Source organism: Microbulbifer sediminum (assembly GCF_021729035.1).
GTDB classification, from domain to species: domain Bacteria; phylum Pseudomonadota; class Gammaproteobacteria; order Pseudomonadales; family Cellvibrionaceae; genus Microbulbifer; species Microbulbifer sediminum.
Genome location: NZ_JAJSAP010000006.1, coordinates 115343 through 172311 on the forward strand (window position 1 = coordinate 115343; position 56969 = coordinate 172311).

54 protein-coding genes (1 of these 54 cut by a window edge) are annotated in these 56969 nt (G+C 62.9%); 41 read left to right on the plus strand and 13 right to left on the minus strand.

Features of this window, described 5'->3' with window-relative positions; translation table 11 throughout:
• Nucleotides 1–623: the 5' portion of a DUF6515 family protein gene (locus LVD11_RS11820; RefSeq protein ID WP_237059270.1), read on the minus strand. The gene continues 109 nt to the left of window position 1, outside the view; the window shows 623 of its 732 coding nt (coding positions 1–623); the start codon lies at nucleotides 621–623; the stop codon falls past the left edge of the window.
• Nucleotides 624–946: 323 nt separating this feature from the next.
• Between LVD11_RS11820 and panC the strand changes: the two genes are divergently transcribed.
• The 4 genes from panC to LVD11_RS11840 all read left to right on the plus strand — a co-directional run bounded on the left by panC (nucleotide 947) and on the right by LVD11_RS11840 (nucleotide 5181).
• The gene (gene panC / locus LVD11_RS11825; RefSeq protein WP_237059272.1) at nucleotides 947–1795 is read left to right on the plus strand and encodes a pantoate--beta-alanine ligase; all 849 of its coding nucleotides are present in this window, start codon (nucleotides 947–949) and stop codon (nucleotides 1793–1795) included.
• A gap of 15 nt (nucleotides 1796–1810) precedes the next feature.
• Nucleotides 1811–2197 (plus strand): aspartate 1-decarboxylase, encoded by a 387-nt coding sequence (panD, locus tag LVD11_RS11830; protein WP_237059274.1) that lies wholly within the window; start codon nucleotides 1811–1813, stop codon nucleotides 2195–2197.
• 185 nt (nucleotides 2198–2382) lie between these two features.
• The gene (locus tag LVD11_RS11835) at nucleotides 2383–4206 is read left to right on the plus strand and encodes a GNAT family N-acetyltransferase (protein WP_237059276.1); all 1824 of its coding nucleotides are present in this window, start codon (nucleotides 2383–2385) and stop codon (nucleotides 4204–4206) included.
• 51 nt (nucleotides 4207–4257) lie between these two features.
• Entirely contained in the window at nucleotides 4258–5181 is a 924-nt protein-coding gene (locus tag LVD11_RS11840; RefSeq protein WP_237059278.1) for a histone deacetylase family protein, read from the plus strand.
• 22 nt (nucleotides 5182–5203) lie between these two features.
• On the opposite strand, the gene LVD11_RS11845 is transcribed toward LVD11_RS11840, so the two are convergent.
• The gene (locus tag LVD11_RS11845) at nucleotides 5204–5413 is read right to left on the minus strand and encodes a hypothetical protein (RefSeq protein ID WP_237059280.1); all 210 of its coding nucleotides are present in this window, start codon (nucleotides 5411–5413) and stop codon (nucleotides 5204–5206) included.
• Nucleotides 5414–5727: 314 nt separating this feature from the next.
• On the opposite strand from LVD11_RS11845, the gene acs reads away from it, so the two are divergent.
• The 12 genes from acs (at nucleotide 5728) to LVD11_RS11905 (ending at nucleotide 16434) form a co-directional block, all read left to right on the plus strand.
• Nucleotides 5728–7665, plus strand: coding sequence for an acetate--CoA ligase (acs, locus tag LVD11_RS11850; RefSeq protein ID WP_237059282.1), 1938 nt, complete (start codon nucleotides 5728–5730; stop codon nucleotides 7663–7665).
• A 236-nt stretch (nucleotides 7666–7901) separates the two neighbouring features.
• Nucleotides 7902–8270 carry a zinc ribbon domain-containing protein gene (locus LVD11_RS11855; RefSeq protein ID WP_237059284.1) on the plus strand — a complete coding sequence of 123 codons (369 nt, stop codon included), beginning with the start codon at nucleotides 7902–7904 and terminating at the stop codon, nucleotides 8268–8270.
• A 233-nt stretch (nucleotides 8271–8503) separates the two neighbouring features.
• Nucleotides 8504–8923, plus strand: a complete 420-nt coding sequence (locus tag LVD11_RS11860; protein ID WP_237059548.1) for a RipA family octameric membrane protein — start codon at nucleotides 8504–8506, stop codon at nucleotides 8921–8923.
• Between the two features lie 73 nt (nucleotides 8924–8996).
• Nucleotides 8997–9530: a GNAT family N-acetyltransferase gene (locus tag LVD11_RS11865; protein WP_237059286.1), complete on the plus strand. Its 534-nt coding sequence runs from the start codon at nucleotides 8997–8999 to the stop codon at nucleotides 9528–9530.
• A gap of 172 nt (nucleotides 9531–9702) precedes the next feature.
• Complete coding sequence (locus LVD11_RS11870; protein WP_237059289.1) at nucleotides 9703–10080, plus strand: VOC family protein; 378 nt, start codon at nucleotides 9703–9705, stop codon at nucleotides 10078–10080.
• 127 nt (nucleotides 10081–10207) lie between these two features.
• Nucleotides 10208–11335 (plus strand): 3-oxoacyl-[acyl-carrier-protein] synthase III C-terminal domain-containing protein, encoded by a 1128-nt coding sequence (locus LVD11_RS11875; RefSeq protein WP_237059291.1) that lies wholly within the window; start codon nucleotides 10208–10210, stop codon nucleotides 11333–11335.
• A gap of 4 nt (nucleotides 11336–11339) precedes the next feature.
• On the plus strand, nucleotides 11340–12020 hold the full coding sequence (locus LVD11_RS11880) for an iron-containing redox enzyme family protein (RefSeq protein ID WP_237059293.1): 681 nt from the start codon (nucleotides 11340–11342) through the stop codon (nucleotides 12018–12020).
• Nucleotides 12020–12955, plus strand: a complete 936-nt coding sequence (locus LVD11_RS11885; protein WP_237059295.1) for a DUF6999 family protein — start codon at nucleotides 12020–12022, stop codon at nucleotides 12953–12955. The genes LVD11_RS11880 and LVD11_RS11885 overlap by 1 nt, the downstream gene beginning before the upstream one ends.
• Nucleotides 12956–13126: 171 nt before the next feature.
• On the plus strand, nucleotides 13127–13519 hold the full coding sequence (locus LVD11_RS11890) for a DUF6632 domain-containing protein (protein WP_237059296.1): 393 nt from the start codon (nucleotides 13127–13129) through the stop codon (nucleotides 13517–13519).
• A gap of 80 nt (nucleotides 13520–13599) precedes the next feature.
• The gene (locus LVD11_RS11895) at nucleotides 13600–14586 is read left to right on the plus strand and encodes a serine/threonine protein kinase (protein WP_237059297.1); all 987 of its coding nucleotides are present in this window, start codon (nucleotides 13600–13602) and stop codon (nucleotides 14584–14586) included.
• Nucleotides 14587–14642: 56 nt separating this feature from the next.
• Nucleotides 14643–15473, plus strand: a complete 831-nt coding sequence (gene cysE, locus LVD11_RS11900) for a serine O-acetyltransferase (protein WP_237059298.1) — start codon at nucleotides 14643–14645, stop codon at nucleotides 15471–15473.
• Between the two features lie 160 nt (nucleotides 15474–15633).
• Nucleotides 15634–16434 (plus strand): GNAT family N-acetyltransferase, encoded by an 801-nt coding sequence (locus LVD11_RS11905; protein ID WP_237059299.1) that lies wholly within the window; start codon nucleotides 15634–15636, stop codon nucleotides 16432–16434.
• 16 nt (nucleotides 16435–16450) lie between these two features.
• Here LVD11_RS11905 and epmA read toward each other — a convergent pair whose 3' ends face one another.
• Together epmA and efp are read right to left on the minus strand one after the other, a co-directional pair.
• Nucleotides 16451–17404, minus strand: a complete 954-nt coding sequence (gene epmA / locus LVD11_RS11910) for an EF-P lysine aminoacylase EpmA (protein ID WP_237059300.1) — start codon at nucleotides 17402–17404, stop codon at nucleotides 16451–16453.
• A 108-nt stretch (nucleotides 17405–17512) separates the two neighbouring features.
• Nucleotides 17513–18085, minus strand: a complete 573-nt coding sequence (efp, locus tag LVD11_RS11915; protein WP_237059301.1) for an elongation factor P — start codon at nucleotides 18083–18085, stop codon at nucleotides 17513–17515.
• Nucleotides 18086–18199: 114 nt separating this feature from the next.
• On the opposite strand from efp, the gene epmB reads away from it, so the two are divergent.
• The 5 genes from epmB to LVD11_RS16925 all read left to right on the plus strand — a co-directional run bounded on the left by epmB (nucleotide 18200) and on the right by LVD11_RS16925 (nucleotide 25893).
• Complete coding sequence (gene epmB, locus LVD11_RS11920) at nucleotides 18200–19228, plus strand: EF-P beta-lysylation protein EpmB (RefSeq protein ID WP_237059308.1); 1029 nt, start codon at nucleotides 18200–18202, stop codon at nucleotides 19226–19228.
• A gap of 172 nt (nucleotides 19229–19400) precedes the next feature.
• Nucleotides 19401–21104 (plus strand): cyclic-di-GMP receptor FimW-related protein, encoded by a 1704-nt coding sequence (locus tag LVD11_RS11925; RefSeq protein ID WP_237059309.1) that lies wholly within the window; start codon nucleotides 19401–19403, stop codon nucleotides 21102–21104.
• Between the two features lie 159 nt (nucleotides 21105–21263).
• Nucleotides 21264–23351 (plus strand): EAL domain-containing response regulator, encoded by a 2088-nt coding sequence (locus LVD11_RS11930; protein WP_237059310.1) that lies wholly within the window; start codon nucleotides 21264–21266, stop codon nucleotides 23349–23351.
• 157 nt (nucleotides 23352–23508) lie between these two features.
• Entirely contained in the window at nucleotides 23509–25491 is a 1983-nt protein-coding gene (locus LVD11_RS11935; RefSeq protein WP_237059311.1) for a M1 family metallopeptidase, read from the plus strand.
• A gap of 273 nt (nucleotides 25492–25764) precedes the next feature.
• Nucleotides 25765–25893, plus strand: coding sequence for a hypothetical protein (locus LVD11_RS16925; protein WP_255775625.1), 129 nt, complete (start codon nucleotides 25765–25767; stop codon nucleotides 25891–25893).
• Here LVD11_RS16925 and serB read toward each other — a convergent pair whose 3' ends face one another.
• Nucleotides 25894–27006 (minus strand): phosphoserine phosphatase SerB, encoded by a 1113-nt coding sequence (gene serB / locus LVD11_RS11940; RefSeq protein ID WP_237059312.1) that lies wholly within the window; start codon nucleotides 27004–27006, stop codon nucleotides 25894–25896. It lies immediately after the preceding gene.
• Between the two features lie 101 nt (nucleotides 27007–27107).
• Between serB and LVD11_RS11945 the strand changes: the two genes are divergently transcribed.
• The 8 genes from LVD11_RS11945 (at nucleotide 27108) to LVD11_RS11980 (ending at nucleotide 36847) form a co-directional block, all read left to right on the plus strand.
• Nucleotides 27108–28175: a hypothetical protein gene (locus LVD11_RS11945; protein WP_237059313.1), complete on the plus strand. Its 1068-nt coding sequence runs from the start codon at nucleotides 27108–27110 to the stop codon at nucleotides 28173–28175.
• 130 nt (nucleotides 28176–28305) lie between these two features.
• A complete protein-coding gene (locus tag LVD11_RS11950; protein WP_237059314.1) occupies nucleotides 28306–28737 on the plus strand; it encodes a MerR family transcriptional regulator in 432 nt (143 codons plus the stop codon).
• A 25-nt stretch (nucleotides 28738–28762) separates the two neighbouring features.
• Nucleotides 28763–29932, plus strand: a complete 1170-nt coding sequence (locus tag LVD11_RS11955) for an isovaleryl-CoA dehydrogenase (RefSeq protein WP_237059316.1) — start codon at nucleotides 28763–28765, stop codon at nucleotides 29930–29932.
• A 134-nt stretch (nucleotides 29933–30066) separates the two neighbouring features.
• A complete protein-coding gene (locus tag LVD11_RS11960) occupies nucleotides 30067–31674 on the plus strand; it encodes a carboxyl transferase domain-containing protein (RefSeq protein ID WP_237059318.1) in 1608 nt (535 codons plus the stop codon).
• 60 nt (nucleotides 31675–31734) lie between these two features.
• Complete coding sequence (locus tag LVD11_RS11965) at nucleotides 31735–32532, plus strand: enoyl-CoA hydratase/isomerase family protein (protein ID WP_237059320.1); 798 nt, start codon at nucleotides 31735–31737, stop codon at nucleotides 32530–32532.
• A 74-nt stretch (nucleotides 32533–32606) separates the two neighbouring features.
• The gene (locus LVD11_RS11970) at nucleotides 32607–34604 is read left to right on the plus strand and encodes an acetyl/propionyl/methylcrotonyl-CoA carboxylase subunit alpha (protein WP_237059322.1); all 1998 of its coding nucleotides are present in this window, start codon (nucleotides 32607–32609) and stop codon (nucleotides 34602–34604) included.
• 2 nt (nucleotides 34605–34606) lie between these two features.
• Nucleotides 34607–35503 carry a hydroxymethylglutaryl-CoA lyase gene (locus LVD11_RS11975; RefSeq protein ID WP_237059324.1) on the plus strand — a complete coding sequence of 299 codons (897 nt, stop codon included), beginning with the start codon at nucleotides 34607–34609 and terminating at the stop codon, nucleotides 35501–35503.
• Nucleotides 35504–35590: 87 nt separating this feature from the next.
• Nucleotides 35591–36847 carry a DUF945 family protein gene (locus LVD11_RS11980; RefSeq protein ID WP_237059325.1) on the plus strand — a complete coding sequence of 419 codons (1257 nt, stop codon included), beginning with the start codon at nucleotides 35591–35593 and terminating at the stop codon, nucleotides 36845–36847.
• Nucleotides 36848–36912: 65 nt separating this feature from the next.
• Here LVD11_RS11980 and LVD11_RS11985 read toward each other — a convergent pair whose 3' ends face one another.
• From LVD11_RS11985 to LVD11_RS12010, 6 genes are all read right to left on the minus strand, one after another.
• On the minus strand, nucleotides 36913–37266 hold the full coding sequence (locus LVD11_RS11985; protein ID WP_237059326.1) for a DUF4870 family protein: 354 nt from the start codon (nucleotides 37264–37266) through the stop codon (nucleotides 36913–36915).
• A gap of 91 nt (nucleotides 37267–37357) precedes the next feature.
• On the minus strand, nucleotides 37358–38710 hold the full coding sequence (locus LVD11_RS11990; protein ID WP_237059327.1) for a response regulator: 1353 nt from the start codon (nucleotides 38708–38710) through the stop codon (nucleotides 37358–37360).
• Nucleotides 38711–38888: 178 nt separating this feature from the next.
• Complete coding sequence (locus tag LVD11_RS11995) at nucleotides 38889–39581, minus strand: aspartate/glutamate racemase family protein (RefSeq protein ID WP_237059328.1); 693 nt, start codon at nucleotides 39579–39581, stop codon at nucleotides 38889–38891.
• Between the two features lie 8 nt (nucleotides 39582–39589).
• Nucleotides 39590–40105, minus strand: coding sequence for an L-alanine exporter AlaE (gene alaE / locus LVD11_RS12000; protein ID WP_237059329.1), 516 nt, complete (start codon nucleotides 40103–40105; stop codon nucleotides 39590–39592).
• A gap of 285 nt (nucleotides 40106–40390) precedes the next feature.
• On the minus strand, nucleotides 40391–41536 hold the full coding sequence (locus LVD11_RS12005; protein WP_237059330.1) for a beta-ketoacyl-ACP synthase III: 1146 nt from the start codon (nucleotides 41534–41536) through the stop codon (nucleotides 40391–40393).
• A 161-nt stretch (nucleotides 41537–41697) separates the two neighbouring features.
• Complete coding sequence (locus LVD11_RS12010) at nucleotides 41698–42384, minus strand: ComFC family protein (protein WP_237059331.1); 687 nt, start codon at nucleotides 42382–42384, stop codon at nucleotides 41698–41700.
• Nucleotides 42385–42508: 124 nt separating this feature from the next.
• Between LVD11_RS12010 and bioB the strand changes: the two genes are divergently transcribed.
• Genes bioB through bioC form a run of 3 tightly spaced genes read left to right on the plus strand, consistent with a single transcriptional unit; the run spans nucleotide 42509 to nucleotide 46379 of the window.
• Nucleotides 42509–43558 carry a biotin synthase BioB gene (bioB, locus tag LVD11_RS12015; RefSeq protein ID WP_237059549.1) on the plus strand — a complete coding sequence of 350 codons (1050 nt, stop codon included), beginning with the start codon at nucleotides 42509–42511 and terminating at the stop codon, nucleotides 43556–43558.
• A complete protein-coding gene (gene bioF / locus LVD11_RS12020) occupies nucleotides 43555–44778 on the plus strand; it encodes an 8-amino-7-oxononanoate synthase (protein WP_237059332.1) in 1224 nt (407 codons plus the stop codon). Before bioB ends, bioF begins: the two co-directional genes overlap by 4 nt.
• Nucleotides 44775–46379: a malonyl-ACP O-methyltransferase BioC gene (gene bioC, locus LVD11_RS12025; RefSeq protein WP_237059334.1), complete on the plus strand. Its 1605-nt coding sequence runs from the start codon at nucleotides 44775–44777 to the stop codon at nucleotides 46377–46379. Before bioF ends, bioC begins: the two co-directional genes overlap by 4 nt.
• Before the next feature lie 31 nt (nucleotides 46380–46410).
• Here the strand turns inward: bioC and LVD11_RS12030 are convergent, their stop codons facing one another.
• The gene (locus LVD11_RS12030) at nucleotides 46411–46896 is read right to left on the minus strand and encodes a L,D-transpeptidase family protein (protein ID WP_237059336.1); all 486 of its coding nucleotides are present in this window, start codon (nucleotides 46894–46896) and stop codon (nucleotides 46411–46413) included.
• Nucleotides 46897–47213: 317 nt separating this feature from the next.
• Between LVD11_RS12030 and bioD the strand changes: the two genes are divergently transcribed.
• The 4 genes from bioD (at nucleotide 47214) to LVD11_RS12050 (ending at nucleotide 51146) form a co-directional block, all read left to right on the plus strand.
• Nucleotides 47214–47897: a dethiobiotin synthase gene (gene bioD / locus LVD11_RS12035; RefSeq protein WP_237059338.1), complete on the plus strand. Its 684-nt coding sequence runs from the start codon at nucleotides 47214–47216 to the stop codon at nucleotides 47895–47897.
• A gap of 449 nt (nucleotides 47898–48346) precedes the next feature.
• Nucleotides 48347–50128, plus strand: coding sequence for an acyl-CoA dehydrogenase C-terminal domain-containing protein (locus tag LVD11_RS12040; protein ID WP_237059340.1), 1782 nt, complete (start codon nucleotides 48347–48349; stop codon nucleotides 50126–50128).
• A gap of 167 nt (nucleotides 50129–50295) precedes the next feature.
• The gene (locus LVD11_RS12045) at nucleotides 50296–50481 is read left to right on the plus strand and encodes a DUF3094 family protein (RefSeq protein ID WP_091514741.1); all 186 of its coding nucleotides are present in this window, start codon (nucleotides 50296–50298) and stop codon (nucleotides 50479–50481) included.
• Nucleotides 50481–51146, plus strand: a complete 666-nt coding sequence (locus tag LVD11_RS12050; protein ID WP_237059342.1) for a nitroreductase family protein — start codon at nucleotides 50481–50483, stop codon at nucleotides 51144–51146. Before LVD11_RS12045 ends, LVD11_RS12050 begins: the two co-directional genes overlap by 1 nt.
• An 88-nt stretch (nucleotides 51147–51234) precedes the next feature.
• Here LVD11_RS12050 and LVD11_RS12055 read toward each other — a convergent pair whose 3' ends face one another.
• Nucleotides 51235–51696, minus strand: a complete 462-nt coding sequence (locus LVD11_RS12055) for an EVE domain-containing protein (protein ID WP_237059344.1) — start codon at nucleotides 51694–51696, stop codon at nucleotides 51235–51237.
• A 178-nt stretch (nucleotides 51697–51874) separates the two neighbouring features.
• Here LVD11_RS12055 and LVD11_RS12060 point away from each other — a divergent pair, with 178 nt between their 5' ends.
• The 5 genes from LVD11_RS12060 (at nucleotide 51875) to LVD11_RS12080 (ending at nucleotide 56711) form a co-directional block, all read left to right on the plus strand.
• Nucleotides 51875–53008 (plus strand): sensor histidine kinase, encoded by a 1134-nt coding sequence (locus LVD11_RS12060; RefSeq protein ID WP_237059345.1) that lies wholly within the window; start codon nucleotides 51875–51877, stop codon nucleotides 53006–53008.
• Nucleotides 52968–53798: a LytR/AlgR family response regulator transcription factor gene (locus LVD11_RS12065; RefSeq protein WP_237059346.1), complete on the plus strand. Its 831-nt coding sequence runs from the start codon at nucleotides 52968–52970 to the stop codon at nucleotides 53796–53798. The genes LVD11_RS12060 and LVD11_RS12065 overlap by 41 nt, the downstream gene beginning before the upstream one ends.
• Before the next feature lie 173 nt (nucleotides 53799–53971).
• Nucleotides 53972–54280 carry a hypothetical protein gene (locus LVD11_RS12070; RefSeq protein WP_237059347.1) on the plus strand — a complete coding sequence of 103 codons (309 nt, stop codon included), beginning with the start codon at nucleotides 53972–53974 and terminating at the stop codon, nucleotides 54278–54280.
• The gene (locus LVD11_RS12075) at nucleotides 54277–54423 is read left to right on the plus strand and encodes a hypothetical protein (RefSeq protein WP_237059348.1); all 147 of its coding nucleotides are present in this window, start codon (nucleotides 54277–54279) and stop codon (nucleotides 54421–54423) included. Before LVD11_RS12070 ends, LVD11_RS12075 begins: the two co-directional genes overlap by 4 nt.
• 179 nt (nucleotides 54424–54602) lie before the next feature.
• On the plus strand, nucleotides 54603–56711 hold the full coding sequence (locus LVD11_RS12080; RefSeq protein ID WP_237059349.1) for a mechanosensitive ion channel domain-containing protein: 2109 nt from the start codon (nucleotides 54603–54605) through the stop codon (nucleotides 56709–56711).
• Nucleotides 56712–56969: the final 258 nt, after the last annotated feature.

Here is a 56969-nt window from a genome sequence, read left to right on the forward strand (position 1 = left end):
ACCGCTGCCCCCGGCAGGCTGTAAACAACCGCGCCAATGGGCGGCCGGGCCACTACGTAGCCGTGGTCATGGCGGCGGTAGAAGATGCCATCGCTGTAGAAGAAGCCGATGCCACCGAGGCTGATGCGCACGAAGTTGCTCGGCAGGTGGCGCCAGCGGTAACCGTAACTGTAGCGTGACGGGCGCCAGTGGTGCCTGTGCTTGCGGTAGTGGCGGCGGTCGTAATCGTGCTTCGCCCAGTGCCGGCGCTGGTGCTTCTTCCAGTGCTTGCGCTGGTGCTTGTTCCAGTGCTTGTCGTGGCCGCGTCCCCGATGGTCGTCATGGCCCCTGCCAGTCTTCTTGTGGCGATAGCGATCGCCGTCGTAGTCGCCGCGGTCGCGTCCCCGGCGATCGCCGTCGTAATCGCCGCGATCGTGGCGCTTGCGTTTATGGTCCCTGCGGCCCTCGCGGTGCTCCTCCCGCTCGGCCCGGCGGTGCTTGCGCATGGCGCTATCGAAGGCCGACCCGGACAGCTGGGAGTCTTTCTGGTAGCCGCGAAAGCCGCTGCGGCCTTCCCGGTCGGCAAGCGCCGGGCCAGCCAGAAGCAGGCTGGTGGTCGCGATTACAGTGATCAGTTTTTTCATGGCTCTGTCTCCATCGTGCGATCGAGGCGCAAGGGGCCACCTCTCGTACAGTGGGGCACAGTGTGCCGGGGCGCGACTGAATCAATCCTGAACCAGTCGACAGTTTTCAGTTCAGCGGGTGCCGGCCCCTGCCGGGAGCGCTTGTCTAAAACCGAGGGATTGTTCTGGTTTGGCGAGTTTGCCCGCTTTTCGCGGCATTTTCGCCGATATCTGCCGAAGATGCGTGGTTTTGTGGCGCTGGTTATATTGTCCCCAGGTTACCCTGCGGGTATGATGCGCCGCTGTTCGAGTCCCTCTTTCTGCCACCCTCTGAAGTGATTGCGATGCAAGTATTCCATCACGTGGCCAGTCTGCGCGAGGCGCTGGCCGAAACCCGCCGCGCCGGCAAGACCATCGGCTTCGTGCCCACGATGGGCAATCTCCATGACGCGCATATCCAGTTGGTCGAAACCGCCCGGCAGCACTGCGACATGGTGGTGGTGTCAATCTTCGTCAACCGGTTGCAGTTCGGCCTCAATGAGGACTGGGACAAGTACCCGCGGACCCTGGAAAACGATATGGCGCGCCTGAGGGAGGCCGACTGCGACTTCCTCTTCCACCCGGACGAGAATGAGATCTATCCCAATGGCATGGACCAGCAGACCCGGGTCGTCTGCCCGGCCATGACGGACGTGCTGTGCGGTGCGAGCCGCCCGGGGCACTTCGAGGGGGTCACCACGGTGGTGGCCAAGCTGTTCAATATCGTGCAGCCAGACAGTGCTGTGTTCGGGATCAAGGATTTCCAGCAACTGGCGGTTATCCGCCGCATGGTCGAAGACCTGTGTATCCCGGTGGAAATCATCGCGGCGCCGGTGCACCGGGAGCCGGACGGGCTCGCCATGAGTTCGCGCAACAGCTATATCACCGCCCAGGAGCGACCGCGGGTGCCGGTGCTCAACCAGTGCCTGAACTGGGTGAAAGGGGAGATCGAGAGCGGTCGGCGGGATTTTGCCGGGCTTGAGGCAGAGGCATCAAAGCGCATCAGCGAGTCCGGTTTCAAGGTAGATTACTTTTCCATCTGCAACAGCCGCAACCTGGAGCCGGCCGCACACGACGATACTGAAATCACCATCCTGGGCGCGATGTACACCAGTGCCGCGCGCCTGATCGACAATGTTTCGCTGGAGCTGTGAAGGGGAGGTAACCCGATGCAGATTGAAATGCTGAAGTGCAAACTGCACATGGCCGCGGTCACCCAGGCTGAACTCTGGTACGACGGCTCATGTGCCATTGACCAGGACCTGGTGGAACTGGCGGGCCTGCGCGAGTTTGAGAAAATCGATATCTACAACGTCAGCAATGGCGAGCGCTTTCATACCTATGTGATCCTGGCCGAGCGCGGCTCCGGTATTATCTCCATGAATGGTGCCGCCGCGCGCCGGGTGCAGGTGGGCGACCGTATCATCATTGCCTCCTATGCGCAGATGACCGAGGCCGAGGCCGACGAATTCAGTCCGAGACTGGTCTACCTGGATGAGCACAACCGCGTCGAGCGCAGCACCAACACCATCCCGTTGCAGCTGGCTGAGGCCTGATTCCCCGGTAATCCCCCCTCCCCGGCGAGAGCGACCTGCGTAGTGACGGTAGTCCTCCGCTGGCCTCTCCCGCCTGCCGGTCCCGGCTTCTCCTGTGGAGCCGGGACCGGCCAGGCTATTATCCCCGGGTCGCCCGCAATCCGACAGGCACTGTCATGCTTAGCTGCCCGAGATCCGGAGACGCGGTGCCGTGGTCACGCCTGCTGAAATCCGGCTGCCGGATATTTATCGGCTCCAATGCCGCTGTCCCCAATGCGCTGGTAGCGGACCTGATCGAACATAGCCACGGCCTGCACGATATCGAGGTGACTCATATCCTCACGCTGTCGGACAATGTCTGGGCCGAGCCTCGCTATCGCAACCTGTTCAAGGTCAACTCGCTGTTTATTGGCGGCGACAAGGTGCGAGATGCCATCGACGAGGGACGTGCCGACTACACTCCCTGTTTCCTGTCCGAGGTGCCCCAGCTGTTTCGGGAAAACATCCTGCCCCTGGACGTGGCCCTGGTCATGGTCAGCCCGCCGGACGCGCTTGGTTACTGCTCCCTGGGGGTGAGTGTCGATGTGGTCTCGGCGGCGGTACGCTTTGCCCGCAGGGTGGTGGCACAGGTCAATCCACGTATGCCGCGCACCAACGGTCACAGTTTTGTGCATATCCAGCAAATCGATGCCTGGCTGGAACAGGCGGAGGAGCTGCCGGAAATACCGCCACCAGAGCTGGACCAGGTGACCGAGCAGATCGGCCAGTACGTCTCGCTGCTGGTGGATAACGGGGCCACCCTGCAGCTGGGTATCGGCAGGATCCCCGATGCGGTACTGCGTTACCTGGGTAATCACCGCGACCTGGGGGTGCACAGCGAAATGATATCCGACGGTATTATCGACCTGATGCAGAGCGGGGTGATCAATAACCGGAAAAAAACCTTTCACCGCGGTAAGGCCGTAACCACTTTCTGCATGGGAACCCGGCGCCTGTATGACTTTGTTGACGGTAACCCGCATGTGGAATTCTACCCGGCAGAACATGCCAATTCGCCCACCAGGATTGCCCGCAACGACAAGATGGTTTCGATCAATGGAGCCATCGAGGTGGACCTTACCGGGCAGGTGGTATCGGATTCGATCGGGCGCAGGTTTTACAGTGGAATCGGCGGCCAGGTGGACTTTATCCGCGGGGCGGCGCTCAGCCGCGGTGGCAAGCCAGTCATAGCGCTGCCCTCAACCACCCGGGACGGCAAGCGTTCCCGTATCGTCACCACCATAACCCCGGGCGGCGGGGTGGTGACCTCGCGCGGCCACGTGCACTATATCGTCACCGAGTACGGTATCGCCTCACTGCACGGCAAGAGCATCCGCGAGCGGGCACTGGAGCTTATCCGCATCGCCCATCCGAGGTTCCGTCGCGAGTTGCTGCAGGAAGTGCGTAAGTTCTACTGGGTTCCGGAGTACCAGGAGCAGGCGCCCACCTCGGTGCCGGAGCTGGGGCCGGTGGAGTCGAAACGGTTCGTCTTTGGCGGTATTCACTACACATTGCGCCCCCTGAGGCCCGCGGACGAGCGCCGGTTGCAGGAATTCTTTTATACCCATAACCGCGAAACACTGCTGATGCGTTACAACCATCATGTCACGCAGATGTCCCGGGAAAAATCCTGCAGCCTGGTGAGTGTGGACCAGCGGCGCGACCTGGCGCTGTGCTTTACCGATCGCCAGGGCCGAGCGGAAGTCATCCAGGGTGTGGGGCGCTACTACTACATTCCCGCGGACAACAGCTGCGAGGTGGCCTTTGTGATCAAGGAGAGTCGCCGTGGCAAGGGTATCGCCACGGCGTTACTGCAGGAAATGGAGGCGATCGCCCGCAGCCGGGGTATCGATCGCATGGTGGCCTTTGTACGCCGGGACAACCACCCGATGCTGGCTGTATTCGAAAATCGCGGGTTTCAGGCGGCGCCCGGCGCCGACCTGGATGAGGTGACGCTGATACTGGATCTCGGTAACGAAAACCGGGCATAGTTGCAGCGAAACACGGATCGTCCCCCCTTAAACGATCGCCAGGAGCACAGCATGTCCATCGGATTTTTCTCCCATCCCGCCTGTTCCCTGCACGAGATGGGCGAGGGCCATCCGGAACGGCCCGCGCGCCTGGCTGCGATCCAGGACCAGCTATTGAGCAGTGGGCTGGATTTTGTCCTGCGACACTTCGAGGCGCCGGCAGCTACGCGGGCGCAGTTGGAGCTGGTACACGATCCCGCTTACGTGGAGTCCATTTTCGCCCGGGCGCCCAGTGAGGGCCGCGAGGTTCTCGATCCGGATACCTCCATGTGCCCGAAATCCCTGGAAGCCGCCTTGCACGCCGCCGGTGCGACCGTGGATGCTGTGGACCGGGTAGTGGCCGGCGAAATACCCTCCGCCTTCTGCGCCGTGCGCCCGCCCGGCCACCACGCCGAGCGCGGCCGGGCCATGGGCTTCTGCCTGTTCAACAACATCGCCATCGCTGCGGCACATGCGCGCCAGCGGCATGGCCTGGAGCGGGTGGCGATCGTTGATTTCGACGTGCACCACGGCAATGGTACCGAGGACTTCGTTCGTGACGAGGAGGGCTACCTGTTCTGCTCCAGCTTCCAGTATCCCTTTTACCCTTTCTCCGGCACCGGCGACCTGCCGGCCCATATCGTCAATACGCCGCTGGCGCCGGGCGCGGGCGGGGCGGAACTGCGCCGGGTGGTGGAGGAGCAATGGCTGCCGGCTCTTGAGGCCTTCAGGCCGCAGATGCTGTTTATTTCCGCCGGCTTCGATGGGCATACCGAGGACGACATGGCGCAGCTGCGTTTTGTGGAGGAGGATTATCGCTGGGTGACCGACCGGGTGCGGGAGCTGGCAGGGCGTCACGCTGGCGGCCGCATCGTATCGGCACTGGAGGGCGGTTACGCCCTCAACGCCCTGGGCCGCAGTGTGGTCGCCCACCTGCAGGGACTGATAGGTAACTGAGGCTGTGTATCCCGGGCGGTGATTATTCCTCGCAGATCGCGTCCTGGCTGCAAGTGGGCTCCCGCTTGCCGCCACCGGATGACCCGATACCGTAGGGGAAACTCTCTTTGGCATTGGTAAAGAACTGCTCGGTGAGCTGCCCGGGCTCTCCCGACAGGGCGTTGTCCGGCGCCACCGTTCCTGCCTCGCGCTCGCCGCGTCCCTCGTGGGTTCGCAGTAATTTCACAGCCACAATGCAAAATCTCTCCCGCCTGTTGGCCGGGAAGAGGTGATCACTTTTGCCGGGGCCTGTTGCGCCCCCCCCGACCGGTAAGAATGGCACGTAAATCCATGGCGGGCCCGGCATTCATGCAACCCGGCGGGTTAACATGGATAGAGAGACTGCTTGACAGCGTTGTCACCTGCCCTTGGGCAGTGTTATAAGTCATTGGGATAGTCGCCACTCAGCCAAAGTGCATGCTGTTGCCGGCGGTTGCGCTACCCTCTGGGTATATGTCAACCACAGGGTTCGCCTACAGCCCGATAATTCTAATAAGGGAGAAAACGATGTCCGAAGTTCACACCCATCCCGTGCCCGCAGAGTTTGCCGCCAAGGCGCATATCCGCGCGGAGGACTACCAGACAATGTACCGGGAATCGGTGGAAAACCCGGAGGCCTTCTGGTCCCGGCAGGCCAGGGATTTCCTGCACTGGGAAAAGCCGTTCACGAAAGTTGTGGAAGAGGATCTGGGCAAGGGCCAGGCCGTCTGGTTTGCCGATGGCGAGCTGAATGTAACCGTCAACTGTATCGATCGCCACCTGCCCGCACGCGCGGAACAAACGGCCATCATCTGGGAGGGCGATGATCCCGCCGACAGCAAGCACATCACCTACCGGGAGCTGTACGAGCAGGTCTGTCGCCTGGCCAACCTGCTGAAGACACGCGGTGTGAACAAGGGGGACCGGGTATGCATCTACATGCCGATGATTCCCGAGGCCGCCTATGCCATGTTGGCCTGTGCCCGCATCGGCGCTGTGCACTCGGTGGTATTTGGTGGCTTCTCCCCGGATTCGCTCAAGGACCGCATCCTGGACAGCGACTGCCGCCTGGTGATTACCGCCGACGAGGGGGTGCGCGGTGGTCGCAAGATCCCACTCAAGGCCAATGTGGACCTGGCCCTGGCCAGCTGCCCGGATGTCCACACTGCCATCGTGGTCAAGCGTACCGGTGCCAATGTGGAGTGGGACAGCAAGCGCGATATCTGGTACGGGGAATCGGTGGCAGAGCAGGATACCCATTGCGAACCGGAGACCATGAACGCCGAGGACCCGCTGTTTATCCTCTACACCTCGGGTTCCACCGGCAAACCGAAAGGTGTGCTGCACACCACCGCCGGCTACCTGCTGATGGCCACCATGACCTTCAAGTACACCTTCGATTACAAAGAGGGTGAGGTCTTCTGGTGTACCGCGGACGTGGGCTGGATTACCGGCCACAGCTATATCGTCTACGGCCCACTGGCAGCCGGTGCCATTACCCTGATGTTTGAGGGCGTCCCCACCTACCCGGATGCCTCCCGCTGCTGGGAAGTGGTGGACAAGCATAAGGTCAATACTTTCTATACCGCCCCCACTGCCATTCGCGCATTGATGGGTGCCGGGGATGAATTCGTCACAAAGACCGACCGCGGCTCGCTCAAGCTGCTGGGTACGGTGGGTGAGCCCATCAACCCGGAGGCCTGGCAGTGGTATTACGACGTTGTGGGTGATAAACGCTGTCCCATCGTGGATACCTGGTGGCAGACCGAGACCGGTGCCCACCTGATTACGCCGCTGCCGGGCGCCATGGATATGAAGCCGGGGTCTGCCACCAGGCCATTCTTCGGTGTGCAGCCGGCACTGCTGGATGAGCAGGGCCAGGAAATCGAGGGCGAGGGCGAGGGCGCGCTGGTGATGAAGGCCAGCTGGCCCAGCATGATCCGCTCGGTGTTCGGCGACCACCAGCGTATGATCGACACCTATTTTTCCACCTTCCCCGGTTATTACTTTACCGGTGACGGCGCGCGCCGCGATGCCGATGGTGATTACTGGATTACAGGCCGCATTGACGATGTCCTTAATGTTTCGGGCCACCGCCTGGGGACCGCGGAGATCGAGAGTGCCATTGTCCTGCACGACGACACGGCGGAGGCCGCTGTAGTGGGCTACCCGCACGATATCAAGGGGCAGGGCATCTACGCCTATGTCACCCTGAAAGCGGGTCACGAGCCCTCCGACGCACTCAAGCAGGAGCTTATCGACCTGTGTGTGAAGGAAATCGGCCCCATTGCCAAGCCGGATGTCATCCAGTGGGCCCCGAGCCTGCCCAAAACCCGCTCCGGCAAGATCATGCGTCGCATCCTGCGCAAGATCGCCGGCAACGAGCTGGACTCGCTGGGGGATACCTCCACCCTGGCGGACCCCTCGGTGGTGGAGGAGTTGATCGAGCAGCGGGCCAATCGCTGATTGCCCAAAACACTGTTACCGGCATTGTTCCGGCTTCGATAAGCGAGCCCCTGGCGGGTTCGCTTTTTTTTGGGGGCGGGGGAGAGTCCCGGCCAGATGCACATGGCTCGCCGGCGCCAGTGCCGCTCTCCCCACTGCCCCGGGATTTCGATATAAACTGCCCTGAATATAAAAATGAACGTCGCCGTTGTGCCCGGGAACGGGGTCGGCTTGCAGCAAAGTCCCAGGGGGGGAAGGTGAAGATTGATTATTCTACTTACTCGAGGGATGAGCTTGAGGAAGCTTATCGCTCAATTAACGTGAGTGAATACCCGGAGCGTTTTGCAGAAATCAAGAAATGGATCGACATCCGGGATGCGGAGCCGCAGCCGAATCCCAATCCAGCGCTCAGGATCGAGGGGAATACCAGGCACGTCTGTGTAAAGTGCGGGCATGAAAACTATGATATCGGGGAGTTTCACGCGGCCGGTAGCTGGTTCGCCAAACTGTTCGACATCCAGTCATCCAGGTTTACTACGGTATCCTGCCGGCGATGTAATTACACCGAGGTGTATCGCTGTCCGAAAGACCGTATTTCCGATGTGCTCGACTACTTCGTAGGTTAGCGTCCGCTTCGTATTTTCGTCAGCTGGAATGACTGTGGTTAACTCCATATTCGGCGCACTTCGCATGTAGGCCGGTTGTATCCTGCTATTTTCCCAACTGAAAGCCGCTCAGCCACCCGCTACCCCGTTTGTTGGTATGCATATGGCAGGCTGTTTATTATTGGGGAAACAGCACTCCACATAAATGACCGGTCCGCGGCGGCTGGGCTCTGGAGAATAAATTGGTGGACCGTATGAATGCCCTGAACCAGCAGCAATACCTTTGTGAGCACTATCGTTTTAATGCCGAGCAACGCCTGAAGGCCTTCAACTTTTTTGTCGTGCTGTCGATTTTTGCCGAGGGTGGCATTTTTACCGCGGTTGAGAAAGGCTTCCACCCACTTATCCTGACCCTGCTGGGCGGCTTTGTACTGATCCTCTGCTGTGTATTCTGGCTTGTTGATACCCGGAGCAGGCAACTACTTGCCCTGGCCAAGCCGGGGCTGAAACTGGTGGAGCAGGAGCTGCCGCCGGCGGCCAGGATCTTTACCCGGGATAGTGAGGAACGGGGTCCACTGGTGCGGTTCACCTTTGCAATACGCGCGTTGCTGGCCGCGCAGTTTATTTTCGGCGCCGGAGTGGCCATATACGGTCTCTGGCAGTGGCTGGTGTAAATCGGGGGGAATCACCTTGAATCCGGATGGCTTTCACTCCCGGCTGCCCACATTGCACGGGGACGGTGTGCGTTTGCGCTGGCTGAAACCCGCCGATCTTCCCGCGCTGCAGCGGCTCTTTGGGAACCCCGAGGTAGTGCGATTTATGGCGCTGTCGCAACTGGAGACGCGCGCGGATACCGAGCAATTCCTGGAATCCATAGTTGAGGGGTTTCTCGAGGGAAGCCTGTACCAGTGGGGGCTGGATGTGGAAGGGCAGCTTGTGGGGACCTGCACCCTGGCGGCTATAGATCGCGCCAACGGGCATGGGGAAATCGGCTTTGCCCTGGCGCGCGCCTACCGCGGGCAGGGGATTATGGCTCGCGCGGTTAGGGCCCTGCTTGAGTTCGCCTTTGGGCCGCTTGGGATGCATCGCGTCGAGGCCGACGTGGATCCCCGCAATACCGCCTCGATCCGCCTGCTGGAAAGGCAGGGATTCACGCGCGAGGGCCTTCTGCGGGAACGCTACCGGGAGGAGGGTGGCTTTCAGGATGCCCTGATCTATGGCCTGCTGCGGCGGGATTGGATGCCCCTTTCCCCCCGGGCAGGCAGGATTGGCGAAGGGTGAATGTCGTCGCTTTCACTCCCGTGGCCACCGTGCGTCATTCAGCTTCCTCCCGGGCCGCCATTTGATCCGGTTCTCCCGTGATACCTCCCATTCTCTCCGGGACTCATTGGCTACACTTCGGTCGTGTCACCCGGTATGTGTGGCTGATCTTCCCAACCCGAGGAGTCTCTCAGTGCTCGATCACGTTGGCATGCATGTGCACAGTTATGAACGCAGCAAGGAGTTTTTCCGCCTGGCCCTGGCCCCCCTGGATTACGAGCTGATTCTGGAGTATTCCGGCTGGGCCGGCTTCGGCTGGGCCGACCGGCCCAGCCTGTGGATCAGGGGGGGTACCAGCGTAACCCCGGCATTGCACCTGGCTTTCCGGGCGGAAGATCGCGACACTGTACGGGAGTTTCATCGCGTAGCGTTGCAGGCGGGTGGCAAGGACAATGGTGAGCCCGGTCTGCGGCCGGAATACCATGCGGACTATTACGCGGCTTACGTGCTCGACCCGGATGGAAATAACGTCGAAGTCGTGTGTCACCTGCCGGAGCTGGCCGAACCCTGAAACGCCTACCCTGCAGGCGTCCAGGTCACACGCAATCCCCGGGGCCGGGTGGCCCTATCCGGGCAGCTCCCCTCCTTTTCCGGTATGCTGGCCGGGACTTACAGTAATAATAAATATCCAGCTACATATGCATGATGTCTTTGTTACCGGCAGTGGCAGCTTCCTGCCGGGGACTCCGGTGGATAACCGGGAAATGGAAGGGCGGATTGGCCTGCTCGGGCCTCACAGCCGGCGTCTGAAAGCTGCCACCCTGCGCCAGAATGGGATTCAATCGCGGCACTATGCAATAGACGCGGGTGGAAACCACCTCTTTACCAATGCGGCAATGGCTGCGCGGGCCGTCGAAGCCGCATGCGACCGGGCGCGGGTGGACTGTAACAGCCTGGATTATCTCGCCGCCAGCACTACCCAGGGTGACATGTTGGTGCCCGGCCACGCCAGCGCCGTCCATGGGGAATTGGGGCGGGGGCAGCTCGAACTGGGCTCCTTCCAGAGTGTTTGCGGCAGCAGCATGATGGCGATCAAGTCCGCCTACCTGAACCTCAGGGCCGGGGAGCACCGGTGCGCCGCCGCCTGTGGCAGCGAGTTCTCGAGCCGGTGGTTCCAGCCAGGTTTCTACGATGCCGTCGACTTTGTATCCATGGGCACCGAAGATGCTTTCCGGTATGAGTTCCTGCGCTGGACCCTGTCCGATGGTGCCGGCGCCCTGTTGCTGGAGACCGAGGCGCAGCCCGGCCCGCCCTGCCTGCGCATTGACTGGATTGAGCAGAAATCCTTTGCCGATCGTTTTCCCGCCTGCATGTCCGCTGGCAGTTCCCGGCTTCCCGATGGTGGAGAGCGGCCCTGGTCCCATTTCGGTTCCCCGGTCGGTGCCGCTGAGGGAGGCGCTTTCCCGCTACGCCAGGACTTTCACCTGCTGGAGCGGATGTTCCCGGTGTGGGTGGGGTATTACCTGGAGGTGCTGGAGCGGAGGGGACTGGACCCCGCCAGGGTCAGGTATTTCTTGCCCCACTACTCGGCACGCGCCCTGGGACAGCGGATGCAACGACTACTGGAAAAGGCCGGTGCAATGATCCCGGAGGATCGCTGGCGCAATCATCAGGATCGGGTGGGCAATGTTGGCAGTGCCTCAATCTTCCTGCTGCTCGACCGGTTGTTAAGGGAAGAGGAGTTGCGGGAGGGCGACCGGGTCCTTTGCTTTGTTCCGGAGAGCGGTCGCTGCCTGGCCGCGTTTATGTGCCTGACGGTGGTATGAAACGATGCAGCATGAATTGAGCGAGGGCCAGAGGCTGGTCCGGGAACTGGGGCGAACCTGGGCGGAATTTGAGAGCCGGCTGGTAAAGGTGCCAATTATTGCACGGGCACTGCGTGGTGCCATCCGCCTGGAGGATTACCGGCTGTTACTGCACGATCACTACCAACAGGTTATCGATGGTGCCTGCTGGATATCACGGGCCGCTTCTTCAATCGGCCGCGACCATCTCGAGCTCCGCTCGCAGTTCCTGCGCCATGCGGGTACCGAGCACCGGGATTACCGCATGCTGGAACAGGATTACCGACGGGTCGGAGGAGACGTGCAGCAATTGCGCCTGGGACAGAAAAATATTGGTGCCAGCGCCCTGTCAGCCTGGATGATGCAGCGGGCTTCCCGGCCGGATCCCCTCGACCTGCTGGGGGCCATGTTCATGATCGAGGGGCTGGGTAAGCACTTTGCCGGTATGTTTGCCGGCGCCCTGCAGCAGCACCTGGAGCTGCAGGATGACCAGGTGAGTTTCTACCTTTACCACGCCGAGCACGATGAAGACCACCTGCAGCAGCTACACGAACTGTTCGACTCCGGCCTGTTGCAGGAGCCCGGGCTTGCGAGTCGCATCGCGCACACCGCGCGTGTCACCGGTCGCCTTTACCTGTTGCAGCTGGAAGAGCTGGGGAGTTACTGATGGGCTGGAACAGCGACTTCGAGCAGTCGAGCCTCAACCACACGGACCCCAACCCCTGGCTGGTGCTCTACCTGGATCGCAGCCTGCCTATCCATGACCGGGCCAAGCGCGCCCTGCTGGCCGGGCATAATACCTGGTCACGCCGGTTGCTGCTGCCACTGGTGCGACCGTTGGCCCGACTCTCGATTGTGCTGGTGCAGTTGTTGCGGCTGTTGATTCCTGAGCGCTGGCATTCATCGTGGGTGCTGCACCGGACTATCTACTGGGGGCTGCGGTACTTTGTGCGCGCGGACGCCAACTACCTGATCCTGCGCCATTTCAATATCGGCACGGAGCTGTTGCAGTTTATCGCCGACAACGTGGGAGGCGTTGCGATCAGCAGCACCCGCCCGTTGCGGCCGCGGAAGCTGGAAGACCTCCTGGACGATACGTTCCTGATTCACGACCTCAATATTTACAATTTCATCGGTGAGCTGAGCCAGCAGCTGGCCGACCAGGGGCGTGAAATCCAACCCCCCGCCAGCCTGGACTTTAGTGCCATTTCCGATGGTGATTTTGACCTGGAACCGGGAGGCCGGTATGCGACCAGTGTCCTCGACCTGCAGACAGCGATCGAACTCTACACTCCCCTTTATGCCCTTTTCCTCTCCGATCACGATTTCTGGCGGGCCAGTAATTCCCTGCAGCTCGATGAAACCATTTCCATCTATATTGGTAAGTTGCTGAATGACCCAACTGCCCTGTCGTTGGTCAGTAACCGTCACCCAATGGTCCCGCACACGACACTGCAGGCGGGTTTCCGCCTGATGCTGCATGGGTTGGACGCGGAAATCCTGCACGGCTACCTGCGCGAGCTCAAGCGCGCAGGCCGGCAACAGGTGGCGCAGGAGCCGGCGCCCGCTGAACGCCGGGAGCAGGGCGTTGCCGAGGCCTGAGCCATCGGCGGGATAGTGCCGGGGGTTGTTTCTCGCGCGGCCCGCTGGCACGGCACAGGCTGGGTCGAGGGGCGGCTCTGCTCACGGCGAGTATGATCAGCCGCCGGATGGCCTGCCGTATACCTGAGAAGGAATAGCCGGGCCGTCACCACCAACCTGAAGGAGGCCGTCATGGGACCTAAAGCCGCCGTCAGCTGCCTGAGAGTTGTCCTGGTTGTTTTCGGGCTGTTTTTCATTTTCGGCATCTACGCCATGATGATGTGGGTCTGGCCTGAGGGCTGGGGCTGGACTCCGCGGCAGTATGAATACGAACAAATGATCATGGGCGTTTACGCCACCCTGGGCGTGTTCCTGATCCGGGCTGCGCGGGATCCGCTGGGCAACGCCAGCCTGATCTGGTTTACCGTCTGGTCCAGCGTCGTGCATGGCCTGATCATGCTGGTACAGGCGCTTGTCGACAGCACCGAACGGCACAACCTGCTCGGGGACGTGCCGGCCCTGTTGATACTGGCCGCGGTGCTGGGCTACCTGATGCAACGGGCCACACGGTCACCGGCCAGCTGAGGGAATGGTTCTTCGGCGGGTTTGTGCGCCCCCCGGGGCGCGCGTTAGCATAGCCGGCCATCATCCAGCCGGTTGCCGTTATGTCCGCGAGCCCACACCCCTACGATGCCCTGACCCCCGACGTGGTTATCGACTGCGTGGAAACCACCGGGCTGCTCTCCGACGCGCGTATCTTCCCGCTGAACAGCTATGAGAACCGCGTCTACCAGGTGGGGGTCGAGGACGGTGAGCCGCTTATCGCCAAATTCTACCGACCGGGTCGCTGGACCGATGCGCAGATTCTGGAGGAGCACGCCTTCTCCCTCGAGCTGGCCGAGGCCGAGATCCCGGTCGTTGCGCCGCTGGTGTTCGATGGCCGCACCCTGATGGAGGCGCACGGGTTCCGCTTTGCGCTGTTCCCCCGCCGCGGCGGCCGTCAGGTGGAACTGGATAATTTTGAGCACCTGGAGCAGGTGGGCACCATGCTCGGCCGTATCCATGCCATCGGCCGTGCGCGGCCGTTCGAACACCGCCCGGCGCTGACGCTGCAGCATTTCGCCATCGACAGCCGGGAGTTTATCCTTGCCGGTGATTTCCTGCCGGCGGAAAACCGCGAGGCTTATGCCTCGGTGACCGCCCATATCATCGAGCAGATCGCGCCGCTCTTTGAGCAACAGTGGTCAACCCTGCGCCTGCACGGCGACTGCCACGCGGGCAACTTCCTGTGGCGGAACGAGACGCCCTGGTTTGTGGATTTCGACGATTGCCTGAGCGGGCCCGCGATCCAGGATATCTGGATGCTGCTGTCCGGCAGTCGGGCGGACCAGACCGCCTACCTGGATACGGTGATCGAGGGTTATGAAACTTTTTGCCGTTTCAACCCTCAAGAATTGCAACTGGTTGAGCCACTGCGCTGCCTGCGGCAGATGCACCATGCGGCGTGGCTGGCACGACGCTGGGAAGACCCGGCTTTCCCGCAGGCCTTCCCCTGGTTCAACACACCGCGCTACTGGGCGGAACATATACTGGCATTGCGCGAGCAGCAGTCGGCTCTGCTGGAGCCGACCCTGACGCTCGGCGCGGTCTGATACAGCACACAACGGCCACGGCGTAGTTAGCGGCGCCGGTGAAGGAGCGATACCCGATGGCAGTCCATCAGCTCAATACCCTCGACCAGCAGGCTGACCCACTATGGCAGCAAATCCGCGCCGACGTGGCACAACAGGCGGAGCACGAGCCAATCCTGGCCAGTTTCCTGCACGCAACGATCCTCAACCATGGGACCCTGGAATCGGCGCTCAGCTTCCATCTCGCCAACAAGCTTGATAGCCCGGTAGCCCAGGCATTGTTGATCCGCGAGGTGATCGACGAAGCGCTGGACAGCGATCCCGCCATCGGCCATGCCGTGCGCGCCGACCTGAGGGCCGTGCAGCAGCGCGATTCGGCCTGCTCCTCACTGTATGAGCCCTTCCTGTACTTCAAGGGCTTTCACGCCCTGCAGGCCTGGCGCGTGGCGCATTGGCTCTGGCAGCAGCAGCGCCGCTCGCTGGCACTGTTCCTGCAGCACCGTATCTCGGTGGTATTCAGCGTGGACATTCACCCGGCCGCGACCCTGGGCGAGGGCATATTGCTGGACCACGCCACCGGTATCGTGATCGGCGAGACCGCGGTGGTGGAAAACAATGTCTCCATCATGCAGTCAGTGACCCTGGGCGGTACCGGCAAGGAAAGTGGTGACCGCCACCCCAAGGTACGGGAAGGGGTGCTGATCGGGGCCGGCAGCAAGGTGCTGGGCAATATCGAAATCGGGCGCTGTGCACAGGTGGCGTCGGGCAGCGTGGTGCTCAAGTCGGTGCCGGCGAAGAAGCTGGTGGCCGGCGTGCCGGCGCGGGTTATCTGTGACGCCAGCTGTGATGCGCCGGCCCTGTCCATGGATCACTGCGCCCTGACCCAGGTAGACCGTCAGCTACCCTGACCGGCAGGTCCGGGTGACCCGCCTGGATCATTTGTTCTCATTTGTGGTCGGAATTGCTTTCCCCGGTGCCTAGACTTAGCGCAACGGCAGTCCAGCCGGGGGCCAGCGGGCAGAATGCCGGTGGCCCGTTGGACCGGTAAACACAACTATCCTGAAAGCCATGAAATACAGTCTCAGCGCCAAGAACCTTGTCTGCCGCAACCTGGAGTCCCGGGCCAGCTATTGCGCCGGGTTGATCAACCCGGACCAGACCAGGGAGATCACCAGCATTGTGCGCAGCGACAGTGGCCTGTTGTCGCACACGTTCAACCAGGCGGTGACCAATGCGGTCGTTCCGGCGATGATCCTGAAGCGATTCGTGGTGGACTATTTTGCCGAGCGCCACAGCCCCTTCACCCTGTGGCACTGTGCCAGCAAGCCCATGGATGAGGCGGAAATGGCGGAGCTCAAGCTGACCCATCGCGACACCCTGGTGGCCATGGCCATCGAAGTTCAGCGGCTTGCGGCGGATGAAAAACTGCCAGGGGAGCTGCGTGAGCGGCTGGAGATCGTGGCCGTGGGCGCAGAACAGCTCGGGGAATACGGCGAGCTGCAGGCGCAGGCTTTCGATGGTACCCGCGAAGCACCGCAGATTCGCAAGTTCTACCAGAAGCTGGCGGAGATTCCCGAGCAGAAGCGCAGCCGCCTGAAGTTTTACCTGGCCCGGCTGGATGGAGAGGCAGTGGCTTCGGGCTGTCTGTTCGCCTCCGCCGATGCGCTGGGCATATACGACCTGCAAACGCTAGAGGCCCAGCGGGGCAAGGGCATCGGCCGGGCATTGTTCCATCACCTGCTGGCACAGGCGGTCCACAGCCACCACAAATACGTTGTCGCTCTCACCGCGGAAGACCGCCAGAGCGCCTACCTGGATGCGGGCTTTTTCGCCGTGGGCCAGGTGAGCCGCTATCTGTTCGAGCCCTGAGCCCCGGGCACACGCCTCAGGCGCGGCCGATGGGAAAGGCGATGACGTCCTCGATCCTGTCGTAATCCCCCGCCAGCATCAGCAGACGATCGATACCCAGTGCCACGCCGGCACATTCAGGCATTCCGGCCGCCAACGCGTCGACCAGGCGTTCCTCGAAAGGGTAGACGTGCAGCTTGTGTGTCCCGCGGTAACGGTGGTCTGCCTGGAAGCGGCGCAGCTGCTCTGCCGGGTCGGTCAGCTCCCAGTAGCCATTCGCGATCTCCAGGCCGCCCACGTAGGCCTCGAAGCGCCGCGCCACGGGAGTGCCACTGTCGTCGGGCAGCACCTTGGCCAGGGCCGCCTGGCTGGCGGGGAAGTCGTACAGCAGAGTGATGCCGCTGCCCATGCGCGGCTCGAGGTGGTGGCTCATCAACAGGTCCAGGCACTCGTCGCGATCCGCGGGCGCAAATGACAGCTCCAGGTGTCGTGCGGTACATGCGCGCAATTGCTCCTCGGTGGCCGTGTGGGGGTCCAGCTCCAGGTGCCGCAAAAACAGTTCCCGATAACTCAGGGACTCCATCCTGGCGATGCCCAGTACTTCGCCCAGCAGGTCGCCCACCTCACGCATCAGCGCGCGGTCGTCCCAGTCACAGCGGTACCACTCGAGCATGGTGAATTCGGGGTTGTGCCGGCCGCCGGCCTCCCCATCCCGAAAAGCCTTGCCCAGGTAGTAGCAGTCTCCCAGGCCGGCTGCCAGCAGCCGTTTGAGGCCGAATTCCGGGCTGGTGGCAAGGTAGGCGGCCTCCCCCTTGCACAGTGCGGTGATGGAGTCGATATGGGGATCGCTGGTGGCGCGCCGGGAAAGCACCGGCACCTCCACTTCCAGCACCTCCCGGGCGGTGAAAAACTGCCTGACCCGGGCCAGCAGGGCGGCGCGTTGGCGCAATGCCGCGATGGAGGCGGTGGGTTGCCAGCTGGTATCAGTCATTGTGCGGGAGCCTCAAGCGCCGGCGGCCGCGGGCCGCGATCACCAGCGGGGCTCTCCCGCGCTCGATCGCGACCGGCGGCCGCCGGTAAAACAATTGGAACGCGGGGATCAGTCTTCCTTGGCGCGCCCCAGGTATTCGCCGGTGCGGGTGTCGACCTTGATTGTCTCGCCGATCTCCAGGAACAGCGGTACCTTGACCACGGCGCCGGTGGACAGGGTAGCAGGCTTGTTGCCACCCTGGGCAGTGTCGCCGCGCAGGCCCGGATCGGTGTCGGTAATCTCCAGGATTACATGGTTGGGCGGGGTTACGGCCAGCGGTGTGCCGTTGTACAGGGTGACGGTGCACATGTCCTGCTCTTTCAGCCACTTGGCGGCATCGCCAACGGCCTCGACGCTGGCGGGGTGCTGCTCGAAGGTGTCCGGTTCCATGAAATGATAGAACTCACCGTCGTTGTACAGGTACTCCATTTCCCGGTCCATAACGTCGGCTGCCTCCAGGCTCTCGCCGGAGCGGAAAGTGCGCTCCCAGACCCGGCCGGTCTTGAGGTTGCGCAGCTTGACCCGGTTGAATGCCTGGCCCTTGCCGGGTTTGACGAATTCGTTCTCCACGATGGAGCAGGGATCGCCGTCCAGCATTACTTTCAGACCGCCCTTGAATTCGTTGGTGGAATAACTAGCCATGAGTTCCTCTGAATCAGACAAGCGTGGCGGCCTGAATAAAAAACGCCGCCCGCTCTTTAAATTTCACTGTAACTGCTTAAAATTTGCGCGCTTTGCGCCACAGAATAGCCACCTATGATACAGCACGTCCCAGCCGCCAGTGAAATCATTGCCCGGGAGGAAGCCTCCGGCCGCCGCTGGCAGGACGAGATGGCCGACCTGGTCACGGATCCCGCCGAGCTCGTGCGCCTGCTCGGGCTGGACCCGAAACAGCTGCCCGACGCCCTGCGCGCCGCTGGCGGCTTTGCCCTGCGGGTGCCGCGGCCGTACCTGCGCCGTATGCGCCCCGGTGACCCTCAGGACCCGTTATTGCTGCAGGTGCTCCCGGGGGCGCCGGAACTCGAGCCGGCGGCGGGGTTCAGCGGCGACCCGCTGGGCGAGGCGCACGCCAACCCGGTACCAGGGGTCGTGCACAAGTATCGCGGGCGGCTGCTGTTGATTGCCGCGGGCCAGTGTGCCATCAACTGCCGTTACTGTTTCCGGCGGGAATTCCCCTATGGGGACAATCACCTGAGCCGCACGCAGTGGCAGGGGGCACTCGAGTACATTCGTGGCCAGGACGGCCTGCGCGAAGTCATCCTGAGTGGTGGCGACCCGCTGGTCCTGAATGACCGCCAGCTGGCGCGGCTGGCGGGAGAGCTGGCCGCGGTCCCGCACCTGGATAAGTTGCGGGTACACACCCGTCTGCCGGTGGTGGCGCCCAGCCGCATTACCGATGAACTGCTGGCCTGGCTGGCCGGCACGCGCCTCAAGCCTGTGCTGGTACTGCACTGTAACCACGCCAACGAAATCGACGGTGAGGTACGTGCGGGGCTGCAGAGGCTGCGCGCCGCCGGGGTGACCCTGCTAAACCAGGCTGTCCTGCTGCGGGGGGTCAACGACTCAGTGGCCGCCCTGTCGGCACTGGGTGAGGCGCTGTTCGACAGCGGCGTATTGCCGTACTACCTGCACCAGCTGGACCGGGTGCGGGGCGCGGCGCACTTTGAGGTGGATGACGAGACAGCCCTGGAGTTGGTTCGCGGGGTGCGTGAGCAACTACCGGGGTACCTGGTCCCGCGGCTGGTGCGGGAGATTCCGGGGGAGCGCTCAAAAACACCCCTTTGAAATTGCCGGCCCCCCGGCGCCAGCAGCCAAAGGGTGATGCCGGGTTAGACTTGTTTGGCGCTTTTGGCGTGATCCTTGTCGCAATATCGGCGCCAAAAGCATCTTTTAAGGCTTGTTCGGTCAAATTGGCTGTTCATATACTGCTGTAGCCCAATGGATGGTTACAGACAGAATGAAGGACGATATCAAGGGTTCCGCCCGCAGCCGGATGGCCCCCGCCAGTTTCGCGATTGAGCTCGGATTACCATCACGCGCGCTGCCAGCGCTGAGCTGCGGTTGTGCCAGCGAAAGCCAGCTGGACCGGTGGTTGAGCCAGTATGAACTCCACCCTTTCCATCCCTCGGACCAGCAGAGGCTGGTCACGCTGCTGTCGGGGTTGCTCGAAGAGCTCGGCCAGTGGCGCGCGCCGGCGGCCACCCGCCTGCCCATGCTGGAGCTGCTGCGCCAGTACGTCATCTCCTGTAACGACGCCATCGTCACCCAACGCAGTGCAATCAGTGGCACACAGCTGGACAAGTTGCGCCGCAGCCTGCAGCCCGTGGTGGGCGTGTTGCAAAAGCTGTTTGTTGCCTACGCCGGCCTGTGGGTACAGCTGGAAGATACCGCCGGGGTTCCCTTCGTGCTGCGGCAGAAGCGCGCCCGCGTGCTGCACCGGGCGGTGGATGCCTGCGGCCGGTTGCTGCGGGTGGCCTCCCGGTTTGGCCTGGCTCCGCCGGAGCGCTGCTGGCGCAATATGCAATTACTCCTGCAGCGGGGGTTTCCGCAGCAGGTTGCCTGGCGCCGTGTGGCGGATCCGCTGGATTCACGCGGGCGTGCCAGCGCCATAGATGCCTATATGCAGGCGGCGCTGTTTTTCAGTGCCAACCCCGGCCAGCTGGATTACGAGCAGCAGGATGGGCTCTGGCGCAGGACCCGGGAGTGGTGCCGCCTGGCAACACTGGAGGAAACCTGGTCCGCCCCGGGCCAGGGCCTGATGGCGACCACTGCCGTCGACCGGGCGCCGCTGCCCGCGGGTCGACTGGCTGAAGAAGAGCTCACCAGTGGCCGGTTTTCCGCGCCCCGCGGATGGAAGGTAAACCTGACCGGGATCCTGCAGCGGCTGGACAAGCACCTGGAGAGGAATTTTGATCCGCTGGTGGAACGAGTTCGCTCTGTATGGGGCGGTGCAGTCGGTCGCGGTGACAACCGACGGCCCGAACGGGGAGATTGCCTGGTCACCGTCGGTCTGGGATCCACCTGTTTCAACCTGCGGGAAGGGGGCAGTGGCAGCCCCGGGGGAGATGTATCTGCCTGGCTGGGTGCGGTGGAGGAACGCGTGTGTCTGGAGGCGGAGTCCGTGGACTACCAGTCCGGTCGCACCCTGAGTGATTACGATGTCAGCCTGCCCAATGCCCCCAGCCTGAGGAGCGAGCGGCGGGTGCAGGCCAGTGGTGCCGCCCGTCACTACCAGACTGAGGTGGCGGAAGTTTTCAATCGCAGTGCCAGCGGCCTGGGATTGAAGTTGCCGTCTGCCGCCAGCGAACGCCTGCGGGTCGGTGAGCTGGTGGGGGTGCGGATGCCCGATGGCTGGCAGGTGGGCGTGATTCGCTGGCACCTGAGCCGTATGGATCACAGCCGCGCCGGGGTGGAGATACTGGCGCGCCACGTGGTGCCGGTGGAGGTGCGCCGGCGCTGTTCCGGCGGGCGCTCTTCGGCCCCGATTCCTGCCCTGCTGACACGGGACGGCAACAACAACGGTGTAGCCCTGATCCTGCCGGTGCCCCTGTTCAAGGCCTATGACGAAGTCGAGGTGGTTACAGCCAGTGTCACAAGATCCGTGAGCCTGCAACGCCAGACAGTAGCGACTGCTAACATTGCCCGGTTCGATTTTGTGTGAGGTCCATCGCATACCCGCCTCTGGCGGCTGCCCGCCCTTGTAAGCGACCGATAGCGCGACCTACACTTAGCGCTCTTGCGCCGCTGTCCCAGCGGCGGCGCACTGACGGCCTGTGCCCCTGTATGCAGGCCGCAGATGTAAGTATCAAGAGCATAATAAATGAGCAGCAACGACACGATTCGTCTCCTTCTAATTCACGACACACCCTCTGAAGCCCAGCGCCTGGTCAGCATGCTGCACAATGCCGGCCGCCCCAATCGCGCCCAGCACGTGCCCAGCGAGCCGGCACTGACCAAACTGCTCCAGGACAATACCTGGGACCTCCTGATAGCCGCAGAGACCAGCAAGCAGCTGCCCCCGGCGGTGGCATTGCGTACCATCAGCAAGCTGCAGAAAGACGTCCCCGTCCTGTTGCTGACCGAGCGCAGTGGCGCCCAGCCGGTAGTGGAGGGCCTCAAGCTGGGAGCTCGTGATGTAGTGACCGTGGATGAGGACCAGCACCTCCTGCTGGTTATCCAGAGGGAGATCACTGCGCTGCGCAACCGGCGCCAGGCGCGCATGCACGATCGCCGTTATCACGCCAGCCTGGCCCGCTCGCAGGAATTGCTCGACAGTTCCAAGGATGCCATCGCCTACATTTCTGACGGCCTGATTGTCTACGCCAACCAGTCCCTGGCCGAACGCCTCGGCCACAAGGACAAGGATGACGTCGAATACCAGCCGTTGATTGACATGGTGACCGAGGGTGAGCAGGAGGATGCCCGGGCCTTCCTCCGGCAATGTGCAATCGACAATAACGATGTCGAGGCTCAGGAATGGAAATTCACTGCCAGGTCGGCATCCGGTCGGCCTGTACCGGTGCGGGCCGAGGTCCTCTCCACCGTATACGATGAGGAGCGCTGTCTGCAGGTGCGCATCGCCGCCAGTTCCGGCAATACTGAGGAACTGGAGGCCCAGCTCAGTGACATCAAGAGCCGCGACCCGCTGACCGGCCTCTACAACCGGCAGCACTTCCTGCGCATGCTGGATGCCGCCATCAAGGCCGCCGCCAGCACCCAGCGTACCGGCGGCCTGATGTATATCGAGGTGGACCGTTTCGAGGAAACGGTGCAGAAGGTTGTGGGTGTTGCCGGTGCCGATGCACTACAGAAGAAGATGGCGGAGCTGCTGCAGTCGAGTGTGCGCCGCGGCGACGTGGTGGCCCGCTACGGAGAGGAGAGTTTCTGCCTGATGATGGCGGAGACCACGCCTGACAGTGCCGAGCACCGGGCCCGGGAGCTGATGCGAAAAATTGCTGACACGATTTTTGATGCGGCCGGCAAGACATTACAGATCACCGTATCCATCGGTGTTTCGCTGCTGAGCGAGGCCTCCGGCAATGCCCAGAAGGTGATCGACCAGGCCCTCCAGGCCCATGACCAGGCTCGGCAGGACAGTGACCAGGGCAATGGTTTCGCACTGTTCGAACCGGGCGCAGACCAGGAGGGCGATGCCGATACCTATCACCGCGCGCGCGTGGTCCAGGCGCTGGAGGCCGGCAACCTCAAATTGCTGTACCAGCCGGTACTGAGTCTGCAGGGCACCGGCGAGCAGATGTACGAGGTGCTGGTGCGCATGGTGGATGGCAAGGAGGAGCTTTCACCGCTGTCTTTCCTGGAGGGGCTGGGCGATGACAGCCTGGCAGTGAAGATGGATCGCTGGGTAATACTGACGGCGATCAAGGCGGCGGCCGTACAGCGCGCGAAAGGGAAGGATGTCTCCCTGCTGCTGCATATCTCCGCAGCCTCGCTGAAGGATACCGGTCTGCCAGCCTGGTTGAAAGTGGCCTTCAAGGCGGCCAAGGTGGCGCCGAAATCGGTGTCCTTCCAGGTCAGTCAGGGGGATATCAACAGCAACCTCCACGCCGCCCGGGACTTTTGCCTGCAGGTGCGGGAGTTCGGTAGCCGGGTGGTGGTCAGTCGCTTCGGTGCGGGCCTCAACCCGTTCAAGACCCTGGAGCATGTCACCTTCGATATCGCCAAGGTGGATCCGTCCTTCGTCCGTGAAGTGCAGGATGAAGGGGAGAGCAGCGATACCCTGGTCAACATGGTGCAACAGCTGGCCGAAGCGGATACCCGCGTGATCGTGCCCCACGTGGAGCAGGCCAGTATGCTTCCGACCCTCTGGCAGAGCGGTACCGACTACATTCAGGGCTACTATGTACAGGCGCCCGCCGAGCACATGGATTTCGATTTCAGTCTCGATTGACCCGTCGCGGCGGCCCTGCAGGCACCGCAGAGCCGCCAGTGAAGCCCCGGCTGAGCGGTCCGCGGGCTAATGATTTCCCGGCAGGGGGCCATTTGGGTATGCTTTGCCGGATTTCCCCTTACAGCACCAATAAGCAGAATTGACCTGGAGCCATATTATGTTGCCCCGCATACTCTGTAGCAGTTTGCTATGCAGCGCCCTCGTTCTCGCGGGCGGTTGTTCCAAGCCTGAATCCGACGGCGCCGCGGGCAAGCCCGCCAGCCCCGAGACTGAGACCACCCAACCCGCGGCGAATGGCGCCGACACCGGATCATCCTCTGAGCGACAGGCGGACTCGCCGGCACCGGAATCCGGTGTGGATTATCACTCCTTTGCCAACACCGACGACTACCGGGTGAAGCACCTGGATCTCGACCTGACCGTGGATTTCGAGCGCAAGGTGCTCGAGGGTGAGGCGATACTGGACTTCAAGCGCCAGACCGGAAAGAACCCGGCCATGGTGCTGGATACCCGCGACATCAAGGTTGAAGAGGTGCGGGCCGGCCATGGGGAGGAGCTGAAGCCGGTGAAGTTCTCCATGGGTGAGACCGACCCGGACCTGGGCACCCCGCTGAACATCCAGCTGCCCAAAAACGCCACCCGCGTTGCCATCCGCTACCAGACTTCGCCCGGCGCCTCCGGCGTGCAATGGCTGGAGCCGCAGCAGACTGCAGGCGGTGAGCACCCTTTCCTGTTCACCCAGGCACAGGCCATCCATGCACGCAGTTTCGTGCCGCTGCAGGATTCGCCCCAGGTACGCATCACCTATAACGCCACTATTCGCACCCCGGAAGAGCTGTTGGCGGTGATGAGCGCGAACAATGACCCGCAGACGGAAAAGGACGGCGTCTACGAATTCGAGATGCCGCAGCCGATTCCCTCATACCTGCTGGCGCTGGCTGTGGGCGACCTGGAGTTCAAGCCCATGGGCGAGCGCACCGGTGTCTATGCCGAGCCTGAACTGCTCGATGCCGCAGCCGCAGAATTCGAGGACACCGAGTCGATGCTCGAGGCCACCGAGGAGGTTTACGGGCCCTATCGCTGGGACCGCTATGACCTGCTGATCCTGCCGCCCAGTTTCCCCTTCGGTGGGATGGAAAACCCGCGCCTGAGCTTCATCACCCCGACCGTAATCGCCGGTGACAAGAGCCTGGTGGCCCTGATTGCCCATGAGCTGGCGCACTCCTGGTCCGGCAACCTGGTGACCAATGCCAGCTGGCGAGACCTGTGGCTCAATGAGGGATTCACTACCTACCTCACCAACCGCATCATGCAGAACATCTATGGCGACCGGCGTTACCGCATGGAAATGGCGCTGGGCTATGACGACCTGCAGGCGGACCTGGAAGATCTGGATGCCCGCGACGAGATCATGGCCATCGACCTGCGCGGCCGTGACCCGGACAAGGTGTTCTCCAACATCCCCTATGAGAAGGGCTCCCTGTTCCTGTACGAGCTGGAGCAAAAGATTGGCCGCGAGGCTTTCGACCAGTTCCTGCTGGACTACTTCAATAACTTTGCCTTTGAGAGCATTACCACCGAGGACTTCGTCGAGTACCTGCAGAAGACCCTGCTCAAGCAGTACCCGGAAAAGCTCGATGAGGCGCGTATCCGTGAGTGGATTTTCGAGCCGGGTATTCCCGAAGGCGCACCCCATCCGCAATCCGACGCCTTCAGCAAGATCGATCCCGTGCGCCAGCAGTGGCTGGACGGAGAGGTCGCGGCTACAGACATCGATACCGGCGACTGGACCTATCACCAGTGGAAGTACTTCCTCGACGGTATGCCGGAAGAGCTCAGCGACGAGCAGCTTGAGGAGCTGGATAGCGCCTTCGACCTGACCGAGTCGACGAACAACGAGATTGCCTTCAGCTGGCTGATGATCGCCGTGCGTAACGATTACCAGCCGGCATTCGGGCGCCTCAAAAGCTTCCTCACTGAAATTGGCCGCAACAAATTCCTGCGCCCGCTGTACCGCAACCTGGTGGAGAGTGGCAAGCAGGAGATGGCTGCCGAGATTTTCGAGGAGGCCAAGCCCGGCTACCACCCGCTGACCGTCAAGGTGAACAGCCGCATTATCTACGGTGACGACGCCGGTTAAGCGCCGCAGCACCTGCCGGCCCGCCCCTGCGGGTCCGGCATGGGGGGCTGAGGCAGCATCCGGGCGCGCCTGGAATACCGTTCACAGCGACTGACAACGCTGTTGAATAAGCCGCCTGGTGGCGCCGTCCAAGGCTATCCGGGGAACCCGGAAGTGCAGTAAAGTGGTCTGATTAATTGGCGGGGATGGGGTATATTCGACCTCTCCCGCGGGTAGCCAGCCCCGTTCAGGGATGAGCGATTCAGAACAAGAGCAGACAGGAGGCGCGGGGTCATGCGCTGGATAAAAGTACTCGGTTTATTGGCACTGCTGGCGTTTGCCGGTTGCAGCGAGCAGCAGGCCTGCTTCGAGCGCGGCAAGCCGCCGTCGCTGCCACTCCCGCACGCCTTCGCCGCCGGCTGATCAGCCGGCCCGCAGTGCGGCGATCTGTCTGTCGTTGAGGCCAAACAGGTAGAGGGCCGCGTCCAGCCCGAAGTGGGTGATGGCCTGCGGGGCCTCGAGTCTGACCTTGGGCTTGGGATGGATGGCGATACCCAGGGCCCCGAGGTTCAGCATGGGGATATCGTTGGCCCCGTCTCCCACCGCAATTACGCTTTCCAGCCCCAGACCGTGTTCCTCGGCCATCTGGCCCAGCAGGACGCGTTTGCGCTGGCCGTCCACGATCGGTTCAATCACCTCGCCGGTGAGTACCCCGTCTGCGAACTCCAGTTCATTGGCATGGATAAAGTCCACCGCCAGCTTCTCCCGCTGCAGGTAGTCGGCGAAATAGGTGAAGCCGCCGGACAGGATTGTCGTCTTGCAGCCCAGTGCCCGAAGGGATTGCAACAGCTCCCGGGCGCCTTCCTTGATGGGCAGTTGCGGTGCGATTTCTGCCAGGCGCTGCTCGGAAAAACCACGCAGCAGGGCCATCCGTTTCTTGAAGCTCTGGCGAAAATCCAGCTCCCCACGCATGGCGGCCTCGGTAATGGCGGCGACGCGGTCGCCGATACCGGTAATCTTGGCCAGTTCGTCGATAACCTCTGCATCGATCAGGGTCGAATCCATGTCGAAGCCCGCCAGCCTTGGGGGGCGTTGCGTGGGGCCGGCCTGCAGTACCAGGTCAACACCGATCTTTTCTGCCAGTTGTAGGCAGGCATGCCGGGCCGGGTTGAATTCCAGCTCCGCCTCCAGCTGGAAACGCAGGACGGTGCGCTCACGCGCCCGTGACAGTGTGTCCACGGCGTGCAGCGCCCACCCCCGTTCACGGAAGAAAGCCAGCAGTGTCTGGAGCTGGTCCAGCGTTGCCGCCGGCGAAAGAAGGGTGACGCACCAGGGCGCAGAGACCGCAGGCGCTTCCCGGGGCATCTCGGATGGGGCGGTGGACGGGCCTTCAAACGGGGCGGCCTCGCGGTACTCAATGCCGATCTGCGCCCTGCCGGAGCGGTAATCCAGGTAGCGCAGCGTCGCGTCCGCTGCCCGTTGCATCAATGTTTCCAGCGACGGCTGGAATTCCCGGTAGTCTGGCGTCGAGCCCATGGTGCCCTTCCGTGTTGTGATTTTGCGGGGCAGGCATTATAGCCCCGGGGGCAATATTCGCTAAAATCCACCGCAACAGAACCAGAAAAATGTGTGCGCCCATGAGCACCCTGAAAAAAGAAATCCAGCGAATCTACGCGCAGATGCCCCGGTACCTTCGCCAGCAGCTGATTGCCGCCGGCATCTGGCTGGTGCTGGCGTGTTTCTGCGCGGTGGCGCTCAGCAACTACTATGCGGGCCAGCGCGACGCGGCGATCGACCGCGACCGGGCGACGGCGGAGGTGGCCGCATCCGTGCTGGCCAGCCAGAGCCTCGAGAGTATCGTCGCCGGGGACCGTATCAGCTTGCAGCTGCTGGCAAAAAACATGCTGGAGCTGCCGGTAATTTCGGGCATCGCCATCCAGGACGTGGAGTCCAATGCCCTGGCCCAGGCAGGCGATCTGGACAGCGGAGAGGCCGTCAGTGCGCCGGTGGTATTGCATGACAGTATCGCCGGCAACGTGATTGTCCACCTGCACCCCGGTGCCGGCGTGCGCTATCCGTGGGCCAGCCTGCTGTTGAGCCTGGTGTTCGCGCTGCCGGTGAGTGCCGCCGCGGCCCTGGCCGTCGGCAGCCTGGCCGCCCGGCGCACGCCGGTGGTGGCGGCCCGCCCTGTGCCGGCGCCGGAACCGGAACCCGAGGTGGAGGTGGGCCTTTACCTGCGTCCGCTGAACTGGAGCCAGTTGGGCAACCAGCTTAGCCGGTCGGCGCTGGAGCGCTTGCAGGCGGAGCTGCGCGAGCGCCTGCAGTTGCTGGGCAGGATCTATGACGCCCGTACGCTGAAGCATGCCGGTCCCCAGCAGGGCCTGGGCTTCTGCGGCGCCGATGCCGCCTTCCGGGCGGTGTGCTGCGGCCTGCTTCTGCGCGAGCTGCAGGCAGCTGGCCGCTCCAGTGGCCTGCAGCTGGCCACTGCGGTGTTACCGGCGGCGCTCGAAACCGCAGACTTCGCTGGCGAGCCGCTGCTGGGGCAGGCCCGGGACCTGGCATTGCACGAGGACCTGCTCTCATCGCCATCCCTGGAGGGGCGCATCGCGGTGCACTCCGCCAACTGGGGGGCTGCGGTAACCGGGCTGAACGACACCTACCAAAAGCTGCTGGATAACCAGCTGAGGCAGCTGCAGGGCGCCTGATTCCCTCCTGATCCCCGACCTGCTCCAGTTGTGACCGGCTTGCGGGCAAGGGTCGGCCTCACCTTCAGCCTTTACGTTTACGTTAACGTAAAGCTCTGCTAGTCTCCCGGCATTCTTCCAGGAAACCGATATGAAGTCCGAGCAGCGCAAATCCGAAGCGGATCCCCGGGGAGGGGCCGAGCCCGCCAGCTACAGCATCTCCGATCTGGCAAAAGAGTTCGGGATTACCACCCGTGCCATCCGCTTCTATGAGGACAAGGGCCTGATCAGCCCGGCCCGCCGGGGCCAGACGCGCATCTACCGCCCCGAGGACCGGGTGCGCCTGATGCTGATCCTGCGCGGCAAGCGGCTCGGGTTCTCCCTGGACGAGAGCCGCGAGATCATCGACATGTACGACCCGGAGCACGGCAATGTCGAGCAGCTACAGCGCCTGCTGCAACACATCGAACAAAAACGCACGCAACTGCAGCAGCAGCTGCGCGATATCCAGAGCCTGATGGGTGAACTGGATGAGGCGGAGGCCCGCACCCGGGCCTCGCTGGCAAAAAACAAAGAACATTGATGAGAGATATACATACGGAGTCGCTATGAATACCGCCTATCGCACCCTCAACTTCGGCCTCGGTGAAGATGTCGATATGCTGCGTGACATGGTCTACAAGTTCTGCCAGGCAGAACTGGCACCGCGGGCAGCACAGATTGATGAGGACAACCAGTTTCCAGCCGACATGTGGAAAAAATTCGGCGAGCTGGGCCTGCTGGGCATGACAGTCGAGGAGGAGTTCGGCGGTTCCAACATGGGTTACCTGGCCCATGCGGTGGCGATGGAGGAAATCTCCCGGGCTTCCGCCTCGGTGGGCCTGTCCTACGGTGCGCACTCCAACCTGTGCGTCAACCAGATTCGCAAGAACGGCAGTCAGGCGCAGAAAGAAAAATATCTACCGAAACTCTGTTCCGGCGAGCACGTCGGCGCCCTGGCGATGAGCGAGCCCAACAGCGGTTCCGATGTCGTCAGCCTGCAGCTGCGTGCGGAGAAAAAAGGCGACCGCTTTATTCTCAACGGCAACAAGATGTGGATCACCAACGGCCCCGATGCAGACACTTATGTGATCTACGCGCGCACCGAGCCCGGCATCAGCTCGGGTGGGATCACCGCCTTTATCGTCGAGCGCGGTTTCAAGGGCTTTTCCCAGGCGCAGAAACTCGACAAGCTGGGCATGCGGGGCTCCAACACCTGCGAGCTGGTATTCGAGGACTGTGAGGTCCCGGAGGAGAATATCCTCGGCGAGCTGAACGGCGGGGTTCGGGTACTGATGAGCGGCCTCGATTATGAACGCACCATCCTCTCTGGCGGGCCGGTAGGTATCATGCAGGCCTGCCTGGATGTGGTGGTGCCCTACGTGCATGAGCGCAAGCAGTTCGGCAAGGCCATCGGCGAATTCCAGCTGATGCAGGGCAAGCTGGCGGATATGTACGCCGACCTCAATGCCAGCCGTGCTTACCTCTACGCGGTGGCACAGGCCTGTGATCGCGGTGAGGACTCACGCAAGGATGCTGCTGCGGTCATCCTGTTTACCGCCGAGCGCGCTACCCAGATGGCCCTGCAGGCGATCCAGACCCTGGGCGGCAACGGTTACATCAATGAGTATGCCACCGGACGCCTGTTGCGTGATGCCAAGTTGTATGAAATCGGAGCCGGCACCTCCGAGGTGCGCCGTATGCTGATCGGTCGTGAGCTGTTCAACGAAACCCGTTGATTCCCGGCCGCCGTGTTTTGGGTGGGAGCAGCGATTTGCCGAGCCCGATGCAGCATTGCCTGCATGAATTAGCGCGGCCAACGGTCGCTCCCGCAGATCAGACAAGGTTTCCCTGTAAAGGTGAATCAGAGTTTATGAACCAGCTACAGAGCAAAATTAATCCCCGCGATCCCAGCTTTGCCGATAATCGCGCCAAGATGGAAGAACTGGTCGCGGACCTGCGCGATAAGGTGGAAACCATCGCCCGCGGTGGTGGTGAGCGGGCCAGGGAAAAGCACCTCTCACGCGGCAAACTTTTGCCCCGGGACCGTATCGATGCACTGCTGGATCCCGGCTGTCCTTTCCTGGAGTTTTCCCAGCTGGCGGCGCACGAGGTCTACGGTGAGGAGGTGCCGGCAGCCGGTATTATTACCGGGATCGGCACTGTTTCCGGACAGCCCTGTGTCATCGTCGCCAATGATGCGACTGTGAAGGGTGGCACCTATTACCCGCTGACCGTGAAAAAACACCTGCGTGCACAGGCCATCGCCGAGCAGAACAACCTTCCCTGTATCTACCTGGTGGATTCCGGTGGCGCCAACCTGCCGCGCCAGGATGATGTGTTCCCGGACCGGGAGCACTTCGGCCGCATCTTCTACAACCAGGCCAACCTGTCTGCGAAGAATATCCCGCAGATCGCGGTGGTGATGGGCAGCTGTACCGCCGGTGGTGCCTATGTGCCGGCGATGGCGGATGAGTCGATCATGGTGAAAGAGCAGGCCACCATTTTCCTGGCCGGCCCGCCGCTGGTGAAGGCTGCCACCGGTGAGGTGGTGTCTGCGGAGGAGCTCGGCGGGGCCGAGGTGCACTGCCGCACGTCAGGGGTATCCGACCACTACGCCAACAATGACGTCCACGCACTGGAGCTCGCACGCCGCTCGGTCAGCCGCCTCAACCGGATGAAAAACCCGGGTCTCGACGTTCAGCGCCCGGTAGAGCCGATCTACCCGCCCGAGGAAATTTACGGTGTGGTGCCGGCAGATTCACGCCAGCCCTATGATGTACGCGAAATTATCGCGCGCGTGGTGGACGGTTCTGAGTTTGACGAGTTCAAGGCCCTGTATGGCACCACTCTGGTAACCGGGTTTGCCCGGATCCATGGTTACCCCGTGGGCATTGTCGCCAATAACGGCATTCTGTTCGCCGAGAGCGCGCAGAAAGGTGCACACTTCATCGAGCTCTGTGCCCAGCGCAAGATCCCGCTGGTATTCCTGCAGAACATCACCGGCTTTATGGTGGGCAAACAGTACGAGGCGGGCGGAATCGCCAAGCACGGTGCCAAGATGGTGACCGCGGTGGCCACCGCGAAGGTTCCGAAGATCACCATCCTGATCGGCGGCTCCTTCGGTGCGGGCAACTATGGCATGTGCGGCCGGGCCTACGATCCCAACTTCCTCTTTATGTGGCCCAATGCCCGTATTTCGGTGATGGGTGGTGAGCAGGCCGCCGGCGTGCTGGCCCAGGTGAAGCGGGACCAGATGGAGGCGCGCGGTGAGCAGTGGAGTGCCGACGAGGAGCAGGCATTCCGCCAGCCGATCGTTGACAACTACGAACACCAGGGGCACCCCTATTATGCGTCGGCGCGCCTGTGGGACGATGGCGTAATCGATCCCGCAGACACCCGCCGGGTGCTCGGCCTCTGCCTGGCGGCCGCAACACATCGCGAGCCGGAAGAGACGAAGTTCGGCGTATTCCGCATGTAACTGCCGCAAGGCCGCTGCCATAAGAACCACTGAAACACGCCCGAATACAAGGACCTGAACATGACAGACAAGCTGCTGAGCGAAGTCGACAGCGAAGGTGTGGCTACGGTTACCCTCAACCGCCCGGAAATCCACAATGCCTTTGACGATGACCTCATCCAACAGCTGGGCGAGACATTCGACCGGCTGGCGAAGCAGCCCGGAGTGCGCGCCCTGGTGCTGGCGTCGGAGGGCAAGAACTTCTCCGCCGGTGCCGACCTCAACTGGATGAAGCGCATGGCGAACTACTCGGAAGAGGACAATCGCCGCGATGCCGCGGGTCTGGCGGCGATGCTGCATAAACTGGATAACTTCCCTGCACCTACGATCGCGCGGGTACAGGGCGCAGCATTTGGTGGGGCCGTTGGCCTGGTGAGCTGTTGTGATATCGCGGTGGCGAGCGAGAGAGCCAGCTTTTGCCTGTCCGAGGTGAAAATCGGCCTGCTGCCGGCCACCATCAGCCCCTATGTGATCAATGCCATCGGTGCCCGCCAGGCTCGTCGCTATTTCGTCACCGCCGAGCGTTTTTCTGCGGAGCGCGCACGGGAGATCGGCCTGGTTTCGGAAGTCTGTCCCGAGGGCGAGGTGGACCTGACGGTACAGAAACTGGTGAACACCATTACCGACAACGGCCCCCGCGCGGTGGCCATGGCCAAGCAGCTGGCCATGTCCATGTCCAACCGGGTGGTCAACGAGGAATTACAGGGCCAGACCAGTGCCCTGATCGCTGCAGTGCGGGTATCCCCGGAGGGGCAGGAGGGCCTGCAGGCGTTTCTCGACAAGCGCGCCCCGGCGTGGATGAAGGGCAGCGACGACTAAGCGCCTTTCTTACAGCAAGACCGAGCTGCCGCCGAGGCTTGTGGCCGGCAGCCCCAGTGAATGAAGAGCAAAGCATGATTCGCAAATTGTTGATTGCCAATCGCGGCGAAATTGCCTGCCGCGTCATCCGTACTGCGCGCCGCCTGGGTGTGGCGACCGTCGCCGTGTACTCGGACGCGGATGCCAATGCATTGCACGTGCAGCTGGCTGACGAGGCGGTACGCCTGGGGCCGGCGCCCGCTCGTGAATCTTACCTGGACATCGACAAGGTGATTGCCGCTGCCCGGCAAACCGGTGCCGATGCCATCCATCCCGGCTACGGCTTCCTGTCCGAGAATGCCGGCTTCTGTCGCGCTTGTGCAGAAGCGGACGTTATCTTTGTCGGCCCGCCCGCCAGCGCCATCGAGGCTATGGGGTCCAAGTCCGCGGCCAAGCGGATCATGGAGGAGGCCAATGTGCCGCTGGTACCGGGCTATCACGGCAATGACCAGGATGCCGATACGCTGGCCGCGCACGCAGAGCGCATCGGCTATCCGGTGTTGCTGAAGGCCGCTGCCGGTGGCGGTGGCAAGGGGATGCGACGGGTGGATAGTCCCGCGGATTTCCATGAAGCCCTGGAGGCTGCCAAGCGCGAGGCGAAGAACGCATTTGGCGATGACCTGATGCTGGTAGAGCGTTACGTACTGGGCCCGCGCCATGTGGAAATCCAGGTGTTCTGCGACGGCCAGGGAAATGGCGTTTACCTGTTCGAGCGCGATTGCTCCGTACAGCGCCGTCACCAGAAGGTGGTCGAGGAGGCGCCCGCACCGGGCCTGGGCGAGGACCTGCGGCGCGAAATGGGCGAGGCGGGCCTGCGCGCGGCCCACGCCATTGGCTATGTGGGGGCCGGTACAGTGGAGTTCCTGCTCGATGCCAGTGGCGACTTCTACTTTATGGAAATGAATACCCGCCTGCAGGTGGAGCACCCGGTGACCGAGATGATCACCGGCCAGGACCTGGTGGCCTGGCAGCTGGCGGTTGCTGCCGGCGAAGCGCTGCCGATGAAGCAGGATGACCTCCGCATCGACGGGCACGCCATGGAAGTGCGGATTTATGCCGAGGACCCGGACAGCGATTTCCTGCCGGCTACCGGCACCCTGCTGCGCCATCGACCGCCGCGGGAGACCGATTCGGTGCGCGTGGATACCGGTGTGCGCGACGGTGACGAAATCAGCGTGCACTACGACCCGATGATCGCAAAGCTGATCTGCCATGGCCGCAGCCGCCGCGAGGCGCTCGCGAAGCTGGACCGCGCTCTGGGCGAATACCAGATTGCCGGTGTACGACACAATATCGAGTTCCTGCGTCGGGTGATCAACCAGCCGGACTTTGCCGAGGGGCGCGTCACCACGCACTTTATCGACGATCACTCGGGTGAAGTGTTACAGCCCCAGCGAAAACTCACGGCACTCAAGTGCGCTGCCATGGCGGTGGCCATCTACCGCCGGGAGATGCGCGAGATGCGTGAGCGGGCGCCAGCCGGCGACCAGTATTCGCCCTGGCATGCCGGGGATAACTGGCGCAGTAACCTGACCAGCCAGCGGAATCATGTAGTCGATTACCACGGCCTGCATGCACAGCTCAGTTTCTCGGTGGTGGGCGATCGCCTGCAGTGGAACTGCTCTGCCGGCGACGAGGAAATGCTGGACGGCCAGCTGCGCCTGTTGCCGGGTGAGGATATTTCACTGCCCGACGGTCGCCGCATGGCGTTATCCAGTGTGGATACTGCGGGAGGCGGTTCAGTGTTTTTCGATGGCCAGCAGGTGGAGTTCCGCCTGCTGCCGCCAGATATCGGTGAGGGCGGTGACCATGCGCTGGGCCTGGAAGCGCCCATGAATGGGACTATTGTCTCCCTGCTGGTGGAGGCTGGCAGCACGGTGGAAAAAGACCAGCCGCTGCTGGTGATGGAGGCAATGAAAATGGAACACACCCTGCGCGCCCCTGCGGCCGGTACCGTCCAACAGTATTTCTGTGCTGCCGGCGAACTGGTAGATGGCGGCAGCCTGTTGATTGATTTTGTAGCGGAGGATTAAGCGTGTCCCTGCCAGCTAGAGTAAAAATGGTTGAAGTGGGTCCCCGCGACGGCCTGCAGAATGAGAAACAGGAAATTTCCGTCGCCACACGTGTGGCACTGATAGACCGCTTGAGCGCCGCTGGCCTGCCGGTGATCGAGGCGGGTAGCTTTGTCAGCCCGAAATGGGTACCGCAGATGGCGGCCAGCGAAGAGGTGCTGGCCGGCATCCAGCGCCGCCCGGGTGTTACCTACAGCGCCCTGACCCCGAATATGAAAGGTTACGAGCGGGCGCTACAGGCCCGTGCCGACGAGGTGGCGGTGTTCGGTGCTGCCTCCGAGTCCTTCACGCAAAAAAATATCAACTGCTCCATTGCCGAAAGCCTGGAGCGTTTCCGTCCATTGCTGCAGCAGGCCCGGACTGACGGGATTCCCGTGCGCGGCTATGTATCCTGCGTGCTCGGCTGTCCCTACGAGGGCGATATTGCGCCGGAGAAAGTTGCAGAGGTGAGTGCCGAGCTGCTGGAGATGGGCTGCTACGAAATCTCCCTGGGGGACACCATCGGCGTGGGCACACCGGAGGCCGCGCGGCGGATGATCGAGACTGTGGCGTCCCGGGTGCCGATGGAGAGGCTGGCGGTGCATTTCCACGATACCTATGGCCAGGCCCTGGCAAATATCTATGCGGCGCTACAGGCCGGCGTGGCGGTAGTGGACTCCGCGGTGGCCGGACTGGGAGGCTGTCCCTATGCCCGCGGCGCTTCCGGTAATGTCGCCAGCGAGGATGTGCTGTATATGCTCGACGGGCTGGGTATCGAGACCGGCGTCGACCTCAAGCGGCTGGTGGCGGCAGGCGATTTCATCTCGGCAGAACTGGGCCGCGAGAGCAATTCCCGCGTGGCCAGGGCACTTGGTGGCTGACTTGCTGCCGGGGGAGCCTGCCCGGTCCCCGGGCGCTCCCTGCCATGCAGAATCTGCTAACATCGGCGCAAAGCCACAGATATTGCCATGCCGATGAAACTGCTGAAGATTTCCCTCCTCGCCTTAACGTTCCTGCTGGTCATTGTTGCCCTCGCTGCCCCGGGATTCATCGGTCCCCAGGTTGAACAGCAGTGGCAGCAGCAGTTCGCGCGGCTGCAGGGGATGGAGAACACTGGCTACCGGCGCGGCTGGTTTGGCGCCGCGGCCGAGACCCGGGTCAGTGGCCGTGAGGGTGATACCCGCCTGCGGAGTGAGATCCAGCACGGCCCGGTTGTGTTCACGTCGGCGGGTCCCCGTGTGGGCCTGCTGTACAGCGAAACCCGGCTGGCGGTGGAGCAGCTGGCCCCATCGCTGCGGGGCCAGCTGGAGAAAATCTACGGCCGCCTCGACCACAGCCCAGCGGTGCTGGAGTCGCTGGTCGGCGCCGACAACAAAGTGCGCAATGTACTCAGGCTGGAACCATTCAGCCGCAGTGACAATGGTGGAGAGCTGACTTTCGGTGGTGCCGAGATCGTGCTGGAGAGCGACTATGCCGGCACTGCTCTCGCCGGTACGCTGGAGATTGGCGCGGTGGAGCGGCGCCAGTTTGCCCTGGATAAATTCTCGTCCGCGGTGGTGTCGGGCAAGTTTCACTTCGTGCCCGGTGACTCCGGTCAGTTGTCCCTGTCCCTGCCGCAATTCAGGGCCGACTCCGACGCGGGGCCCCTGGAGGTCCGCGACGCCACCCTGCAGCTACAGGCCCGGCTGCTCGACAACGGCAACCTGAGTGTCCACTCCGACCTGCAGGTTCCACAGGTCCAATCCGCCACCCCGGTCACTTCACTACAGCAGCAGTTAACCCTGCCGGATATCTCGCTGGCGGACCTGGGGCACTTCCTGCACGCCCTTCTGCTGGTCCCGGCTGTAGAGCGCGATTGGCCAGAGATAATGCGCCGGCCGCTGCAGCTGCAGCAGCAGGCGGCGATCCAGTCGGCTAACGGCCCCATGCTGATGGATCTGGAGATGGACTGGCTCGGCATGCCCGCGGGTATGCGTCCAGCAAAGCAGGCACCGGGACAGTGGCTGCAACCAATGGTGGGGACCATGACCTTCACCTCTGCTGAGCAGGCGCTGATGCAGTCGCCCCTGGTGGGGCAGGCGATCACACTGCGGGAATATGGCCTGTTGTTACAGAACGGAGAAGAGCTGCAGATGCATATGGAGGTGAATCGCGGTGACCTGCGCGTGAACGGCCAGCAACTGCCGCCGGATCTGTTTATGCTGGCACTGGCCGGGGGCTTCTGACGGGAGTGAAGCTGTGGGGGCCGGACCCGCCGGCAATGATGCGGCGGGCCGACTCCTGGAAACGATCAGTAGGCGGGCCGGTTGTCTGCCAGCGTCAGCCAGCCGCGTACCACGCGGTAGACCACCCACACCCAGCTGATTCCCAGGATCAGGAAGCCGAGGCCGAAGATCCACCACGTCAGCGAACCGATGACAAACCACAGCAAGCTGAACCAGAAAGTGCGAATCTGCCAGCGGAAATGCGATTCGGCCATGGTGCCGCGCACTTCACTGCGTTTGACGTAGTTGATCAGCACCCCGACGAAGAAGGGGACTGCAGTGAACAGGCTGATGGCCTGGATCAGGTAAACGAGGGTCGCGAGGTCACGCCCGGCCTGCTCGCGTGCTTCCTGGCTCTTGATCGGGTATTGCTCGGTCATAGGTTCTCTCACAAGGGGTTCGCTGAATTATAATGCGGTCCTGCTGCCGCCTTTCAAGCCAACCCCCGTGTCGCATTGCCGCACTCGCGGCTCACTTCAGCGCCCAGGCCGTGTGTACGTTGCGTTCCCGCCAGGTTTTCAGTTGCTGCACGGACGCGCGCATCATGTTCAGTATTTCCGTGCGCTGGTGACGGCAGTGCTCGCGCTCGCTGTCGATGCCGAGTGAGTCTGCCAGGGTGCGCAGGCGCGCGGCAATGGCTTCCAGGCCCACCTCCTCGGAGCTTGCGGCAGCCGACCGCGCCTGCTGTTCGGCGTCGAGCCAGTGTCGACCGGTCAGGGCGCTGGTCAGGGAGGTGATCCGCTTGGGCAGGATGGAGATACGGCTGCTGAGCAGCTCAGCAAATGCCAGGTGCCCAAGTGTGTCCCGTTGGCGCTCCAGGGTGGCGGTGTTGACCATGCGAGTGCTATTTCCCCCGGCCGGGCGGCGGGGCTGCTGCCGGGTCCGCCGGGAGACCCAGTTGAGCAACTGCTGCAGCTGGGTCTCCATTACCGGTCGGGCGAGCACCCCGGTCAGGCCCTCTGCCTGGTAGCGTTCCTTTTCGCCGCCGAGCAGCCCATTGACCAGGGCGAAGATCGGCAGGTCACGCCCGCAATTCCGGCGAATCTTGCCCGTAACCTCGATACAGTCCAGTTGGCGCAGGTCGCAGTCGATCAGGACCAGATCGAATTTGTCCCTGGCGGCGGCGTCTGCACCGTCGATGCCGCTGGTGGTGCGCAGGACGCGATGGCCGCGCTGTTCCAGCGCGCCGAGGAGGGTATCCTGCTCCTCGTTCTCCACCAGCAGCACGGCCAGGCTGCCTGGTGAGCGGGCCGGTTGGATGCTGGCAGGCTCGGCAGCGGTGTCTGTCCCGCTCCGGCGGTGCAGCTGGGCCAGGGCCTGCATGGCCGCTTCCAGCTGTCTCTGGGCCATTTCGGCCAGCCCTGCGGATTCCGGGTCACCGCCCCGCAGTAGCAGGTTCAGTGTGCCCTGTACGGCTTCCAGGGGCCGCTGTAACCGGTGATTCAGGGTTGCGTGGAGGTCATTCCGCTCTTGCCGGAGCAGCTCAATGCTGTCGCGAGTCTCACTGAGCTGGGCATCGCGACGGCCGATTTCGTTGTTGGCTGCCTGTACGCGCCGGTAGAGCTTGTTGATGTCGGCTTTCAGACGCTCGGTCGTTGAGCGCGACTCCAGTGCCAGCCGACCGGCTCTGAGCCAGAAGACCATGGCCATCGCGGCGCTGATCACCATGCCAATGGCGAGCAGTGTCGGCCAGATCAGGGCGACCTGGTAATGGGTGAGCACTTCGGGCAGTGGGGCGGCAGAGGCCGGCGCGGCACCCGCCAGGCAGGACGCCACGAGCGTGGCGCGCGCGCGACTGCCAGCGCGATCGATGGTAGTTATCATCCTTGTAACCATTCGCTTCAGAGCGGACCAATTCCTGCGGTCCGGGAGTTTCCGGCGGACACAGCCGCCATAGGGTTCAATCCTCCCTACTAGATAATGCAAAACTCTGCACTATACAAGGCTGGTCGGGTGATAAACCGGCCAGTTTGGGGTACGTAGGTACTGACTGCGGTGGTGCTCAGGCCACCTGGGGTAAGCGTCCGCGCAGCAGTTCCAGCATGCGCTCGGAGGGCAGGAACAGGTGGATGCCCTCGCAGTGCCGCAGCAGCTCCGGGTAAAAGTAATCGAAGTGGGTGCATCCCAGGATCAGGATCTGTACCCCACTTTTGACCAGCGCCGAGGCCAGGTCATCCAGGGCGTGCTGTCGCACGATCGCTTCGGGTGGTACAGCGTCCTCAATGTCCTCGACGATCTGCAGGTTGCCGATGCCGATGACTTTTGCGGTGTTGTTGCGCGCCAGGATCTCCCGCTCGATGTTGGCGCAACTCTGGCAGTTGGCCGCCAGCAAGCCAAAGTTGCGATAGCGGTTGGTAAGCTCGGCGTAGACATCCAGTGGGGAGATGACCTCGATTGGGGACGAGGCCCGCACCTGGTCCAGGTTCACGGCGCCGGACAGTGAATTGCAGTAAATCATGGCGGCCCGTGCCCCGGCCCGGTGCAGCTCCATGATTGCGTCGACCAACTGCGTGGTCAGGGCGTTACGATCCAGAGCCTGGAGGTTGGTCTGGGCCTGGGGGGAGGCGGACAGTGAAAGGCCGATCCCCCGGACCTGGCGTGCGGCCAGGAAATTGAGCCCGAACCGGGTATCCGTGGCTGTGCCGGCAACGATGCCAATGGTCAGGTCACTGTTTTTAATGTTGTTTTCCAGCACGGTTCACCTCACTGAGGATTCAGGGTCATGGCGGTGTCGCTACCCCGGGACCGCCAGTTGATCCACGCCCGGCGCAGCCAGTCGAGATACATTCCATAGGGGCGCCCCAGGGCGCCGGCAATCAGCAGGAAGGTGGCGCTGGCCGTGGCAATCTCGGCCCAGCTGGCTCCGCCCAGCAGCATATTCCCCACGTAAAGGGGGAACTGGAAGCTCAGGAATACAAAGGTATCCACCAGATAGGCGTTGAGCGGGCCGCGGCCACCGAAGCGGTTCGCCACCAACGTGCGATACACCCCGAACGGGCGAGCGATCAGTGTGTTGAACACGACAGCCATCAGGCGCACCTGGATATGCTCCTGCAGGCTCAGGCCGGCCAGCAGGAGCTCAATCGGGATGGCGATCGCCCAGGAGAAGCTGTTCATGGCAAAGATGTCGAGCAGCAGTTCCCGGCGACGGCACAGTGAGTGGGGCGCAGGGTCCACGGTGGGTATTGCCGGCGGCGTGATGGTGGTGGCAGATGACATGGGACTTCTGGGGAGTTGGGGCCGTAAACCGGGCCATTACGGGTCAAGAGATCAGTGAGGTGGCGATTATATCTACAGTTGGGATAAAATCTAGTCTGTATATATTAAAAACCTGCAAATGTCGGACTGTGCATCCGCCTAGAAAAGGATTTTGCGCGTTTTTATCATAGTCAGCGCCATTAGTGCCGGATGGTCAGTACTTCCTGCACGTTAATGTGCTGGCACAAAAAAGGCGGCCCTGCGGCCGCCCTTGTGTCTATCTGGTTATTCTTTACAGGGGCTGCTTCAGGCCCGGATTTTCTCCACCACCAGGCTGCCGATGGAGTAACCCGCGCCAAAAGAGCAGATCACACCGCGATCGCCCGGCTGCAGGTCCTCACGATGGAGATGGAAGGCGATCACGGAGCCGGCACAGCCGGTGTTGGCGTAGCGGTCCAGGACCACCGGCGCGCGCTCGGCGCTGGCAGCATCGCCCATCAGCTTTTTCGCGATCAGGTTGTTCATGTTGATATTGGCCTGGTGCAGCCAGTAGCGGGGCAGTTCTGCCGGCTCACCCCCGGTATCGCGCACGTGTTCCTCGATATGGGCCGCCGCCATGGGGCAGACTTCCTTGAACACCTTGCGCCCGTTCTGGCGAAACAGCTTGCCATCACCGAACGGGTCCACATCCGCGGCGCGCGCCGTGTAGCCGAAGTTGGAACGGATATTGTTGGAGAATACGGTTTTCGCGCGGGTGCCGAGGATCTCCCAGGCATCGCTGCTGGTGCAGGTCTCACGGCGTTCCACCACGGTTGCGACTGCCACGTCACCGAAAATGAAGTGGCTGTCGCGGTCGGTGAAGTCGATCTGCGGCGAGGCCAGCTCCGGGTTCACCACCAGCACGGCCCCTGCCGAGCCCGAGCATATGGCATCCACTGCCCGTTGCAGGGCGAAGGTGGCGGAGGAACAGGCCACTTCCATATCAAAGGCAAAGCCGTCGATGCCCAGTGCATCCTGGATCTCGATAGCAATCGCCGGGTAGGCCCGCTGCAGGTAGGATGCGCCCACGATGACTGCGTCGATATCCCCTGGCTTCTTGCCCGCGGCAGCGAGGGCGTCCTTCGCCGCGGTGACACCCATTTCCGCCTGCAGGCACAACTCGTCGTCGGCGCGTTCCGGCAGGAAGGGGCGCATACGCTGCGGGTCGAGGATGCCCTCGGGGCTGACCACGTAGCGGCTCTTGATTCCCGAGGCCTTCTCGATAAATTCCGCCGATGACAGCGGCTTGGCTGCCACCTCTCCGGCCTCGATCGCCGCAGCGTGCTCGGTATTGAACTGCTCGGCAAAACGATTGTAGGCCTCGACCAGCTCTTCATTGCTGATCGAATGGGGCGGTGTCCAGAGGCCGGTGCCGCTGATCACCACGCTGTGCGGCAACTTGTTGTCACTCATCGCTGGAATTCCCGTCTGGCGCTCGACGGCATGCGAGCGGCTGGTCACTAGGTATAACGTTAGCAGCGCTGGTCATGGTTGAGACTCTGGTACCAGACTGGCGCGGGGCGCTATTGTGACGGGATGTCGCTATCGGGTCTATTTCCGATGAGGACGAAGTGTCACGGGGTTCTGGCCATTGCGAAGGTGCAAATGGACAGGGCGCCGGCCTGTCGCAGGCTCCGTGCGGCGGCCTCGAGGGTGGCGCCGGTGGTCATGACATCATCCACCAGTCCGATGCGCAGCCCCTCGACCCGGCGGTGCGCCGCAAAGCAGCCCTCCAGGTTGCGCAGCCGCTGACTGCGGTTGAGCTGTTGCTGGCTGGGGCCGGACCTCAGTCGTCGCAACGCGCCCGTATCAACAGGCAGCTGCCAGTGGTGTCCCAGCCTTGCGGCGATGACCTGGGCCTGGTTGAAACCGCGCTGCCAGTAGCGGCGCCAGTGCAGCGGGACCGGCACCAGGATGTCAGGCGGGACGTCGGGCCGCAGTCGTTCTGCCGCGAGCAGGGTGAGGCTGTGGGCGGCTGCCATATCCCCGTGGTCCTTCAGGCGTCGCACAAGCTGCGCCACGGGGTAAGCGTAGTGCCAGGCACAGTGGGCAGCGTCAAACGCCGGGGGGTGGCGCAGGCACTGCGGGCAAGTGGCCGTTACCGGCAGGGGGCGGGCGCAGCGGGGACAGGTGCAGCCCAGCTGCGGCAACTCTGCCGCACAGCTTGTGCAGATCCCCGCCGCATTGCCTGCGGGCGCCTGGCACAACAGGCACAGTGCCAGCCGGCGTGACAAAAAGTGTGAAATCAGTCTGTAAACCATTCCCTGGCCATCTGGTTGACAGCGTACCGGTCACCGCTACACTGGCGGCTTAACCTGTGCCATCCATAACAAACCGTCAGCAATAACCGATGGGAGACTACCCCCTGTGACTGCCGCCCAGCAAATGCCGGTCGCCGAAGTGCGCCACGACTGGACTCGCCAGCAGGTCCTGGACCTGTTTGCGCTGCCGTTCAATGACCTGCTGTTTACCGCCCAGCAGGTTCATCGCACGCATTTCGACCCCAACCGGGTTCAGGTGAGTACCCTGTGTTCCATCAAGACCGGTGCCTGCCCCGAGGACTGTGCCTACTGCCCCCAGAGCGCCCGTTACGACACCGGCCTGGAGCGGGAGCAATTGATGAAGGTTGAGAAGGTGGTTGAGGAAGCGCGTGCGGCCAAGGCCAGTGGCGCGACCCGGTTCTGTATGGGCGCGGCCTGGCGCTCGCCCAAGAAGAAGGACATGCCCTATGTCACCCGCATGGTGCGGGAGGTGAAGGCCCTGGGGCTGGAGACCTGCATGACCCTTGGCATGCTGAAGGGCGATCAGGCGAAAGAGCTGGCCGAGGCCGGCCTGGATTATTACAACCACAACCTGGATACCTCGCCGGAGTACTACGGCGAAATTATCACCACCCGCACCTACCAGGATCGCCTCGAGACCCTGGACCAGGTGCGCGCCGCGGGTATGAAGGTCTGTGCCGGTGGCATTGTCGGCCTGGGGGAGGGAGAGAAGGATCGCGCCGGGCTGTTGATGCAGCTGGCCAACCTGCCGGAGCACCCGGAATCCGTGCCCATCAATATGCTGGTAAAGGTGGCCGGTACACCGCTTGAGGATGAAAAGGACCTCGATCCGTTCGAATTTATCCGCTGCATCGCCGTGGCCCGCATCATGATGCCGAAGTCCCATGTGCGCCTGTCCGCCGGGCGTGAGGCCATGAGCGACGAGATGCAGTCGCTGGCCTTCCTGGCCGGAGCCAACTCGATCTTCTACGGAGAGAAACTGCTCACCACCGGCAACCCCGAGGCCAACGAGGATATGCAGCTGTTCGCGCGCCTGGGCATCAAACCGGAGGAGTACCAGCAGTATGCTGACGAGGCCGAGGTGGAGGCGGAACTGTCGGCGCGTATCAGTGAACAGGAAAGCGATCCCTTCTTCTACGACGCGGCAAAATGACCTCCACCGCACCGCTGGCGGAAGTGCTCCGCCAGCGCCTCGCCGAGCGCCGCGAGCGCAATCTCTACCGGGACCTGAAAACCCTGGCCGCGGCTCCCGGACCGCAGGCCGAGGTGGACGGCGTGCCGCTGGTGACCTTCAGCAGCAATGATTATCTCGGGCTTGCCACCCACCCCGCGGTGATCGCCGCGCAGCAGGCCGGTGCAGAACTGGGGGCGGGGGCTACCGCGTCGCACCTGGTCAACGGCCACCTGGAAGTGCATGAGCGGCTGCAGGACAAGATCGCCGGGCTGACCGGGCGGCAAGCGGCACTGGTGTTCTCCAGCGGCTATATGGCCAATGTGGGCACCATCTGTGCCCTGGTGGGCCGCGGCGACAACATTATTTCCGACAAGCTGAACCACGCCTCGCTGATCGACGGTGCGCGCCTGTGCCGTGCGGAGAGCCTGCGCTTTGCACACAGTGACCTGGCCGCACTGGAGCGGCAGCTGCAACGGGCGCAGCGCAATGGCGGCAACATCCTGGTGGCGGTGGACGGCGTCTACAGCATGGACGGCGACTGTGCGCCCCTGCGTGAGGCGGCGCAACTGTGCCGCGAGTACGGAGCCTGGTTGATGGTCGACGAGGCCCATGGCTTCGGGGTTATGGGCAGCGCGCAGCTCCCCGCCGCCGGCAGTGCCGCGGCCGCGGGACTGGGACAGGACGAGGTGCCGGTGCTGATGGGCACGCTGGGCAAGGCGGCCGGCAATGCCGGGGCCTTTGTGGCCGGCTCCCGCGAGCTGGTCGATTACCTGGTGCAATTCGCCCGCCCCTATATCTATACCACCGGCATGCCACCGGCCATTGCCGCCGGCAACATCGCGGCGCTGGACATCATGCAGGACGACCCGGACCACCGGCGCCGGCTCCATGACCGCATCGGGCAGTTCCGCCGCCGCGCTGTCGAGCTCGGGCTGCCGTTGATGCCCTCCGCCACTGCCATCCAGCCGGTGCTGCTGGGGGAGGAGGAGGCAGTGGTGCGGGTTGCCGGCCGCCTGCAGGAGCGGGGCTTCCTGGTGGGAGCCATCCGCCCGCCGACGGTGCCCGCCGGCACGGCGCGGCTGCGGATCACCCTCTCTGCCGCCCACAGTGAGAACCAGATCGAGGACCTGCTGCTGGTCCTGACTGACGCCTTGGCCGAATACGGCATCAACGGCGAAAGCCCGGGGGGTCGCTCGTGAACGACTCCCTGGCGCTGGTATTCCTGCATGGCTGGGGCGGCGACGGCCGTCTCTGGGAGCCGCTGTGCACGGAGCTGCGCGCACGCACGGACCTGCCGCTGGTCACCATTGACCTGCCCGGGTTCGGCGAGCGGGCCGGCGAACCCTGGCCCGATGACGACACCCTGCTCGCCGATATCGCCGGCCGGCTGCCGGGCCCCTGTGTCCTGGTGGGGCACTCGCTCGGCGGCATGCTGGCACTGCGACTGGCAGCACGGGACCGGCGCCTGGGGCAAAACGTCATCCGCGGCCTGTGCACCATCGGGGCCAACGCCACCTTCGTGCGGCGCGGGGACTGGCCGGGGATGGAGCCGGGTGTCTTCGAGGAATTCTGCCGCTCGTTTGCCGCCGACCCCGCGGCGACACAGGCCCAGTTCTGCGGCCTGCAGGCGCGCGGTGACCGCTCCATGCGCGCGGTAATGAAACAGTTGAGGCAGTGGGCCGCGCCTGTTTGCGCCGATGATTGGCGCGAGGCGCTGGCAGCGCTGGGGCGCTGGGACAACCGCAGGCTGGTCGCCGGGGCGGGGGATGGCGATGTGCCGGCACTGCACCTGTTTGGCGACGGCGATGCGCTGGTACCTGCCGCAGCGGCCGGTGAATTCCGCCGGCTGGGCGCCGCTACCGAGGTTATTGCCGGTGCGGGGCATGTGCCGCAGCTTTCCCGCCCGGAACGGGTGGCGGAGAAAGTCTGTTCGCTACTGCGGCGGTGTCATGAACCCGGTAGTGGTGCCACCCCCTTCGACAAAAGCGCGGTAGCGCGCTCCTTCGGCCGGGCAGCCGAAAGTTACGACGGTGCGGCCCACCTGCAACGGGCGGTATGCCGCCAGCTGCTGGGAGGCGTGGAAACGGCGTTCGCCCCGCGGCGCATCCTCGACCTGGGCAGTGGCACCGGCTACGGCAGCGAGCTGTTGCGCCGGCGCTTTCCCGATGCGGAGATTATCGCGCTGGACCTGGCCGAGGGCATGCTGGAGTACGCGCGCCGCGAGCGGCCGGTGGCGGACCACTATATTGCCGCCGATGCGGAGCAACTGCCGCTGGCGGACGGCAGCGTCGACCTGGTGTTTTCCAGTATGGCGCTGCAGTGGTGCTACCGGTTGCCACTGCTGTTCGGGGAGCTGCAGCGGGTACTGGCCGGCAACGGCCGCTGCCTGGTGGCCACGCTGGGGCCGGGTACCCTGGCGGAGCTGCGCTGCAGCTGGGCCGAGGTGGACGGCGCGGTGCACGTGAATCGCTTCCTGCCGTCGCGGGACTGGCTCGGCGCGGCCTCTGCTGCGGGCCTCGCCGGGTCCCTGCAGGCGGAGCAGCGGGTGCTGCACTTCGAAACCGCGATGCAGCTGATGCGGGAGCTGAAGACAATAGGCGCCCACAACGTCAACCGGGCCGCGGGCCGGGGGCTTACCGGCCGGGCCCGGTTGCGGGCCCTGGCCGGGGCTTACGAGCGGTGGCGGACGCCCGCGGGGCTGCCGGCTAGCTATGAGTTGCTGTACCTGGACCTGGAGGCAGGGGAAGGGCTAAACAAAACGGGCGCCGGCTGTACAGCGGGCGCCCGTGGCGTGATCTGAGCGTCCCCCGGAAACCGGGGGAAGGCGGGAATCAGGGATAGATGGAGATGGGAGTGGGGGTGTCCACCATGGCCCAGATTTCGTCCATCTCGCGGTTGTTGACCGCGATACAGCCGTCGGTCCAGTTCATCTTCTTCAGGTAATCTGCCATACCGGTCCACTGGGGCTTGATACCGTGGATCATGATGTCGCCGCCGGGATTGACCCCCAGGCGCCGCGCGCGGGCCTTGTCCCGCTTGTCGGGGTAGGAGATATGGATCGAGCGGTAGAAGCGGCTGTTCGGATTCTTCCAGTCGAGGGTATAGCGGCCTTCCGGCGTGCGCTCGTCCCCCTGCTGCACCTTGTGGCCGCGGGGATTGTCGCCGAAGGAAACCTTGTAGCTCTTGAGCACCCGGCCATTCTTCTTCAGCTGCATCAGTGACTTGGATTTATAAACCACGACCTCGTCCGCCTTGGTAATGGCAGCGGAGGCGAAGAACGGGGCAAGCATCAACAGGGCAAAAGCTATGTATCGCATAATCTCGGTAACGCGTCTGGTTGGTCAAGGTTCCGGTTGTGTCAGCTTCCCTGCTGTCGCATGGGGGCAGGCTGGCAGGGCCCGAGGTCCTGGCAGTACAGCGCATGCGGTGCGACTTTAATGGCAATGCTGGTTGACAGCGCTGTCCCTGGTTGCCAGCCCGGGCGTGCCCGGGACTTTATTGGAGCGATTATCCTAACACCGGGCTATATAAAGCTTTGGCTTGATCAATAATTGCTCTATGTGGGTAATTTATCAGCAAGTAGACGGCGTTTAAAGAGGCGTCAAGAAAAAACTGCGAATCCAGGAGTGAACCAGTGGCCAGATCTTATTTTGTCGCCGGCACCGATACCGAGGTGGGCAAGACCCATGTGACTGCAGCGCTGCTGGCGGCGGCTGCCGCCCGCGGGCTCAAAACCGCCGCCGTAAAGCCGGTGGCCTCCGGCTGCGAGTGCACCCATGAGGGCCTGCGAAATGCCGATGCGCTGCTGCTGCAGGAAGCCATGACCATGGAGTTGCCCTACCAGCAGGTCAACCCGATCGCCCTGGAGCCGGCTATTGCCCCCCATATTGCCGCAATGGAGGCGGGAAAACGGTTGGATGCAGGTCGCATGGCCGGCGTTTGCCGGGGTGTGATCAGTGGCGGCGCTGACCTGGTGCTGATTGAGGGGGCGGGGGGCTGGCGCACCCCCCTGGGGCCTCGGGCCTTCCTCTCAGACCTGCCGCGGGAGCTGGATATTCCGGTGATCCTGGTGGTGGGGATGCAGCTGGGCTGTATCAATCACGCATTGCTCACTGCTGAGTCCATCCGGCGCGATGGCCTGCAACTTGCGGGCTGGGTGGCCAACTTTGCCCGTGAGGGTATGGCGCGCCCGGAGGAAAACCTGGCCACGCTGCACCATCTCCTGCCGGCCCCGCTGCTCGGCGTGGTGCCGTTTGACGAGGCGGCCGATTACCGTAGCGCTGCCGCGTACCTGAACCTGGATCCGCTACTGGCCTGACCGCGCTCTTTGCCCCCGGGGCGACCATACGGCTCGACCCGGGGTTCTTTCCCGACCAGGCGGTTCTCCTGTGGGATACGGCAACACGTGAGCCCCGGTATCCGTCAGTGAGCGCTGCCGCCCCGATTGCAGTGTGAGTGCCTGTCCTGCCAGGAAAGGGAGGGGCGTACCAGCAGCGTCTGCTGCCAAGTCACACGCCTGGAACCAGCATCTGCACGCACATTTTTTGTCCTGCAGTCATCCCGCCCGGTTCCCGGCGACACTGGGCCCCCCTTCCGCACATACTCTCCCGGCGCCGGGGTGCCGCTCGACCCGGGTATGAACAGCCAGTCGGGTTGGCTCGTTACCACTCCCACCAGAGTGTGGCGGGATAATCGCGGTTGACAGGGGGAGGGCGCAGGCATAAATTCAAACACATGTTTGAAACAACTGAATGAGGCACACGGAGCATGGCAGACTATAAGGCCCCCTTGCGGGAGATGAACTTCCTGCTGCACGAAGTTTTCGCTGCGGATGAGCTGTGGGCGCGCCTGCCCGGGCTGGCCGGCGCTGTGGATCGCGAGACCGCGGATGCGATTCTCGAGGAGATGGCCAAGCTCGCCGCCAACACCCTGGATCCCATCAACCGCTCCGGCGATGAAGAGGGCTGCCAGTGGAACGACGGCGTTGTCACCACGCCGGAGGGCTTCAAGGAGGCTTATGCCACTTTCTGTGAAGGTGGCTGGGGCGCCCTGCTGGGTAACCCGGAGTATGGTGGCATGGGCATGCCCAAGATGCTGGGCGCCCAGGTGGAGGAAATGATCAACGCCGCCAATATTTCCTTTGCCCTGTACCCGGTGCTGACTGCCGGTGCCTGCCTGGCGCTGGATGCCCACGGCAGCGAGGAGCTGAAGCAGAAGTACCTGCCGAAGATGTACGAGGGCACCTGGTCCGGCGCCATGGACCTGACTGAACCCCACGCGGGTACCGACCTGGGCATCATCCGCACCAAGGCGGAGCCGCAGGAAGACGGCAGCTACACCATCACGGGTAGCAAGATTTTTATTACCGGCGGCGACCAGGACCTGTCCGAGAATATCATCCACCTGGTGCTGGCCAAGCTGCCCGACGCCCCCAAGGGCCCCAAGGGCATCTCCCTGTTCCTGGTGCCGAAGTTCCTGGTGAACGAGGATGGCAGCGTGGGCGAGCGCAACGCGGTCAACTGTGGTTCCATCGAGCACAAGATGGGTATCAAGGCCTCCGCCACCTGCGCGATGAATTTTGACGGTGCCAAAGGCTGGCTGGTGGGCGAGGTGAACAAGGGCCTGGCGGCCATGTTTACCATGATGAATTACGAGCGCCTGGGTGTGGGCATCCAGGGCCTGGGAGCCTCCGAGCGCTCCTACCAGAACGCGCTGGACTACGCCCGTGAGCGTATCCAGAGTCGTTCCCCGGCGGGTCCCCAGCAGGCCGACAAGGCGGCGGACCCGATTACCGTACACCCGGATGTGCGCCGCATGTTGCTCACCCAGAAAGCGCTGATTGGTGGCGCGCGCGCCCTGTCCACCTATGTGGCGCAGTGGCTGGATATCGCCAAGTTCGGCGAGGGTGAGGAAAAGAAAAACGCCGAGGCCATGGTGGCCCTGCTGACACCGGTAGCCAAGGCCTTCTTCACCGATATGGGCCTGGACTGCACCGTGATCGGCCAGCAGGTCTTCGGTGGCCACGGCTATATCCGCGAATGGGGCCAGGAGCAGCTGGTACGTGACGTGCGCATTACCCAGATCTACGAGGGTACCAACGGTATCCAGGCCCTGGACCTGGTGGGCCGCAAGACGGTCGCCAACGGCGGCGCCTTCTTCAATCTGTTTGCCGACGACGTACAGGCGTTTATCGATGCGCACATCGATCACGAGCCGCTGGCGGAGTTCGTGCAGCCGCTGGCCGAAGAGCTGCAGCGCCTGCGCGACGTGACCGCGCGGATGATCGAGGCCGCCAGGGAGGATCCCCATGCGTCGGGCGCCGCCTCGGTGGAGTACCTGCACCTGTTTGGCTATGTAGCCTACGCCTTCATGTGGGCGAAGGCGGCTGCAGCGGCCCTGCCCAAGGTGGAACAGGACAGCTTCTACAAGGGCCAGGTCAAGACCGCACGTTTCTACTACCAGCGCCTGTTGACGCGCACCCGCGCACTGGCGGCCAGCGTCGACGCCGGCAGCCACAGCCTGATGGATATCGAGGAGGAGCTGCTGTAGGCAGCCCCGCTGTAAGCGGCCTCCCCCGCCCGTATCCCAAGCAGCCTTGTCAGCCCCGCCCTGCGGGGCTTTTTTTTGCCCTGCGGCCGCGCCGCATCGTCGACGCTTTATCCGCCGGCGCCTTTCTCCTAAACTCGGTGCGATAACAACAACACGAATCGAGTGCCATGAGCGACAAGAAAAAACTCTCCGACGAGGACCAGGCCCGGGTCGACCAGTTCCTGCGTTCGGGTGTCAACGAAACCGAGCGCAAGCCGTTCCGCCCGCTGTTGCTGCTGGCGGTGATCGTGGCCGTACTCACCTTCCTGTCACTGCTCAGCCTCTTTATTGCCAGTACCAAAGGGGTGGTCTGATGGCCGGGAAAGACTTTGCCCCGCTGGAGTTCGAGCCGCTGGAAGAGGCGGAAATGTGCCGCCGGGCCAGTGGCTTTTACCAGCTGATGCGCCGGCGACGCACCGTGCGGGATTTCAGCGCCGCGCCGGTGCCGCGGGCCGTGATCGAGGATGCCATCCGCACCGCCGGCAGCGCCCCCAGCGGCGCCAATATGCAACCCTGGCATTTCGTGGTGGTGGAAAGTGCGGAGATCAAGCGCAGGATCCGGCTGGCGGCCGAGGAGGAAGAGCGCGAGTTTTACCAGCGCCGCGCCTCCGAGGAGTGGCTGGAGGCCCTGGAGCCACTGGGCACCGATGCCCACAAGCCGTTCCTGGAAACCGCACCCTACCTGATCGTGGTGTTCCTGAAGAAGTTCAGTAGTGGCGAGGCCGGCGAGCGGCGCAAGAACTACTACACCTCGGAATCCGTCGGTATCGCCACCGGCATGCTGATCGCGGCCCTGCACAATGCCGGGGTGGCGACACTGACCCACACACCGAGCCCGATGAAGTTCCTGAATGAAATCCTCGGCCGGCCGGCGACGGAAAAGCCCTACATGATCCTGGTGGCAGGGTTGCCAGTGAATGGCGCCGAGGTGCCGGCCATCGACAAGAAGCCATTGGAGGCGATTGCGGAATTTATCTAGCCGGCCCCAGGGAGATACTATGGCCCCTCCCGCCAGCAGCCCGCGCCGGGGGATGTTACCGGGTTCAATTGAGCTGCCAGAGAGCCAGTCAGCCCCGCCCGAGTTCCAGCAGGTGCCGCCACTGGCCCGGCGTCACCGGCTGCACCGACAGCCGTCCCTGCTTCACCAGCACCATTTCCTGCAGTTCGGGGTCGGCCTTGATTTCCGCCAGCGGTACCGGCCGCGCGAATTCATCCTGCCAGCGGATATCCACGCAGAACCAGCGCGGCTCGCCAGCGGTTGATTTGGGGTCGAAATAGGGTGATTCAGGGTCGAACTGCGCCGGGTCCGGGTAAGCGGGCCTTACCACCTCCGCCGTACCCACCACTGCCGGCAGCCGGCAGGCACTGTGATAGAAAAGTACCCCGTCCCCCTCCTGCACCCGGTCGCGCAGGAAATTCCGCGCCTGGTAGTTGCGGATTCCGTCCCAGCGACCCGTGCGGCCCGGCTCCGCGGCCAGGTCCCGGAGACTGTATTCGTCGGGCTCGGACTTGAAAAGCCAGTAATTCAAGGGGGCTCCTGCGGCAGTCTGTTGTGCTGCTGCGCCCGGTGGTATTTCGCCCGGCGCAGAGGCGAATTAGTATGTTTGACCAGAGTGGGAAGGTCCCCCGGCGCCCAGAGGGGCGGTTGGCGGCTTCCCGACAGTGAATTCTGCGCGGATCGCGGTCCGTGCGCAATCGCGGAACCATATGGGCAACAATGTCTTTCACTGGCTGGCCGAGCGGCTGGCCACGCACCGCTGGCAATACCGGGCGCTGCAACTGTCCGGCTGGGGCGGTTACACGCTGCTCACGTTCGTGGGCAGCTTCTTCTGGGTGGAAAACCACTGGCTGCACACCGGTTACATCGTCGCGGCCACCGCGACCGGCGTCCTGCTGTCCGAGGTTATGCGGCGGGGTTTCCAGCGCCTGTGGAACAGGCCCCCAGCGGTGCGGCTGTTCGGATCCCTCGGCGTGGTGGTGCTGGCCGCGACCATCTGGGCCGCAATCAAGTTCGCCGGCTCGGCCTGGCTCTACGGTACAGAGAAAGGCGAGCACCCGGCGGTACTGGCGGTTTACTGGTTCTCATACTCATTCCTGATCCTGATGACCTGGGCGGCGCTCTACTACGGCATCAAGTACTACCAGACTTCGCTGGCACAGCAGGCCAAGGCCCTGCGTGCAGAGTCCATGGCACACCAGGCCCAGCTCAAGATGCTGCGTTACCAGCTTAACCCGCATTTTCTCTTCAATACGCTGAACGCCATCTCCACGCTGATCCTGGACAGCCAGGGGCGCACGGCCAACGACATGGTGTCGCGGCTGTCACAGTTCCTGCGCCACTCGCTGGATAATGACCCGATGCAGAAGGTCACGCTGGCGAAGGAGGTGGAGGCCCTGATGCTGTACCTGGACATCGAGAAGGTACGCTTCGATGACCGGCTGACGGTGAACGTCGACCTGGATGGTGACTCGCCCCGGGCACTGGTTCCCAGCCTGTTGCTGCAACCGCTGGTGGAAAATGCCATCAAATACGGTATCTCGCAGCGGGAATGGGGCGGCGAGATCAATATCAAGGCACGGGTATTTGCCGGTGAGCTGTTGCTGGAGGTGAGCGACAATGGTCCCGGTGTATCCGAGGAGGTTCTGGCCGGGCTGGGATCGGGCCAGGGCGTCGGGATCCGCAATACCTGCGAGCGGCTACGAGCGCTCTACGGCCCCGAGCAAAAAGTGCGCTTCCGCAACCGCAGCGAGGGAGGGCTGGCGGTACATATAAGAATTCCCTACGAACAGGAATCGAGACATGAGTGGCAACCGAGACAGACTGAGAGCCATCGTAATTGACGACGAACCCCTGGCCCGGAAGGGCCTGCGCCTGCGGCTGGAGGCGCTCGGGGATGTGGAGGTGATCGCCGAGTGCAGCAATGGCCGCGAGGCGCTGGAGCAGGTGCCCGCGCACCGGCCGGATGTGCTATTCGTGGACATCCAGATGCCGGGCATCGACGGCCTGCATATGGTGCAGCAATTGCCGAGGGAGGAGATCCCCCAGGTAGTTTTTGTCACCGCCTATGACCAGTATGCGGTTGAGGCCTTCGAGGTCAACGCCGTGGATTACGTGCTCAAGCCCATCGAGGAGGAGCGGCTGCGGATCGCCATGGAGCGGGTGCGGGAAAAAATCGCCAGTGCCGATATTGCCAGCCAGCGTGAGCAGCTGCTGGAAGCCGTGGCAGATCTCACCCGCGAGTCGCCGGATGTGCTGGAACAGAAGCTGGCAGCCGGGGCTTTTCAAGGTGAGTTGGGCGGCAGTCGCTTCCCGGAAAAAATTGCCATCAAGGACGCCGGCAGGATCACCCTGGTACCCGCTGCCGACATCGACTGGATCGATGCCGCCGGCGATTACATGTGTGTCCATGCCAGCGGCGAGACCCATGTCATGCGCATCACCATGAAAGAGCTGGAGCAACAACTGGACCCGGCAAAATTCCAGCGCATTCATCGCTCCACGATCGTGAACCTGGGCCGCGTGCGCGAGATCTGCGCACACATCAACGGTGAGTACCACCTGGTACTGAACAATGGTGAGCGGCTGAAGATGAGCCGCAGCTACAAGAGCAAGGTCCAGCACTTCCTCTGAGGTAGCTGGGCGGTGGACGCGATGCACTGACCATGCGGGTTGCAGAGCGACTGCAACCCGGCCGGCGCACTGTCCAACCCCTGTCCCCTCCCGCGGTCACCCACATTGACTGCGGGGTTCTGCCTCTATTGCAGAGACTTAAGCAGAGACCCAGCCAGTTGTGAGGGCCGCCCATGCGCCTTGTCGTCGCTCTGTCCTGCCTCGTCTGTGCTCTGCCGCTTGCGGTCGTCGGCCAGGAGAGCATCCAGAACCTGCCCTCCGGTGCCGAGGAACTGACGGCACGTGGACCGACCTGTTACTACGCCGGCGGCTATTTCTATCGTCAGGAAGACCGTGTCGACAGTGAGGATTTCCTGCGCGTGAAGCCGCCACCCTATAACTGGCGCAACTATTACCGTGACCATGAGGCTCCACTGGTTCCGGTCTACCCGAAAGCCGCGCCGCGGAACTGGCCAGCGTCGATCCTGATACCGGGGACATGAACCGGCGCCAGCAGCGCAGCTACCGCGATGCCTACCGGCGCTGTATTCGCCAGAGTAGCCCCCTGGACCCGGACTACCGCAGCCGGGAATATCGCGACCGGGTCAGCCGCCACCGCTCCGCCCCGGCACGCATCTATCGCTGACGGCCGGCGACAAAACCGCTCAACTACACTGAGAGGTATGTCTGCGGATGCGCACTGCATCTGCGTGCTGCTGCATATTTTGCCGCCAGGTTTTTCATGGACTGAGTCAGGCTATGGTGGGTGATCCGGGAACTTCCCCTCCGTGCGCGCGTGGCGCAAATCCATTCCTGCCCGCCTGGGTGGCAGTACTGTCTCTCGCGTTGCTGTTCTCCCTGTTTTCCTGCCAGGCGCTGGCGCAATTGCCGGGAACCAAGAAACCCGAGGAATTCTCCCCGGTCATCCCCGAATTCGACAATCTTTCCCCCGACTGGTGGACCCCCTGGCCAGATGCCACCCACGACCAGCGGGAGGAATGGCTCAAGGCGCTTGAGGAAGCCTGGCAGGAACGACGCGAGAAACTGCCCGACAGTGAACCGGTGCAGGAGCTGGCAAAGTCAATTGGTACGGCGCTGGATGACATTGAGAGCACCTGGGCGCGAAACCGGGAATACGCCAAGACCCCCTTCCTGCCGGATATCAAGTACCCGCAGGATCCCAATGTCCTGCAGTGGGCCGAAACCGATGCCATCGTCACCAAGTCCCGCCGGCGCCTGTCCAGTTTGAAACTGGAAGAACAGAACCTGGATGAAGCGCTTGCTGCCTCCCTCGACCAGTTGCGCCAGCAGGTAGTGGCGCTGCGGGATGCCAGCGGCGACCCCACCGCAATCCAGGTGGCCACATTGAACCTGCTGCTGGCCCAGCTGAGGCACCTCGATACCATTGAGCGCCGCAAGATGATCGAGGAGCGCAGTGCCGCCTGGCAGGAGGAAATCCGCCTTGCCGAGCAGCAACTGGCGCGTATGCAGGCAGAGCTCCAGTACAGCGAGGCTGCGGGCAAGCGACTGCAGCAGGATCTCGACAAGAAAGAACAGGCGATCAGTGAGCTTGCCGGGCAAAGGAAGCAGCTGGCGGAAACGAAGCTACGTTCGACCGACCAGAGCCTGCGGATGGAGCGACAGTTGAGGTTGATGGAGCTGGCCCTGCAGGAAACCGAGGAAACGCTGCGCCGGCACAAACTCGAACAGCTGCAGGCCATGAACACGGTCCTGGATCCGGAAGCGGAAGATGTGAAGCTGGTGCAGAGCCGCAAGCTGGTGGAGAGTGCCCGCGAGCGGGTGGACTCGACGTTACGGGAACTCAATGTCCGCCAGCGCCAGGTCGCAAGCTGGATACGGGATGACAGTGAGGTCATGAACCGCTGGTGGAATTCCTTTGAGCGGGTCAGTAACTCGGTCACCCAGATCGATGAGCTGATTGAGGATGTGCTGCGTTATGAGGCCGCAGCGCTCAAGGTATTCCAGCAGCGCCAGGGCTGGTGGCGGACAGTCAGCGAGCGCGCCGGCTACCTGGGCAACATGGTGACCAACAGTTGGCGCACACTGGCCAACTACAAGCTGTTCTCCATTGCCGAAAACCCGATTTCGCTGCGGGATATCGCCAAGATCCTGCTGGTGTTGATAGGCGCCTTCTTGGTTTCCAAGCTCACGCGGCGATTCCTCGGCCGGCTGGTGGCAAAAAACAAGGCCAGTGAATCCTCCATGTACAACCTGGGGCGGGTGCTGCACTACAGCCTCGTCGCCATTGGCCTGTTGGTAGCCCTGGTCATGCTGGGACTTGATACCTCGAAGCTGGCCCTGGTCGCAGGTGCCCTCTCCGTGGGTATCGGTTTTGGCCTGCAGGCGATATTTTCCAATTTCATTTCCGGGCTGATCCTGCTGTTTGAGCAGCCCCTGCGTGTCGGCGACCTGGTGGAGCTGGAGTCGGGGGTGTTCGGCCGCATCCGGGATATCAATGTCCGCTCCACCCGTATCACCACCCGTGACAACATCGACATCCTGGTACCGAATACCGAGTTTGTCGCCGGGCGGGTGATCAACCATACCCTCGACGATCCGGTGCGGCGTATCCATGTGCCATTCGGGGTGGCTTATGGCTCGGATCCGGATGCCGTGCGGGAAGCGGCCCTGGAAGCGGCTGAACGCGTGAACATCACCCACACCGACTGGCAGCGCAAGACCGAGGTATGGCTGATGGAGTTCGGTGACAACGCACTGAATTTCAAGCTGGTGGTGTGGGTCAACAGCAATATGGTGTCGCCGCTCGGTGATCCCTATGCCCTGTACAACCTGGAGCTGCTGCGCGAGTTCAACCAGCGGGGTATCGAAGTGCCTTTCCCGCAACGCGACGTGCATGTGCGCAGCTGGGAGCCGCCTGTACCTCTGAACCTGCGAAGGGACAGGCCCCGGTAACGCGGCGTGCCCGTGACCGATGCGTACCGGCTTGCCTGGCGCTAAACGTTTGCCTCCGGGTCTGGTAATGTTGGATTTGGCGCAGTGTGCCGGTTTGCGCGAGCCTGACCGGGTGGATGCCGGGAGTCTCGAAAGTTATTTGACGACCAGTGCTGAATGAGACATTTTTTGCGCTAAGGGAAACGAAAGTAGCACCCGGTTTTGCAATCGGGCCCAGACGATGCCCGACACTGGCACCATGATGCGACCTGCAAGGAA

Bases quoted from the DNA above. Each gene is read 5' to 3' on its own strand.
- epmB (WP_237059308.1), top strand. From the start codon at position 18,200: ATGATACAGCACGTCCCAGCCGCCAGTGAAATCATTGCCCGGGAGGAA.
- LVD11_RS11905 (WP_237059299.1), top strand. From the start codon at position 15,634: ATGAAATACAGTCTCAGCGCCAAGAACCTTGTCTGCCGCAACCTGGAG.
- LVD11_RS11925 (WP_237059309.1), top strand. From the start codon at position 19,401: ATGAAGGACGATATCAAGGGTTCCGCCCGCAGCCGGATGGCCCCCGCC.
- LVD11_RS11960 (WP_237059318.1), top strand. From the start codon at position 30,067: ATGAACCAGCTACAGAGCAAAATTAATCCCCGCGATCCCAGCTTTGCC.
- LVD11_RS12005 (WP_237059330.1), bottom strand. From the start codon at position 41,536: ATGAGTGACAACAAGTTGCCGCACAGCGTGGTGATCAGCGGCACCGGC.
- LVD11_RS11840 (WP_237059278.1), top strand. From the start codon at position 4,258: ATGTCCATCGGATTTTTCTCCCATCCCGCCTGTTCCCTGCACGAGATG.
- LVD11_RS11955 (WP_237059316.1), top strand. From the start codon at position 28,763: ATGAATACCGCCTATCGCACCCTCAACTTCGGCCTCGGTGAAGATGTC.
- LVD11_RS12040 (WP_237059340.1), top strand. From the start codon at position 48,347: ATGGCAGACTATAAGGCCCCCTTGCGGGAGATGAACTTCCTGCTGCAC.
- LVD11_RS11875 (WP_237059291.1), top strand. From the start codon at position 10,208: ATGCATGATGTCTTTGTTACCGGCAGTGGCAGCTTCCTGCCGGGGACT.
- LVD11_RS11930 (WP_237059310.1), top strand. From the start codon at position 21,264: ATGAGCAGCAACGACACGATTCGTCTCCTTCTAATTCACGACACACCC.
- LVD11_RS12065 (WP_237059346.1), top strand. From the start codon at position 52,968: ATGAGTGGCAACCGAGACAGACTGAGAGCCATCGTAATTGACGACGAA.
- LVD11_RS11945 (WP_237059313.1), top strand. From the start codon at position 27,108: ATGAGCACCCTGAAAAAAGAAATCCAGCGAATCTACGCGCAGATGCCC.
- LVD11_RS12060 (WP_237059345.1), top strand. From the start codon at position 51,875: ATGGGCAACAATGTCTTTCACTGGCTGGCCGAGCGGCTGGCCACGCAC.
- LVD11_RS12030 (WP_237059336.1), bottom strand. From the start codon at position 46,896: ATGCGATACATAGCTTTTGCCCTGTTGATGCTTGCCCCGTTCTTCGCC.
- serB (WP_237059312.1), bottom strand. From the start codon at position 27,006: ATGGGCTCGACGCCAGACTACCGGGAATTCCAGCCGTCGCTGGAAACA.
- LVD11_RS12070 (WP_237059347.1), top strand. From the start codon at position 53,972: ATGCGCCTTGTCGTCGCTCTGTCCTGCCTCGTCTGTGCTCTGCCGCTT.
- panC (WP_237059272.1), top strand. From the start codon at position 947: ATGCAAGTATTCCATCACGTGGCCAGTCTGCGCGAGGCGCTGGCCGAA.
- LVD11_RS11890 (WP_237059296.1), top strand. From the start codon at position 13,127: ATGGGACCTAAAGCCGCCGTCAGCTGCCTGAGAGTTGTCCTGGTTGTT.
- LVD11_RS11980 (WP_237059325.1), top strand. From the start codon at position 35,591: ATGCCGATGAAACTGCTGAAGATTTCCCTCCTCGCCTTAACGTTCCTG.
- LVD11_RS11885 (WP_237059295.1), top strand. From the start codon at position 12,020: ATGGGCTGGAACAGCGACTTCGAGCAGTCGAGCCTCAACCACACGGAC.
- cysE (WP_237059298.1), top strand. From the start codon at position 14,643: ATGGCAGTCCATCAGCTCAATACCCTCGACCAGCAGGCTGACCCACTA.
- LVD11_RS12045 (WP_091514741.1), top strand. From the start codon at position 50,296: ATGAGCGACAAGAAAAAACTCTCCGACGAGGACCAGGCCCGGGTCGAC.
- bioF (WP_237059332.1), top strand. From the start codon at position 43,555: ATGACCTCCACCGCACCGCTGGCGGAAGTGCTCCGCCAGCGCCTCGCC.
- LVD11_RS11965 (WP_237059320.1), top strand. From the start codon at position 31,735: ATGACAGACAAGCTGCTGAGCGAAGTCGACAGCGAAGGTGTGGCTACG.
- LVD11_RS16925 (WP_255775625.1), top strand. From the start codon at position 25,765: ATGCGCTGGATAAAAGTACTCGGTTTATTGGCACTGCTGGCGTTTGCC.
- acs (WP_237059282.1), top strand. From the start codon at position 5,728: ATGTCCGAAGTTCACACCCATCCCGTGCCCGCAGAGTTTGCCGCCAAG.
- alaE (WP_237059329.1), bottom strand. From the start codon at position 40,105: ATGTCATCTGCCACCACCATCACGCCGCCGGCAATACCCACCGTGGAC.
- LVD11_RS12010 (WP_237059331.1), bottom strand. From the start codon at position 42,384: ATGGTTTACAGACTGATTTCACACTTTTTGTCACGCCGGCTGGCACTG.
- LVD11_RS11985 (WP_237059326.1), bottom strand. From the start codon at position 37,266: ATGACCGAGCAATACCCGATCAAGAGCCAGGAAGCACGCGAGCAGGCC.
- LVD11_RS12050 (WP_237059342.1), top strand. From the start codon at position 50,481: ATGGCCGGGAAAGACTTTGCCCCGCTGGAGTTCGAGCCGCTGGAAGAG.
- panD (WP_237059274.1), top strand. From the start codon at position 1,811: ATGCAGATTGAAATGCTGAAGTGCAAACTGCACATGGCCGCGGTCACC.
- LVD11_RS11880 (WP_237059293.1), top strand. From the start codon at position 11,340: ATGCAGCATGAATTGAGCGAGGGCCAGAGGCTGGTCCGGGAACTGGGG.
- LVD11_RS11950 (WP_237059314.1), top strand. From the start codon at position 28,306: ATGAAGTCCGAGCAGCGCAAATCCGAAGCGGATCCCCGGGGAGGGGCC.
- LVD11_RS12075 (WP_237059348.1), top strand. From the start codon at position 54,277: ATGAACCGGCGCCAGCAGCGCAGCTACCGCGATGCCTACCGGCGCTGT.
- LVD11_RS11860 (WP_237059548.1), top strand. From the start codon at position 8,504: ATGAATGCCCTGAACCAGCAGCAATACCTTTGTGAGCACTATCGTTTT.
- LVD11_RS11990 (WP_237059327.1), bottom strand. From the start codon at position 38,710: ATGATAACTACCATCGATCGCGCTGGCAGTCGCGCGCGCGCCACGCTC.
- epmA (WP_237059300.1), bottom strand. From the start codon at position 17,404: ATGACTGATACCAGCTGGCAACCCACCGCCTCCATCGCGGCATTGCGC.
- efp (WP_237059301.1), bottom strand. From the start codon at position 18,085: ATGGCTAGTTATTCCACCAACGAATTCAAGGGCGGTCTGAAAGTAATG.
- LVD11_RS11935 (WP_237059311.1), top strand. From the start codon at position 23,509: ATGTTGCCCCGCATACTCTGTAGCAGTTTGCTATGCAGCGCCCTCGTT.
- LVD11_RS11970 (WP_237059322.1), top strand. From the start codon at position 32,607: ATGATTCGCAAATTGTTGATTGCCAATCGCGGCGAAATTGCCTGCCGC.
- LVD11_RS11895 (WP_237059297.1), top strand. From the start codon at position 13,600: ATGTCCGCGAGCCCACACCCCTACGATGCCCTGACCCCCGACGTGGTT.
- bioB (WP_237059549.1), top strand. From the start codon at position 42,509: ATGCCGGTCGCCGAAGTGCGCCACGACTGGACTCGCCAGCAGGTCCTG.